This is a genomic window from Haloferax denitrificans ATCC 35960 (assembly GCF_000337795.1).
GTDB classification, from domain to species: domain Archaea; phylum Halobacteriota; class Halobacteria; order Halobacteriales; family Haloferacaceae; genus Haloferax; species Haloferax denitrificans.
Map to the genome: position 1 here is coordinate 57672 of NZ_AOLP01000006.1, position 46151 is coordinate 103822.

The following is a 46151-nucleotide window of genomic DNA, read 5'->3' on the forward strand; positions in this document are numbered from 1 at the left end:
ATCCCCACGTACATCGAGGATCAGCATGTGTGATTTGGGAGGATTGTCGGCTCACGTTTACTAGGGTGTCCCAGTCAGTCGCATACGGAATCGCCAGTGGTGGACATCGCATCACGCTGCCGTTCCCAGCGTTTTGCCCTTCCGGAATCGAATCCCAGACTGCCTGGCCAGCCTCGTCCCATACTGCACCGTGTTTGAGTCGACTGAGCGCCCGGAGAGTCATCCGTCCAATGTCGAATGGTTCGCTGTCGTACCACGTTACGAACCTATCAGCGATGTCTCCTGGAGAGAACTCGTCATTTTCTGCAAGACTTCGTGCGATACACAGGGCCTGCTCAGTGTCATCAGTAATTGTCCCGGCTGGTTGGTTCCAGGTCCCGTACCCAACCATGTCGGTAAGGCGCCCGTGCTCATTAGCAATTGCTTCTGCAGACGTGAACTCAACTGGTCGACCCAGTGCATCTCCACACGCGAGTCCCAACAACACGCCACCGGCCCGATTAGAATCCATGTGGAAGGCTCCGGTGACAAATCAGAAATATTTTCGCACAGATGACGTCACTGGCAAAGGCTTTGCCTTCGGGATTGATGTTCACACAACATCGTGGGGATGTACGACCCACTTCTCTTTGGAGACGTCTAACAGCGTAAGACCGTGCTTTTCGAAGCTTGGCTTCATCATCTCATCTGCGATTCTAATACTCTTGGCGGCTAGTACAGGGATTACTCTTTGTTCAGCTGCGATTGACGGATAGTCCTCAGTAAAGCAGTCCGAGTAAAATAGGGATTGGCCGAGATACTGGTAGACGTCAGAAACAGATTGAATGGGCTGACTCTCGGTTTTTAATTCGGTTACGTAGACTGCTTCTGGCCTAACGATAACAAGATCGCCCCGAGCAGCGCCAGAGGAAATACCAGAGCCGAAACTCTGTGCGATTTCTGCTTCTGTCCAGAAGCCCTTCGGAGTTTTTTTGGGACCGCTTGGCTTGAGGACTTCTGAGATAGTTCGATCAGTAGTAATTTCCCTATCTAAAGTCGCCGCGGATCGCTGTATTCCAACTGGAACCTCCTGTTGAGCGAATACAAAGTCATTCTCCTGCGTCTCTAACCATCTAAGCAACCTCCCAGCCAATGCGTCCTCCTCAGCAGTAGTCCCAGAGGCTGCACGGACTGTGATGTCACGTTCTTCAGACGTGAACTCGCTTTGTCTTTGTTCGTATCGCTCAATTAGTGCAGTGTCGAGAGAATCTACCTCTGCGTCTCGCTGAATCAGGTATTCTAGCAATTCACGAGCTTGTCCCAACCGTCCGTCTACAGCCTGAGTAAACGCAACATCACAATTGAGTGGTAGTTGTGCCGATGGAGTGTCTAGCGAAGGGGACTCGTTTTCACCGTAGCCACATAGTTGACCCAAGTAGAATTGTGGCTGTTCAGTGGGATTATCTCTGAGAACTTCAAGTGGATTATCAATATCAACATCACTCAATAATTGATCTTTAGATAACGGTGTCAGTATATGATGTGCAAGTGCCAAATCGTCCGACGTCAGAGTCTGGGAACCATTGGTTCTCTCGTACAGGAGGTGCAAAGGCACTTCAAATACTTTCATCAGTCTAGACGAGAGTCAGTCAAAGTAATAACATAATGGGGTGACTGCAGTATAGTGACCATCCTGATCGACACTCGTCTGTGTTTTTTACGATAACGAGCAATTAGACCGTTCTCTTAGATCCCGTTCGACAAGCCCTGTCCCTTAGAATTCAAAGAGCGCAATCAGTCCTGAAACATCCTCTCGTACGGACTAATGTCCAACTGTGAGTCCCGGCTGTTACAACAATCCCGTTGTACCATCACTTTTCCACCTAAGCGAGGCAATTTGGACACGCCCAATTTCTTTGTTGGACGCAATTCCAGTGTCACACTATTGTCCTTGAATACACTATTCTCTCTACCGCAGAGATCCATCGAATTTCTCAACAATCACCACCAAATGTCTCATATCCGATGTAGTGCTTTATTACAAGTACATCCAATTTGAGACACCATGCTAGAGGAGAATGAGTTGCGAATCATGGCGACACTTGATTCCCCTAAAAAGCGCCGAGCACTTGCTACTGAGCTCGGGTATGAGCCGGGGACCATCACGAACGCTGTGGTACATCTCGAAAAATTGGGATTGGTCACCCGTGAACGGGTGGGAAACGAGACGATAATACACCCAACGTCTGCGAAGTGCCTCGAGGTGTACCAAGACCTCACGGCAACCAACTCCCACGTTGACTTCCCGGAATTGCTGACGTCGTCGATGCTTCGCGTCCTCTATTATCTCCCCGCGGATGAACCAGTGTCGGCAGCCGAGCTTGCCCAACGAACCGAGGTGTCACGGGCAACTGTCTATCGGACGCTCAAGACGCTTACAAACCGGGCAATAGCTGTTAAGCAAGGAACGAGATACCACCTCACCGAACAGTTCTCAGGACTTCACAAGTTCGCCGTGGAGCTCCGGCACCAACACCACCGTACGCAAGTCCAGACCGACATCGGGAGTGGAACACTTCTGTGGGAATCTTATGACGAGTTCATTGTGCGAACAGACGAGGGTGTTGACGACAGTCAGTACCTGCTAACAGGACTCGATGCATTCAGCGAATACGGTCTGCAGTTTTTCACGCGCTCGGGGAACTATTACTTCTACTCAGAAAGCCGAGAGTCACTCTCACCGGCCGATTTGGTCTGTCACCCACTCCTCATCGAGAACGACGCTCGCCACCGAAAGTACGCTATACTTCTCATTACCGCAACCAACACATCCCACGAAGACGTTCACAAAGTCGCAACATCCTACGGAGTCGAAGACATCATCTCACCTCTCTTGACGTACCTACGAACAGAAGGCGAACAGTCCTCAGCCCAAACCCCACCCTGGTCTGAAATGGAATCGCTCGCTCGTGACTACGAGGTAGAGATATGACCCGCGAGTCGACGTTGGAATACACGGCGATCCGAGAACAGTTTCACGAACTCGCGAACCGTAGACCGTGAACGGGTCGCTCAGTGTATTCGACTACTTGCGGAAACCGAATACGATGACGACCTGTACGAAGGAGTTCCCGAACGGGCGGTTGAATCGAAGCTTGGTGAGGAGACAGCTACGTCCGATATTGAGTGGCTCCACTAGATCGGAGTCGTCAGATACGGTGAGGACGGCTCACTCGTCCTCCAAGAGAAAATTTGATACCCGAATGGTAAAATCCAAACATCGTTTCCTCGTACAATCAGTTAATGAGTGAGCCAAAAGACGCGGACACGAGACCAAAAATATCAGTTGCAGTTGTAGATAAGAGCCACACGAACGAAATCCCAGACAATATTGACTCTGAGTTATATACGACAACAAGGCCTGAGTCATCGTTGGTTGAGTTTGCGGCCGACCCTGACGGGGAACTGGCAGAGGCACTCAGGCGAAACGGATTCGACGTCTGAGCTAATCCACTTACACACCTACCTAACAGCTATTCCTGCAAAAAAGTCGTAGAATAATAGGATTTCAACAGAGCCGAAAAATGCTATCCCTACGCGAGAGCCCTTCATCACCAGCCTTCTCTTCCTCAATTTTTCATCTTTCACACGGGTGCTGAACCGTACTTGCGCGTGTCTCTCATTCACCTGCCCGAATTGACTGGCCCTTTATATTTCGACTTGATTTTGTCTCCCTCTCGCCACTGCCAGTAGTAGTATCGGTTGTCGTTGATCTCTTTGACAGTGATCGTCGCCTTCGTGGGGACATCGTCTGGAAGGTCGTCCGACCGTTCTTCGAGCTCGCCTTCCGGTGACTCGTCCTCAAGACGAGCCTCGCGCACCTTGTGTTCGGCCAGCTCTTCGGCATAGCGGCCAACGTCCCGAAGACGGTTCGGCGATGATCCATTGAGAGCGTTGACGACTTCCGTGGGGAGGTTCGGCGGCGGCGTTGGTGGTTCGTAGGACATCGGCTGCTGCCTCGTGTTAACCAACACAAGTCGCTAATCAAAAATTTTGTTGGTTAAGTCAGTGCCGCGAATCGTATCCAAGACTCAGAACAAACCCACACAGCCTCTTTTCAGCTCACCATCCACGGGTCAAAGCGCCAAACCAGGATTATCGTACAAAGTATCATACCCTAGAAGGTGTTATCGTAATTGCAAACATATCTTAGCACCCACAAACTAATATGAGCGTAATCCGTCTCTAGGACAATGACTGAGGATACGCCGTCTCCGCCGGACATGAATCTGACCGGTGAGTGGGACAAAGCAGTCGAGAGCCGGACGGTCAAAGATCGTGTGTATGAAGCAGTAACGACGCTCACGTCGCCGACCACTGTTGCAGATGTCGCAGAACGTGCTGACTGTACAAAAGAAGGCGCACGTCCTCATCTCGAGTGGTTCGTTGACGTCGGAGTGCTCGAAAAAGTCGCCGACAATCCTGCGCTCTTCGTTCGCAATGAGGCCTACTTTGAGTTCCGTCGTATCACGGAACTGACCCGGGAGCTCAATACACCAGAAGCGGCTGAGGAAGCAATCGACGAGTACCGAGCCCGAGAACAGGAGCTCTCGAGTTACTTTGAGGAATCCTCGCCTGAGGCAGTTGTCCTTTCCGAGACGACGTACGACGATCTCGATGAGGCGTACGATAGACTGAGTGAATGGCGAACTATCACTCGTCGCCTTCGCGAACTTCGTGAAGCCAAATTCCGCCTCGAGTCAAATCACGGTGGAAGTCCTGCCTCCTCGTTTCCCTAACCTCGATGGGACGCACAGATGACCTCAACGAAGAACGGATGCGAATTCTCGGTGGTCGACTCGCAGATCTCTCGGTAACCGAGACCGTCCAGTACTTCCCGTCTGGAAAGGAAGACCGTGTTGTTGCCACTCTTCAGTCGAGTTACTATCCCGACGTCGTGGATACTGCTACTCTCGAAATCCGTCTTCGACTGAATGGTGAGTTCAATATCCAGTATTTTGAGGAATGGGCTGGTGAGCGCTGGTCGTGTCGATGGGACCGCCACCCGAATACACACAACACACGCGACCACTACCACGTACCACCCCAGCCGCGAGAAGAGAGTGCGGTCGATGCAGTCTACCCAGAAGATCCGAATGACGTGCTTCGGATGGTTCTTGAGACTATAGAGAAACGAATCAACGATATCTGGGCGACAACAGATCCGATTTTCCCGTCAGAATACGAGTTCAAACAGGAGTACGGTGCAGACTACCTCGTGGACACGTAGGCAGTTTGTCACTCTGGGCGGACGACTTCATCGCATGAATAGCACTCTGCGAACACGCCAGTTGTCCCATCGCCATCCTCGAACTCAATAATCGACTGATAGGCTTCGATCTCTTCGCCGCAGTCAGGGCATCGACCAAGCGCCGTCGAATCACTCGTCATGGGGGATTGTGGAGACGCATGTGACACAGATTGTCTCCAGTAGTAGTTACATGGTGTCACAGCAAAGATGTTTGGCCAGTTCGCGCACCCCCCAAAGTCCCAATCTCCGGACCTGTGGTCGGCACTGGTTGTTGATATCGGACCAAGATAACCAATTTCAGAGTTGGCTATTTCGAGATAGGCTATTTTGCCTTCAAGCGCAACGGAGTCTGCTCGCATATTCCGAGCAGAAGGTTAGGAGCAAGTTAGGTACCTAAGGCAGCTAAGTCACCTAAGGTAGAGATGGTAGGATAGAGACATTTCTGGATACCATCCATAATCGAGAACAGCCTTAGTTAGCTTAGTTTCCACATTCACATTAGGTACCTCAGGTGCCTAAGGTGGCACAGGCCCATTAGGTGAGGTAGTTGAGCTAGGACCAATAGATAACATAGATGAATCAAGCTGTACAATGGTACCTACCTTACCTGCCTTAGGTACCTTAGGTGGCTTAGGTGAGGTAGTTAAGTCAGGAAATATTATATGATATGCGTGAGTCTATCCGCACAACCACAGGTACCTCAGCTACCTTAGGTGACTCAGGTGAACTCCAATGTCACAGGAACCCCAACCAAACGCTGTCGCACTGAACACGCTCAAGGGTGGCGTCGGGAAAACAACGATTTCGCTTAACACTGCCCGCGAGTTAGCTGAGCGAGGTCACGATGTTCTGCTTGTCGACCTCGACCCGAATGGTCACCTCACAGTTGGCCTTGACTTCCGCGAAGTCTATCTAGACGATGAGCACGCAGATCTCGGAGAGATCATCATAGATCGGGATGCAGAGCCAGATGACGCAATCGTTTCGACTGAGTTTGGGTTTGACCTCTTCCCATCAACAGCAGACCTCGAAGACGTCCAAGATCGTCTCGGGTCGGTGAACCACGGAACAGTCAGGATGCGACAGTTCCTTGTTGAGCCGCTCTTGGGCGAAACCTACGATTACATCATCATCGACACGCCCGGGAGTACGGGCCACCTCACGGACAACGCACTCGTCGCAACCGAGTCGATTCTTGTGCCACTCCGCCCAGGCCCTGAATCACTCGGAGGGTTCGAGCGAACGGTCGAGCGTCTAATCAAGCCACTTCGAGAGTTCATTTCGCTGGACTTGCTTGCAATTGTACCGACAGACCTCCAACGTCGTATCGATCAACAAACTCTTGACCGAGAGCTGATCGAGTCGTTGGTGACGCGTGAACATCTCGCTGCGAAGGTCCCGAACTTCGCGTATATCTCTCCAGCTGACCTGGAAAAGATTGATTCCGGAGAATGGGATGGCTCACTCCCAAAGCCAGGTATTCGCCACTCTGAGTCACTTTCCCGTGCAATTGGAGATCACAAACCGCTTCGAGACTACGCACCAGAAGATTCGATCCTCTCGTCGTTCGAAGAACTCGCAAGCATCATTGAACACGGAGAGGTGCGTCGCTAATGGGGGACTACACCGACCGCTTTGCAGGGTTGGATGAGGAACTTGCGGAAGTCGAAGACGATGACGAAGAGCAGGAGTCCGATACAGCCAAGTCTGAAACTACGGACACCTCTGGAGAGGTACGGGACGAGGTGACGGTCAAAGATGAAGACATAGAGTCAGACGTTGATTCCAAAAAGGAAGATGAAAGCCTCGAACGTGAATCAGAGGTGAGTAAGCAGTCAGGCACCGATGGATCAGAACAGGAATCCAATCAAGAAGTAAGGCCAAATACTTCTAGAGCGCTCGAAGACAGTAATCCCGGTTTCCCCTTCTCTGAGTCGGTACAAGCTCAGATATACCCACGGCGAACCACCCACGACGAGTTTGAGGACTTCATTCAATTCGACGTGAAACAAGCGCTCAGAGAGTACGGTATCCGGAATGACGAGAAGCGTGAGATACACGAAGCAATCCTTCAGTTCGTAATGGAACATCCTGACGCAATTGCCGACAAGGTGGTCGAACTTCGCGAGACATAGGACGAGAATTATTCCACAACCCGTTGACACTCCATGATGAAGCGAAGTTGGTCACTCACGGAGTCCGGACACATACACCGTCGTTCATCTGTTCTTTGAGTCGAGAGTAGAGTGGTGATGGAGTGACGACTATAGTTAGTATATAAAACAAGGATATTTCACTCAGTTTCATAACTCTGGATGAATTGATTAAACGTCATTAACACACGTTTGACGGCTTGATAAACTACCTAGGCGAACTTAGAATAGACGGTATAATTATCTTCTACCAGTAAATATATAATAATGCGAAGACAGTGATTTGTGGTAAAAATCATTCAATGGTTCTAGTTCTAGTCTAGTGTTGATTCGGTTTTGGTGGTACAAACACGATGAATCATGTTTTGCCACTTGCTGACCTCGGGTTCACGTGGAAGAACAGATGAAATGTGGTGTGTGTGTGTCGGAACCTCTGAAGAACAAACGAACAGATGAACAGGTGGTGTCTGACATAGATTCGAGACTTCCTTGCCGAGCTGACGTCACAGTAGTTCGCTAATCTACATCGATGAAAAAGGAAATTCGGGCGGTGACTCTGTAATGATCGCTTTGGCGAATATTTGGTGTAAGAGCGTGACCTCGACTATGTTTCAGAAGAAACAGATGAACAGCGGTGTCTGTTACAACATCAGTGTGTAGTTGAACAAGCGAATCAAATGAAATGTGGTGTCTACAAAAGAAACAGATGAACAAGCGGTTCTAGCACTCTCATCGTGAAATTCTGCAATAGATAAATTATTGATGCTTCAACCCGGTGAGATATGCCTGATTTCTCTAAAAGCTAATCGACTTTTGGACTTCGCTAGTATATCTTGGGAGTTGTCTCCGGGCAAAAGCTGGGGAACTAGTCTCGTCGACCGTGGACAATACGGACAACAACTCGAGAAACAAATGAAATACGGTGTGTACAAAAGAAACAGATGAACAAGCGGTCCGGGGGGTTTATATCATTTGGCAACACAACCCTCACCAATGGGTCAATTTGAGTTCAAGCGTGGGAACACCCCCTACGTCAACAGAGGGGCACTCACCGACGAGTATACCCCAAATTCTCTCGTCGGTCGCGATGACGAACTCGAAGAGTACCACTCGGCGCTTGAGCCGGTTATTTGGGGGGAGACTCCAAAGAACATCTTCCTCTACGGTAAGACCGGGGTCGGCAAGACTGCCTCAACTAAATACTTCCTCAAGCAGCTCGAAGCAGATTCCGAACAGTACGATGACCTTGTCCTGCGGACGGTATTTTTGAACTGCGACGGACTGGAGACGAGCTATCGTCTGTGTATTGCACTCGTCAACCAGATGCGCTCGGCCTCCCAACAAATCTCTGAATCCGGTTACTCGAAGTCTGAAGCATATGCGATGCTGTGGGAAGAACTGGAATCGAGAGCTGGAACTGTCCTCATCGTTCTGGACGAGGTTGATCACATCAAATCCGGTGAAGACAGTATTCTGTACCAGTTGTCTCGTGCCCATGCTAATGGGAACGTCTCCGATACGAAGATCGGAATCATCGGTATCTCAAACGACTTGACATTCACAGATGACCTCTCACCAAAGGTCAAAAGCTCACTGTGTGAACGCCAACTTCACTTTCCAACATACGACGCGACTGAACTCCAAGATGTCCTCCAACAGCGTGCCGATATCGCGTTCAAAGACGACGGACTCGATGAAGGAGTAATTCCACTCTGTGCTGCATACGGCGCCAAAGAAGCAGGTGACGCTCGTAAGGCTCTTGACTTACTACTAGAGGCAGGCGACGTTGCTCGCGAAAACAAACGCAGCTTAGTCACCGAAGACGACGTCAACCGAGCACAAAGCCGGCTGAAATCGAAGAAGGTCAGGCGTGGGATTCAGGGATTACACGAACACGACCACTACATACTCTATGCTCTCTGTGTGTTGGCTGCAAACGGCAAGATGCCTGCGCGTACACGTGTGATCTACCCACAGTATGAGCGAATCTGTGAAGCTGGTGATATCGACCCCCATACTTCTCGCTGGGTATCTGACCATCTTGACGAGCTCAAAATGCTTGGCTTGCTTTCGGTGACCGAAAAGAACCTTGGCCGGAAAGGTGGAAAATACCGGAAGTGGGACTTGAAGACTGACATCTCTAACATTCTCGAATCGATAGAAGAAACCCTGAAAGTAGTAGGAGTCCTTCGCAGTATCGAACCGTACATCCCTGATTCACTCGAGCTTCGGTCCAACTGACGGTGCGGCATTTTTTGCTGGGGCCAGATTCACTCCGATGTTCCTGCTGACACTGCCACTCGGTGGCTTCAGTAGGAAACTCATCAGTTGGCGCGGAGCCACCACACCTTGTACCGCCGTAAAATGCGGATACTGAGTCGTCTTTGTCTATCAACAATCTCCTTGCTGAATTAACTCGCCACTCTTTAAATACTCGGTCAGACACACCACTATTGCCAGTAAAAACTAGTATCCCCCAACGACCTCAGATTCATCACACTTCTATTGGGAGAACGCGTCAATCGAGACCTTCCAGCGTCCAAAGAGTACTCTGGAACAACTACTCCTCCAAGTCTATTACTCCCCGTTACATACTGTTACATATGCCCGTTGATTTCGAAAATTACCAGCCATCGGATCTTCCAGGACCGAATACGAATGGGCGGACCATTCTTCGCTTCCTCGCAGCGACTCCAGAAACAGGGTATCGAGCAGGTGAGATTGCTGAGGCGCTCGACATCCCACGAGGAAGTGTTGGGACGACGCTCAGCAGACTCCATAATCAGGGGTTTGTGCGTCACAAGGGCAAGTATTGGGCGATCACTCCCGACGCCTACGATGCACATACTGCGAGCTTGATTGGCTTGGCTGCCGTGAGCGAGCAGTTTGAGGGCGACTACTACGACGAGAATCCGGGCTGGGATGCAAATCTCCCTGATCTCGATGAGTATGAAGATGCAGACTCGGGTGCGGAGTAGATCTGATGTATGAGCGTGGGGTAATTGTCGTCGCCGCAGATCCGTTCTGGCATACTCCTTGACGTCCGTATCTCATCCTCAGCGACTCGAGTCATCCATTTGCCGGCAACCAGTATATTGCACTCGGGATCTCGACGAAGGAGTACTCGGACAGTCTTCCGCTTGCTGGCGCATACAAGACCGGAACGCTAGACTGTGTGTCGTTTGTTTCGCCGTGGGCCATCGTCTCGCTGATGGATAGTGATATCGAGCGTGCAGTTGCTCAGGTTACTTCAGAGTTCACAGATAGCGCTGCCTCTCGACAGACACGATATGTTGAGTGACATCCCTCTGCATCGTTAGGTAGGTGGGGTGTCGGTGTTCTAATTCGATCAGATAATTTAGCACCTAGTTTGGCATGCTAGCACACTTCGTGTCGGCCAGTAAATATATAATATTCCACCAATCTGATTGACATGTACGCACCGCAAGACAATCGGTGCGGAACGATACCGAACACATGATCTCCCGCTCAGTCACCGTCGAAGACATCGATGAGTTGTTCCTCAGGTGGAACGACCATCTCAACGCATCGGCCCTCTATCGGCAAGCCCTCCGCGACGAGATGCAACTTCGCGACGTTGAGCCGCACAAACTCCGCGCACAGCTCACCGAAGCGCGTGAGTTGGGCTACTCGCTTGATGAGATTGCAACCATGACGAGTCGCTACGCCGACCTCCAAGCGCTCGTGTACGACCACACCGAGTGACCTCATGTCTGACTCACACTCCCCGACTGACGCTCGCTCCGCCGACCAGCAACGGCTCTCCCGATCTATCCTCCGACACGTCGCAATCGGGAGCGTCCTGTTCGCGCTCGTTGCCGTCCAGCCAGTTGCCGCACAAGACAGCGTGGTCTGCAGCGCTGAGAAATTGCCGGGGATGGTTGAGGGCTTCTTCCAGATCACGACGACGCTCGGCTTCATTGGGTTAGCAGTCATCTGGCAGGCCGATTCCCTCGCTGAGATCTTCACCGCCAGCCCCGAACAGAAAAAGCGACTCAAAGTCCACAAGCGCGCGGCACTCAAATCCGCCCTCATCTTGGCGGTGCTCGGCCCGCTGTATACCGTTGTGGCGTCGATTATGGGCCTCCCACTTGGCGACTGCGTGAACCTCACTCCCTGGTAAGCCCCCCACCAATCCACCTTTGCCCTCCCATGAAGCATCGAGTGCCCTCCGTACTGGTAGCCGCGTTGCTCGTGTCGAGTTCCATTATCGGCCTCGCCACGGCACAGCCCCCGAGACCAGGGACTGAAACAAACGGCCTCACGGAAAACGAGTCGGCAACGCTCTGGTCTCGTGATAGCGACCGCTACGTCAGCCAACAAGACTACCAGCAGCAGTACGGCGACGACCGAACGGCACTCCACCAACTCGCCAACGGGACTGACATCACGTTCACGCGCCCGCCGGCAACGGCCGCGACGTGGACGCGCAACGACTTCGCTGATCTCGACGCCGGCGGACCCGACACGTCGACGTACCCGCCCCACGCATCACTCGAAGATGGGACGTTCATCGACGATGCGCACGCGACGATTTTCGCGGTCACGCCATCGACGCGCGGGCATCTCGACGCAGGTGAGACACCGCTCTATATCGCTCCCAACGGGACGGTTCGTGGACTCGTCGATTACCGCGTTCGCGTTCCAACCAGGAACGAAACGGGCAACCGGACTACCGACTGGGCACTCGTCTCCCATGAGATTGAGAACATCCGTCTGAAAATCGATGGCATTCCAGTCGCAACTGCTCGCGGCACTCACACGCCAGAATTACAGTATCACACCACTCACTCGTGGAGCGCGAACCTCACGCTCGAAGCGAACATCTCCGTTCGCCTCAAGAAGACCGTCGAGACAACGGTTGGTGGCGAATCTGAGACGACAGTCAGCTACCGGACCGAGACACGAACTGTCTCAGATACACTCGATGCCGAGATTTACGACCTCGCGGCGTACCCCTACTACGCGCAGTACCCGAACGGGGATACTGGCGTCGCGATTTTCCAGTCCCGCCCGTGGCAGGGCTATACGCTCACCGACGAGGAGACCTCCAGAGTCCGTGGTGTGTGGCGATTCTACACCGCTCGGAACACGAACTGGGACACACTCGTTACGTCGACCGCGTCAACGACGACCACGGCACAGTCGGATGCGATTCCCGTCCGAGTTCACGCGTATCCCTCACAGATTGGCCCGCGAGCAGAGCCGGTTCGCGATGGGCCGGATATCATCGACACGTGGGGGACTGACCGGGCGTCACCTCGCCGGACGATCGGCGAGAACGTGACTGTCGAGGTCGTCAACGAGTCGTACACCCCGACCTACGGGTTGGCCGTCCGTGCGGAGACCGTCGACCGGGAGGCGCTTCGGGTGGGTGGGATCGTTCGTGGCGTGAATGCCACGATTGTCGACCCCCAAGTCGGGTCGGCGCGACAGCTTCGCGAGAGTAACCTCTCTGTTGAGCTCGTTTCGCAGACGACGTCGAACGCGACGCTTCGAGTCGAGTTGCGCGATAACCAGACGGGTGCGCCAATCGCGTCGAATGGGAGTGACCGACAGTACCCGATTGGCGGGTCGTCACACAGCGGCTACATCACCGTTGGTGACCAGCGCGTTGAGACCAACGAGAGTGGCGTCGCAATCGTCACGCTGGACGAGCCGGGGATCTACACCGCCCGCTACCACCCCGGCACGTGGCTTGGCCACGACCCAGCATATGTGGGTGATACGGCGTCCGTTCGTTGGCATCCACTCGGGACTCTCGATGGGTGGGTTGCATTCGTGTTCGAAGTCGGCTGGCAGGCGATTCCGTTCGTCGTGACGTTCTACGCCGGTCGCCGACTCCTCCGTATGTTTGGACCGACAGATAGCTACTACCGAAACCAATGATTCCAACCGATTCACCGATTGATAGACGTACCGTTCTCCGAACCTTCGGCGGGGCCGCCCTCGCCAGCGTTGCCGGCTGCCTTGATGGTAGCCGTAACTCGGGCACAACGACATCTGACCAGACGTCGGCGGCGACTGAGCGTGCTGGTCCCCTCTCACGCATCGCTGTCGAGGGCCAAGCCGTCGTTGTTGAGGTTGATGCTGACGCACCCGTCGAACAGGTAAACCTCATTCAGCCGAATGGGGAACTCTTTGGGAAGCGCGGGCTTGCCGCCGGCGCACGACAGGTTTCGTTCGAAATCGGGACTGCCTACGAGCCCGGTGAGTACCATGTCGTCGCGCTGGATGGTGACGAAACTGTTGCTGAGGGTTCTCTCGAGATTAGCCCCCAGATTGAGATTCAGGACGTTGGGCTGTTTCGAAATGTACCGGATAAGCCGTGGGACGAGGTCTACGGTGAAAGTCCGACTGATGCAAAAAAGAACGGTGAGGCATTCGTCACGGTCAAAAACAGAGGGAGCGGACCGAATGCAATCGTTGAACTCCACTTTGTTGGTGACGTTCCTAATCCAATCGAAAACCCACGTGGGAACGGAATCTATGAAGAAAGTAGCGTCGTCGTCCCTGCAGGAGAAACAGTTGATATTTTCAGTAGCTCATTCCCATTCGGTTCAGCCATTGGTGAGGATGGGATGGGCTGTTCGACTGATGGTAATTGTGGCCAGTTTACTGTTGTCGTAGACACTCGAGTCGCAGCTCGGCAGGTCACAAAAGAGTACAACGTGGCATACACTGACGCCGAAGAGATGCAAAACTGCGAGATTACGATTAGCGAGGCATAGCGATGGTTGATCTCATTGACGTCGTATTAGAGGGTTTCAAAGACATTGTTGGTTGGATTATTGGTCTCTTCATGGACGCCCTGTCAACGGGGTACAACACTCTTTCCGAGGAGATGTTTGGGACCCCGACACCCGAGACAGATGGTGTATTCATTTTTGGAGAACCAGCCAGTGAGCCGTGGTTGACTATTCGAGATGCACTCGTTGGTGGTGAGATAATGCTCATTGCATTGTTATTGCTCGTCATCTGTGTTCAAGCACGGCACGCTATCCGAATATTCAATGTTGGTAGTGCCTACGAGGCCAGAAAAACGAAGAAAACTGCATGGGTTGGTGCATCTTTGATTGTTGTCTGGTATTGGGTTGGTGTCCTTTCGCTTTACCTTATTGACGGGTTTGCTCTCGCCTTACTCCCAACTATGGATTCGATTCGAAATGCTATGTTAGGTTTCCTTGGTGTAACGATATCTAACCCTGCTCTCTCTCTGGTGTTTGCGCTAATTGGTGGGCTCTCTATGTGGGCTCTAGAAGCACTATTCTACATCCGGAAGATCCTGGTCTATGTCTATCTCTACGGGATGCCGGTTGCAATTGCACTCGGGTACGGAAATGTGTCTGTCGTCTCTGACGTTGCAATGGGGTTCTGCAAGAGGTTCGTCCCTCTCGCTGTCCTCCCTTTGCCTGCTGCAGTCGTTTTCAAGGGTTATGACCTGATCTACGGTGGCGGAACAATGGTCCCACAGACCGACTTCCTGAAGTTCTTAGTTGCTACCTCGCTCCCGCTGGTTGCTCTCTACATTACGTGGAAGACGTTCACGTACGCGACACCCCTCACCGCGAAGGTGATCGGCGGTGCAACGCGAGGCGCAGCCCTGGTCGGCGGCGTTGCAGCCGGCGCGTACCTTGGCGGCGCTGGCGTCGCAACGACGGCCGCCCGGTGGGGACCGAAAGCCGCCGCCGGCCAAGCCCTCGCCCAGCGAGCAGCCGCACAGCGTGACTCGACTGATGACAGCGACGGACTGCCGTCGTACCGGCGGACCGAAAACGAACCCCGAACCCGCTAACAATGTCGACAGATCAAGACACAGCCGCTCGGCGTATCATGGACCAGTTCGGCGAAGCGAGTCGCATCCCCTACCTCAACATCGAAGAGGGCGACGTCGGCATCCTCATCGCTCTCCCCATCTGTGGGTTGCTCCTCGCCGGCCTCACGGGCATCGAATCACTCGCCGTCCCGCTTATCGCAAGCGGCCTCGGGATGGGTGCGGCCATCGTCTACGTCACCCCCGACCATCTGAACGCATGGACGTGGACGAAAGACGTCTATCGCTACGCCAAACGGCCCCGGATTACGGTGAGTGCGCCGGAACACTCGGAGAGCCAATCGAATGAGACCGTGCGCAACGAGGGCGGACTCGCGAACTACACGCCATTCACGCCAGACGAGCGAACCCAAGACCTCACGAATATCGAGCGAGCGTGGCCCGGAGCCGGCGCGATTCAGCGGACTGACGGCGCGATGGAGGCGTTCATCGAAATCGACCCGGGGAACATGGACTTCGCGATGGCCGACGACTGGGCCCAACTCCAGGACGCAGGCACCGAGTTCGCCAACAAAGAACTCGACTCGAAGCTCAAATTCCACGCAACAACCCGGTCATTCCCGGTCGAACAGATCACCGAGACGATCGAGGAGCGACTCACCGACGAAGACGTCACACAGAACCCAATCTTCCGGGAACTCCTCGAGGAGTATCGGGAGACGCGGCCCAAAGAGATGCGTGACCGCGGCATTCAGCAAGTTCGGTACTACATCGGCGTAGAAGTCTCGCCACTCGAAGTCTACGACCGATACCGTGACGAGGGAACGCCGGCTGAAAAGCTGACGCAGTTCCCCGTGGTCGGCATTCTGTTCAACCCCTTTGTCACGCGGCGCGCGGACCTCTCTGACGTGGAACGCCGCGCCCAGATGTTCGAGAAACTGGACGACCGTATCGCAGATGTCCGCTCTGAGTTTATCCAGCAGGCATCCGGCTGGTCTGCCCACCGACTCAGCACGGTCGAATTGTTCGTCCTGAACATGGACTTCTGGAACGGCGAAGAACACGACTTCGAGACCGAAGCCGACGTAATTCGCGAACAGCCGATTCTCGGTCGCTCACGCCGGGAGGAGGCGTTCGATGCGTAACCTCCCGTTGCAGGCGAGTCGTGATATTCTCACGCAGCTCAGCCGGTGGGCTCAACAGCCAACCTCCCCCGAAGGTGCAGCACTCTATCTGGGGACTATCGTGGTGCTCGGCGTTAGTGGAGCAGCTCTCTGGCAACGATATCGCACCGACGATGAGCCGGAAGTCGACTTTTCGGACGTCCTCGACGAAGAGACGCTTGAAGCGGGCGACGCAGAAGGCCAACTTCTCGACGATATCTCGGAGTCACACAAGACGGCGACGGCCCCAGCAGCGATTGAATGGGATACTCGTGCAGCTCGCGTCGGTGAGCAATGGACGACGACGCTGTACATCGCTGATTACGCCGACTACCCGAATGACGGCTACTTGAGTGACCTCTTCGAGTTGACCGACGTCGAGTTCGACCTGACGGCGCACATCACGCCGAAGAACCAGAAACGCGCACGAAACGAACTACAGGATATCGCGGACGACCTGCAGGTTGACGCCGATTTAGAACAGAGCGTCCGGAGTGAGTACCTCCAAGAGCGAGCCAACGAGGCAGTGGCGACGTACAAGGCCGTCGAGAGTGGTGCGAGTGTGTTCGACCAAGGGCTATTCGTCACCGTCCGCGCCGACGACACGGACAACCTCCGGGATGCTGTCAGAGCAGTCAAAAGTGCGCTCCGTGACGAACCGGCGAATCTCACGCCGAAGACGGCTATCTGCCGGCAGGACCTCGCACTCCAGTCCGCCGCGCCAATTGGCGACAACGTCTTCGGCCGGGAGTCGATTGCCCTCGGCGGTGCTGTTGGTTCCCTCTTAGCGTCGCCACACAACGCGACGATTCTCGAAGAAGGCGGCGTCGAGTTCGGAATTCACAAGGACAACCAGAGTCCGGTCGTCATCGACCCGTTTGCCCGCGATAACGGCTATGCGATGTTTACTGTCGGCGACACGGGCTCTGGCAAATCGTTCGGTGCGAAGGAGAACTTCATCCGGTCGATCGAACAGAGCAAGGACCGCATCGGGATCATTCTCGAACCGCTCAACAACTGGGCGGGCGTCTCCGAAGCGCTCGACGCCAAGCGCATTACCGTCGGTGGGACGCTCGGGTTGAATCCGCTCGAAATCCGCCAGACGCCCGAACACGTCCAGCGGGCGATGGGTGAGGACGCGAGTCCGTTCAACGAGAAACTCGACGACGCGATGAGCTTCCTGACGAATTTCTTCGCTCTCCGCGGCATCTCACTTGGCGACCGCCGAACGACGCTCGAACTCGGGCTCAGACACGCCTACGAGCGTCATGGCATTACTGATGATATCACGACCCACGGCAACCCGAGCCCGACGATTCGAGAGATGCTGGATGTCTTCGAAGAGATGGTCGGCGACCCCGAGTCGTTCGTGGTTCGGTCGGATGCGGAAGCCGAGAAAATCAGCGACGATGCAACGTGGTTGATCGATCAACTGCGGCCCTTTGAAGAAGCGGGCCGCTACGCGAACCTCGGGAAGGAATCGGAGTTCGACATCCGTGACGAGAAAGTCATCTATCTCGACCTCGCCCAGCAAGAGGGGAGCGTCGACAGCAGTACGGCGCTGACGATGCAGTTGCTCATCTCGCTCGTCTACGAGCGAGCGAAAGAGACGGACAAAGAGGTCGTGTTCGTCATCGATGAAGCGCGGTACATCATGCAGGACGCCGCGAGTCTAGCGTTCCTCGAAACGGTGTTCCGACACCATCGCCACCACGATCTCTCGATTCGACTCGTTACCCAGACCGTCGACGAATTCTTCGAACACGCTGAAAGTGAGGCTATCCTCGACCAGTGTGCCGTTAAGCAGTTCCATCGCTTGGATGGGATGGACAAGGAATGGGCCGACGAGTTCGGCTTGAATCACGCCCAGATGCGGTATGTGCAAGACGCGGTGCCCGGGAATGAAGACGCTGGTTTCTCCGAGGCACTCGTCGGCGTCGACGGCGAGTGGCGTGGTATCAGAGTCGAAGCGATGCCCAAGGAAACGGAGGTCATCGACTTCGATCCGACCGAGCAGCGCCGGGCGTCGCTGCCCGGTGCTGGTGAGACAGCGGTCTCACCCGAGATTGAGACCTTTCGGACGGAGTTAGCGCAGCAAGCAAACGGAGAGTCACAAGACATGCAGACTGATTCAACAGCAACTGACACCGACCAGCTTGGAGGTACCGACGATGCCTGAGCGTGAGTATCTTCGCGTGACGCCGACCTCGGAGGAACTCACGGCTCGTGGTATCCCGCAGACGCTCGAGAGTCTCCACAAACTGATCCCTGACAGTTCGGGGCTGTGGTCGAAACTCAACCCGTTTACATCCGCGACCCCACCGTGCTTCGAGTTCCTCGCACTCAGTACCGGACAAGACGCGCCGGTTGAGTTCTACTATGGTGCTGACGACTATCTTGGGACACTCGAAGAGCGACTTCGGTCGATCTATCCGAAGACGTTCGACATCGAGCGTGTCGAGGTGGACGTCGCGTCGAAGTTGATTCACCCAGTTGCCTTGTCTCACGAGGAGTTCGTTGAGCGCTACCAGCAGGGTGACCTGCAATATGAGTTTACCGACGATGAACAGTATTCGGCTGCAGATGTCGACGTGGACGTGACGCCTGACGCCGGCGAAAGCACCGTATACGAGTCTGAGGGTTCACCGACGGACGTTGCCGACGAGATTGGCGGCAGAACGGCGGACGGACTGGTGTCGATTGGAGAGACAGTTGTCGAACTCGAAACGACTGACTCCCTCGCTGACGAGGTTTCGCCCACGTCGGTCGAGAAGCCAACAGTAGCCGCAGACGGGACAATTCTCGCCCGCCTCGCGGCCGACACCGTCTCACCACAAGGCGTGCGGTGGTGTGGGTCGGCAGTTCGAAAGCAAGACTGGATGTCGTCGTTGACACCGCTGACTGCGACGCCCGACGAAAGTACGTTGCCGGCGGTCGACGAACCGGGAGCTGTGCTTGCGTCGCTGATCGACCATCTGAACGATGCACGCGAACCGCTCGCGTTCCAAGTCGTGTTTCAGCGCCGGGAGAGCTGGCAAGCGGATGCGGAACTCCGCAAAGAGGACTTGAATGATGGACGGGATACGCTGTCGCAGAAGATCCTTGGCGACCTACTTGACCCCGAACTAGAGTACGAACGTCGAACTCGTGACGAGTTGAGTGACATCGTCGTCAAGCGACTTGATGCGATTGATGCGGTCAATCCCAAGCGCTCGTACACGACGAATATCCGGGCGATTGGCGTGCCAACGAGCGAGGCTGGCCGCGACGCCCTTGATGACCGCCTGTCGTCACTCGCGCCGGTCTTTGACCCACTCGACGGCCCGTTCTACGAGATCGAAGCGACGCGACTTCGAGACCGTGGCTTCCGACAATCGAAGAAAGAACAAAACGCGCGAGCAGCGCTCCAGCGACTCCTCTCGCGAGAGGTAACGACTGGACGTGGTAAGACCCGGCCGGAGCTGGTTCTCTGTGGGGCCGAGCTTGCGAACTTCATCTTGGTGCCGTCCTCGGACCAACTGACGGTCGAAGGAACGCGAGGGACGCGTGCTGAACAGCAGAGTCGTGATCCGCTTCCGTGGCCCAATCCCGACTTAGTCCAGCAGTTCCGGGAGGGGATGGCCATCGGGTATGCACTCGATGAAAACGGCTCGCCGCAACAGCGTCCGATTCGGATTCCGCCGAAGCTCCTGACGACACACTACGGTCGGTTCGCCTCAACTGGAAGCGGGAAGTCGAAAGCAATCATCAACGATGCGCTGTCGCTCCGTGAGACGACCGGCGGCCCCGTCGTCATCGTTGACCCGAAGGGCGACGGGATGTGCGCCAACTATCTTCGGAGTCATTACGAGCGCTTCAACGGGCTGGGCGATGTCTACCAGTTCCGCGTCCCCGAGACGATTCCCGCGTTTTCCTTTTTCGATATTCGGCCGGCACTCGACGCTGGACGGAATCGGGCGGACGCGATTCAGGACAAGGTCGACCACTTCCACGATATCATGCGGATGATCATGGGCCGCGAGCAGTACGGGCAGGCGTTCGTCGCAAACGAGATTCTCAGCTACCTCATCAAAGCGCTGTTCGACGAGGAGTACGGCAGCGACGTCTTCGGGTTGGATGACCTCTTTGCGGCCGCCCTCGAGATGCAGCGGGAGCGAACTGTGCCACCGGTTTCGGCGGACAATCGGAGCGTCGAGGAGTCGCTCACGCGGCACTTCGCGAAGGATGACCACCAGTTCCAAGTGTCGATGGACGCTGTCGGGAACCGCCTCGATAAACTCAGAGAAGACGCCCACCTGCGACGGATCTTCAGCCACGTTCCGGAACGGGACGACAACGGCGAATACGTTGACAACCGATTCGACTTCCGTGAATTCCTCGACGAAGACGTCACGATCCTGGTCGACTTAGGCGACCTCCGCCCGGAGGCACAGCGAGCGATCACACTTCTCCTGTTGAGTAATCTCTGGGACGCGGTGCAGGTGCGTCGCCGTGACGGGAACACGGACTACGAGAACCTTACCAACCTCATCATCGAGGAGGCCGCTCCTGTTGCAGCAACGAAACTCGTCTCCGAGCAGTTGCTTCCACAGGGACGGTCGTTCGGTCTGAGCATGGGACTGGTAATGCAGTTCCCCGGGCAGGTTCGAAACCGCAACGAACGCGCCTACGACGAGGTTCTCAACAACATCAAGACGAAGCTCATCGGGAACATCTCGATTGAGCATGACCTCGCTGAATCGCTGGCCCACGAAGACCTGAGTCCGACTGACCTCCGAAATCGGATTAACACGCTCCCCAGCGGAGAGTGGATCGCCCAACTCCCGAGTCCATCATTCGGGGAGACCGGCCCAGCCCCGTTTTCGGTGAAGCCGCTCCCGATCGCGGCCGGTCATCCAGAGAGCGACGAGCCGTTGTCTGTCGAACAGGCGGACCATTTTGAGACTGTCGCTCTCCCACGACTGTCGGAGCGAACACAGGCTCAGTATGGGCTTGCTGAGACTCCCATCGAACCGGAGACAGCCGAAGATGAGGGCTGGGGGAGTAGACCAAACGATAAACAGCCGGCACCAGCTGATTCGGCTAACTCGGTGGACTCGCCGCAGTCGTCGTTCATCGGACAAGCAACCAGTGGTTCAGCAAGCGACGAAGAGAAGAAAGAGAACGGCGCTGACACCACCACCTCCCTGTTTGCGAATGCCGGAATGGCTGAGTCGGACAAACCAGCCGATGAAGAAGAGAAGGCTGCTGTCGACGAAAGTGGGTCGTCACCAGTCCAGTCTGGTGGTGTACCCGTCCCGGATGACGAGCTCCAGCGCCGTGGGCTTACTCATGATGATGTTCGGTTCTTGGCTCGCGTCTTGGACGTGATGAACAGAGATGCACCAAATCACACGCTCCTGAATCATATGAGTGCGTTCAAGAGCGATTTTGGGAATCTGGACGTACAACGACTTGCCGAGCAAAACCTGCTGGAAGAAGGGCGAGCCTGTAGTCGGAAATACTATACTGTCCTCCCGGCAGGGCGTGAACTCCTCGGTCAGAAGCTTAAGGTCGGTCCTGGTCAGGGGGACATCGGTGAGAAGACACCGCACAAGGTCGGTGTGAAGCTGCTCGAACGGTGGTTAGACTCCCGCGACGACGTCGCACAGGTCAAGCCGTACTACGAATACGATGAGGAGACGGTGTTCGACGTCGCCGGCTTCGACGCTGACGGGGAACTCGTGTGGGTCGGTGAAGCCGAACTCCAGAGTAACAACAAACACGCACCGGTTGACGACTATGACAAGCAGAGTGCGGTGGATGCGAACGCTGTCTGGGCGTTCAACAGGCGCGAGACAGCCGTTGAGGTGTTGGACTGTCTCGCAGAAGCCGACCGGATAGAGCATAGCGTAGGTGGGCGCGCCGCGCGTCGGTTCTCGGATATTCGGGAAGCCGTTGAATCGCTAACCGCAGAAGGGATGACGACGATTCGGAGCTTCAACAAGCTTGACGAGGAGTTCAATTCATGAGTTGGCGCCACGCAACCCGCGAGGAGATCTACAGGTACTACACGGAGGAGTTTCCCTCGTATGTCGACGAACTCCCGTCGTTCATCACCGCGAAGGGGCCGAAACAGTACGCACTCGCGTTTCGAGAACCACACCCGGTACGGAAAGACGGAATCCCAGACAAGGACTTCATCCGCCGGGACACATGGCAGACGAACGTCTCAGGTGACCGAACCACGGCAGCGTTCCACGATTTCGACGACGTCCTCGAGTTCATCCGCCATCCAGCACGGAACGATCCACTTGGGCGGAGCGACTTCGAACTCGTCGATCCTGATCTACTCGACAAACCAGACCCGCGTCCTGATGCGGTCTACTACGCCCTCGATCATTGGGAACGACCGTGGGTGCTCCTCATCGATATCGACGCGAAAACGATAGCCCGAGAGCGAGCAGCACAAGCTGTCTCGGATGAGGGTCCTACGGAAGACAGCGAAGAACTGCTCGATTCCGCGGGTATTCTCGACGCAGACCCGGCAGGCTACCCGTATGCCTTCGATGATATCGATCAGGCCATCGAGTACGGTTTCGAGGTGCGAGACATCTTCGAGGACGACTTCAACGCTGAGGAGACGATGGTAGTGTACAGCGGTCAGGGCGTTCATGTCTACCTTCTCGATACCGACCTTTCCCATCGATATGACGCCAAGAGCCGGGAAGTGCTGAACGACCTTCTGCAAGACACCTACGAGGTTCCCATCGACCCAGTGGTTACCGCCGACCGTCGCCGGGTTGCTCGGCTCCCCTACTCGTTGCATACTGACGTCTGTCGTATCGTCACGCCGATCGAGAGCCCGAACTTCGACGTTCGGTCTGCGAGACCGGAGGTGCTCAGGGAATGACTCAGTCAACACCTGTTGAGGACGAGCGGGCCGCCTATCGCGTTGCGACGCTTCCGCCCGAATATGGTACGACGCGAATCAACCAACTGTTCACCCGGGGCTACAATCGCTATATCGTCGACGGCGAAGAGCAACCAGGTGATCTACTGACCGACCTCGAACGGTTTGGGACGGCGGCATTCAAAGAAGATGTCAGAGCCAACGCCGCAGAGAAACCCTTCGTCGATAAACCTGGAATACTCGCTGTCCTCGCGACGTTGAGTGCTATCTGCGTTAAGGCGCACCCGAAGTTCGAGCACGCCCCGCCACGGAAGATACAGGTCCTCTACGATATTCGCGAACTCTACGTCAACAATCTCGCCTCCCTCCTTCGAGAATTCGGTGATGGGAGTCTCCAACAGGATATCGCAGAGGTGCTATACGCAAAAGACCCCGGAGAGGACGGACCACACCCCGGTCGCGTTTGTACGGGGATCAAAGAGATGCCCAAGTTCGGTGACAGGTTGTATCTCGAAATCCCGATGGCCGCAGCATCGAGGAAGTGCCTCGTTCATGCCGAAACTGAGACCGGAGAAGCCGGGGAGTTGCTCACTCGCGTCGAAAACAACTGCCTCTATGTGCCCGTCGGTGATTTCGACACAAAGTATCGCGAGTACGCCAGACGTGCGTTCAAGAAGCTCCTGCGAGTCCAGGAGGAGAATCTCTCTGAAGACCAGCTGACGTGGTTAACAACGAATGAGTCGGCCATCACAGAGCGTATCGACCGCTTCATCGAGACGGGACACCACGAACGAATCTGGCGAGATTGGAACCCCGGTGAACGGACCATCCGTGTGCTCAGAGACGCGATTCGAGACGCTCCAGACGAGGTCGTCTCACTGGGGGAGTCCCACTCGGCGAAGGAGTTGTTTGAAGCAGTGGAATCCTACGACCCGGAAGCGGACTGGAAGCGAGACGTGTGTAATCGCATCTCGAGTCCTCGGAGTCTCGGAAACCTTCTCGCATCCCAGCGCGACCACCGGTGCCTGACCATTCGAGAGCACGGAAATACGAACCACTATCGGGTTCAGGGGTCTTCGCGTGGCGTCCAGTCCATCGACGTCGAGACAATCGAGGACCTGTTCGAACTCCCCTGTATGGCCAATATGGCCGAGCGCCTCCACGAGAAGAAGCCAGTCCGAAAGGACCTGTACAACTTCGCCCGGATGGTGATGTGGCTGCCACAGTATCAGGACAGCGACCTTGAGACGATTGTTGCAGACCTCAAGGGCGTCTTCTCGCGTTGGCCTTGGTACGACGAACAGGTCACCGACTACCAGATACGCTACGAGTTCTCGAACACCATTGGAGGCGACACCCCGGTTCCGATGAACTGTGACAACGACGATATGCAGCGGTACTGCATCGGACAAGAGCAGTGTCCATACTCGATCTGGGGAAGTCTCCCCTTCCTAGACGAGATGTATGACCAACTAAGTGGAACGGAGGGTAACGGAAACGAGTTCTAACGCAGACGGATAATTATCAGCTATATTACTATTCTCGGCGGACAGCGATGTGACGGAGATTGAAAACCCGTCATGCACTTTTCAGGCTTTCAGTCGACCAATTTGGACAGGAATGGGTACCGTGCTGGAAGGATAGTCTCGCAACTCATCAGTTGGGGTCGGTCAGTTCTGCTAGGGCTTGATTCTAATTTGACTCCAATCCTCTCGAATACGGGGCTTTCAACACCTCGTCAAGCACAATCTCGCTGAATCACCATCTTTCGGAACCCGTCGAGGACATTAGTAACGCCTGAAAACTGCCCGACGGGCCTCTTGCTAAATCTAAGGCCGTTTCAACTCTCTCTGCACCTCCAAAATCATCCAAAGGAAGGCTAGGGTACACGGGTGCAAACGCCGCTGGCTCTCTCCGGCCGAAGGGCCATCAAACGACGACAGTCTCTAGCCGATATATCAGAAACCACTCATTAGATGAGGGTGCGATCCGCGGTGGAGTTTGTCACCCCGAGAGGGGCGAGGGGGGCTGTCGTAGGCCCCCACTCAACAACCATGTCTTCCGACTACGAGCAACAGCGATCACGACTTCATAGCGAGTACACTGAACAACCGAGCGACGAACCGTGGACAGATCTCGACCTGGCGCACCCTCACAACAGAAGTCCGACTGGCATCGTCTCATTTGTTGAGTGCGTACTCGTCGAACTTACCTACGAAGACGTCGGAGCCGAGTTCGTCTCGACGAGCGTAGCGGGCGTGAAGCGGACACAGTTCATCGCCGTCGACGACGTCGGCCAGCGGTTCCAGAAGCGGTATTTCGACGACCGTCTCGGCTGGGACGAAACAATAGTCAGCCGTGGAGCGGTTCGTGAGGAGTTGGTCAACCGACTCACACAGCGGTCGTCGTTGAATCGAACCAGTGAGACGCCGAACACTGACCCAGATACGTTCCGCGTGAGGCCCGTTCATCAGTTCTGATCCCCCCACGAGTTAACCAACACAGAATCGCAGTCTCCCGCAGTGTTGGTTAACGACGTGGCAGCGGAGTAGTTTGTCCGCGCCTGAGAGGCCGAGGCGCGTCAATACGCGCCGACGTGATTCCCATGCCCGGTACAGACGCACTCGACGATGCATCAGCCGACCACGAATGGTTTGAAGCGGAACTCGTCGCACAGGATCAAGATGCTGCCCGCGTCGCAGTAGCGGATATCAACGACAGGAGAGCCCATTCTCTGGTCAATGACCTCGTCGACGACGACGTCGTCACTCCCATCCCCGACGAACGCGTTCTCGTCCACGAGCCAAGCGACGAGGCATTCGACTCGATTCTCCAACTCGCGGTCTTCCATCGAGGCTGGACCACCGCTCGCGACACCGACGAGGGAGGAGAGTGACCCAAAACACTCTTTACTGATTCGCTGTAAACTGTAATCAAGAACGGCCCATGTCACGCACCTCAAATCGCGCCGACGGCGACATCGTCCGCGACTTCCTCTCGGTCGCGGACTTGCTGGAGGAGCCACAGCTAGCTCAGCTGTACGCGTATCTCGCCCAGGAGGGGGAGGCGACCGTCCAGGACGTGATGGAGGACCTCAACCTCGCCCAGGGGACGGCCTACAGCTACGTGAACCGGCTCGTCGACACCGGCGTCGTCGAAGTTACACAGGACGAGCAGCCCCGGCAGTACGCCGCCCGCGCAATCGACCTGACCGTGACGACGACTGCCGGCGACCGCGAGTACACGATCACGCCGGCGCTGATCGACGCCGTCGGCCGCCGCGAGACGGACGCCGACATCGACACCTACATCGACCGTCACGGGGTCGCTGGCCTCGCAACGGCGCTCACCTACGCGGTCGCCCGCGAACGCGGCGAGGTGACCCACCGGCTGATGGCGGAGGACCTCGACATCTCGCCGCTGGCCGCGGAGATGATTCTGCAAGCGCTCCGGCCCGTCGTCCACGAGCACTACGATATCGAGGGGGCTGGGGCAGGACTCGGTGAGTTGGACATCGGCGACGGCACTGACGACACGTGAGCCGGCTCCACATCGCCGACACCGGCCTGTTCGTCGCGATGGGCCAGCCCTCGAACAGCCGATACCAGGCTGTTCGGCGATTCGCCCGCCGAAACGACATCACCTTCGTCCTGCCCGAACGGGTGTACGAGGAGCTGACCCTCGACGACCCCAACATCGAAGCCCCGCCTGTCAACGACGCAATCGACGAGGGGTGGGCGACGGTTGCGGCGCCGCTTGAGTTCTCCGAGCCGATCGTCTCGCGGGCCATGGACGGCGTCCAGCGGTACATCGCGAACGCAGACGACTGTCCTGCTGACAGAGGTTGAACGGGCGGACCCCGCCCTCGCTGCGCTAACTGCCCAGCATCTCAGTGCGGGACCGCGACTGGCGTGTACATCTACACGACCGATATCGCGGCTGGGGAGGGCGCTGAAACCGTACTCGGGAGAGGGGTACAGTGACTCGGTGACGTTCGTGAACGGCTCCCGATTCATCGAGGACTTGGTCGCCGTCAACAGCTAATGCTATTCGGGAGCAAGGTCACGGGCGTCGAGCTCGCCGGCGAGATACTCTCCACCCTCTCGTGTGATGTCGTAGACGCCGTTTCTGAGGCGGACGAGGTGTCCATAGGTAACGAGGGTCTTGCACCGAGCGTTGATGGCGAGAAAAGCGCACACGGTTGCTGTCCACCATTTCCTTCGGGGTGTCGGGGCCGTCGTCAGCAAGATGCTTCAGAATGCGGTCATCGGCGCGAGACACCCAGTCGGCGTCAAAGCGCAGAATCGCTTCTGGTTGCGCCGACGCGATCCCGAACGCGCTATCCAATGTGGAAACGTATCGCTTCTGTGGGTGACTCCTAACGTTTTAAACGCTAGCCAGATTCATAGTAAGTGTACAGATGCAATCCCCACCAACAGGCAGTTCAGGTGGATCAAGCGACCTCCTCGTTGAAATCGTCGAGACACTGGAGGCATGTGGACTCGATGACGACGCCTATCAACTCCACGAGTACGTCGACCCCGGTGCGCTCGAACAGTTGATCGCTTCCGTCGATGAGATCATCGCTGTTCAGTTTACTGTCGAGGGGATTCCGCTCGGTGTCTCACCGGACGGTGTTGACGTCATCATCGAGGACGAATCGCAGTCCGTCGGCGAATAACGACTTGCGGTTCCGAGACAGGGATCGTTCCTAAAAGCCCTCGGCCGCTCGACGCCCCACGACCACGTGAGACTGCGTCTCGCTTGTTCCCGTTCGCTTCGTCGCCGGCGCAGAGCGCCGGCTTCCAGCGGGACCGAAGGTCACGCACGGCTCACGAGGACGCCGCTGCGCGCCTCACCCCTGCGGTGCCCTCCGGTTCCGCCTGAGGACTAGCGAGCGCTTCGCTCTCACGTCGCTTGCGGACCCCAGCGAGCATTTCGTTCGTGAAACCGTGTCGCAGTAACCGTTGCCCAGCCCGTTCAAACGGTGTTCCCCTACCGATGTGCAAGTTCTGCACATCCGACGAAACCGTTATGGGTCCATGTGCAGAATTTGCACATAGAATGAGCGCGAGTGACAAACCCCGACGGGTCCACTTCCAATCCCCGGAGTACCTCGTTGAGCGTCTCGACGCGATTGCGGCACTCTTCGACAAGGACCGGACAGACCTCCTCGTCGAAGCGATCCGCGAGTACATCGAAGACACTGCCGACAGCGAAACGTTCCAAGAACTTGTGGCAACGAAGTACTACGACGACCAGCTTGAGTTCGAGACGGTCAAGCAGTTGGTCGGCGCTGAAACCGCCCAACGGCTCCGCCTGCTCAAGGCAGACCTCGAGGGCGAGCCATTCGATCTCGTTGCGCCCACTGACGTCGACATCTACGGCGACGACGCGACGACGGTCGAGACTGGTGACGGCGACGAGCGATGAGCAGGCTGCGACTGCGGACAGTCGTCGCCGACACGAGTGCGCTGGTCAGTCTCGCCGTCCCACGAGCCGACGCAGCCTACAACACCGACACGGCTCCGGATCCCCTCCAGTATCTGCTCACCTCGTGTGATGTGTTCGTGCCGCCAGAAGTCGTTGCAGAGCTCCGTGACATCACGCAGTATCAGGACATCCACGCCGCGGCTGCCAACAACGTCCTCGCCGCTCGCACCCACTACACAGTCGAGGATCCGTACGAACGCGACGATACGCCGGATGCCCGGCCAACGTTCGGCCTCGACGACGGCGAAACCGACGGCATCGTTCTCGCGAACGCGCTCGACGTCGACGGGTTTCTCACTGACGAGTTCGGTGGGACGAACTTCCCACTGATTCACGCCGTGCTGCAGGGCCCGCGGATCGTCCCGACGCCGCGGCTCCTCGTAGATTACGCTCGAAACGGGCATATGAGCCACGAGGAAGCTGGAACGCTGATCACGACGATCAGCCCGCATCGGAGCTGGGAGAACAGCCCCTACGTCACGCAATTGCTCCAACGCCTTGACGTGTAGCCGGTCTCCAAGTGGGGACACCGAACACCCAGCGCCGGCGACGACTCCTGAAAGCCCTCGGCCGTTCACGGGCGGCGTCGCCGCCCGTTAGCTCGGGAGAGCTTTGCTCTCCCGCTGCTCGGCATCCTGCGACCACGCGAGACTGCGCCTCGCTTGCACCCGTTCGCTCCTGAAGACTCACTTCGCTCGTCTTCCGGCTCCCGCTCGCTACACTCGCGGGAACTCCGCTCACGGGAACCCCGCTGCACTCCTCGTGCCTGCGGTACTTGCGGGGCCGGGGGACGTTCACGGCGCGAAGCGCCGTGTGCTCGGGAGACGCAGTCTCCCGGTGACCGAAGCGACCTCGCCCTTTCTAAGTCCACCAGGAGTCCGGCCGTGTTACTGAGCGTCGAGAGTGGTTGAACGGTGGTTCTCTACGGTCCGCCCCGCTCGCCGCTGCCGCCCTCCGCGTCGCTCGCGACCGACCATTCCGGGCTGTCGCGGTCTCGTTCCTCCGTCACTCGACCACGTTCCGGGCTAAAGTGAATCTGGTCTCGACGCCAGCATTAAGCGCGTTTTCGGTTGCGCCCCTCGCGGGCTTTCGCGTTCCAGCGCTTTGGGCCGTTCCGCGCGGCGAGCCACCCCCGACTCGCCGTGCTCACGACCGTCGCCCTGGACACGGACCCGCAGTCCGGGCCGGACACGAGAAACGGCTTAAAGCTGGCCGCTCGCTCCGGGCGGCTTTCCGAGTCGCTCGCTTCGCTCGCGCCTCGTACCTCACCTCGCTGCGCTCGGTGAGACGGCGCGCGGTGCTGGTTGGGTGGCCTCCCTATGGCGCGCTCTCGCTCGCGCCCCAGGGGGCGCTCGCGAAGGCGCGAGCGAGAGCGCGCAGATGGTTCTGTCGGTCGGTGTCGTCGGAAATCCGCGATGTAAGGGCATCGCGGTGTCAGGCGCGTGAGCGCCTTCAGGAGCTGAACTCCAATGTCGAGTAAGAACGTCTTTGGTAATGAGGTTTCGGTCGATGAACAGGCATTCGAAAAAGCGGACGAAGCGGCGGTCGACGAAGACGGCTTCGAGGTCGTCGATGAGACGCCGGCGTTCCAGGCGACGGTGCAGATGGAGGTGCAGGCAAAGTTCGATGCGAACCACCCGGACGGGATGGTCGACACCAGCGACGAGCGGATTTACGGTGCGACCCTCGAACAGAAAGAGCGCATTCGGGCGCGGGAAGCTGAACTGGAGCGCATCAGTGCCCAGGCAGAGCTGGGGACGAAAGACGGTCGGGCAAAGCGGACGCGAGACATCGCAGCGAAGCGGAGCGCTGAGCGGCGTGCTGAGTTCCAGAAGCGGGCGGCGAGCGTGAATCCGATGGCTGACCCTGAGCGAGATGATCCTCGTGCAGAATTCATGCAGGAGCAGTTGGCGGCGGTGAACAGGCAGTCGATGCGGCTGGCAAAGAAACTGGATGGCTGGTCGCGAGCGGCGATTGGTCGGCGGCTGGGTGAAGCCGTGGTCGGTGGAAAAGACCTGATGAGCGCGGTCGTCGGGGTGTTCGAGGAGTTGCAGACTGTGCCGGGGCAGGTGGTTCCCATCGGAAAGCTCGAGGACGTCAATCGCAAAGAGGTGAGCATCGAGGGTCGTGTGACGCAATTGTGGGATCCCTCCCATCCGAGCATCGCTCAGGTCGGACTCATCACGGACGACAGTGGCCAAACGCGGGTGACAATCTGGGAAAAGTCGGATGCACCGTTGATCGAGGAAGGCGAGCAGGTTCGCATTCACGGGGCGGCACGGAACTGGTACGAGGGACGCGTCTCACTGGCCGTCACTGGGTGGTCGACCCTGCATTTCCCTGAGCGCGGTCGGTGGTGGGAAGAATAGCCAGCTGACGCTGCCCTCTTTTTTGCTGTGTGCCGGACCAACCCAGACCCCACCGCTCCGTGCTCGCTTCGCTGCGCGCGCAGCCACGACCTTCGTAACCAGCCAATCACGTCAGAACTCGTCCATGCTTCGACAGTCAAGGAGATGAGTTCGGAGGGATTGTTGTGGTTCAGTCCGTGTTTTGGTATAGCCGGAGGCCGCTGACAGCGCACCCGAGGAAGGCAATTCCTTCCCAGACTAGAACCTCGATTAGGCCAGTGGTGACAGCTCGCCGCACAGAGGTGATTCCCCAGAGAGCGGTAGTTCGGCGTAGACTTATCGCTCCCACTGTTTTGATGGCTTCTACCGGTGAGACACCGAGGAGTGCTGATCCGGCGAGGGCGAGTACTACGAGAAGAGCTAATTGCTGGCGGCCGAACTGGAAGAAGTTACCGACGGCACTACTGAGATAGGTGTTGATGACGTATCGAATTGTCCCGAGGACACCCACCATTCCTTACCTGTTCCCTTTCAGACGGAGTCGGATAAATTCTCTCACGGGTGTAGGGTTCTATTGGCCGCCGATCCCTCGCTTACGTGCGATCCAGAGAATCAGTGGTTCGGGCGGGTACTGGATTCGGAGGCGGATATTGTGAAGGAGTCCAGCATCGGATTCTTCCTTGACCTCGTCGAGTACGGATCGATACTGTGATCGTCCGATCTTGGAGATAGCAAAGAGTTCGGCCAGTGTCTCATCGATCCAGCAAACGGCTACGAACGGAAGTATGGCGGCGATAGTGATTCCGAGCCCTATGATCAGGTAGGCAGGCAGCATAACCGTGGAGGGTGCGAACTGGAAAGCTACAACGAGTGTGCGTGGTAAGGCCATTATCCCGGCGAGGAAGAGCAGGCCGAACGTTAGGTAGAACGTCCAGAATAGGGCCCTCCCAATGAATCCCATCTGGTCGTGGCCAACCTCATGGAGGAAAACGTAGTCGACGACATCTTCTGAGAAGTCTTCTTTGGCTTGCTCGTTCATCAGGAGGGTGCCGAGCGGAGAGTAGTCTCCCATCCGTTTACTCTCGTCGTGGAACCAGTACACGGTCCGTGAGATCCCGCTGGCAGAGTATTCTCCGGTGTCGGTAACTCCTCCTAGGTTCTTTGCGTAGAGTTGAGTCAGCCCGGACTGTATTTTCCCGAACACGGCCACGTAGCACCGTCTTGGCAAATATATATGTGAAGCTTGTATTTAAGCGAACTGACGGTGATAGTCACCGGATTCCTGAACCTTTGGTTACGGGAGCGGACCACCGTTGACGTAGAGATATTTACATGGATGGCCGAATTTCGCTACGAAGGGGGTAGGTCTGAGCTGGTAACCGATCCGGAGGATGTCTACTATTGGCATGACGGCGTTGATGTGGTGGTCCTGTCCTATTCGAAGGTGACCGTGCGCTGTCCGGTTTCTCATGTTGCCGTCGGCGGTTTCTCCGGTTTTCTCGTTGTACGCGTACTCGATGTATTCCTGAAATTCTTCTCCTGCGTGGGTGTCGATCTGGGAGATGAGTGGTGTGAGTGTTCTTGTGCCGGTGCCGCCGTCCATTTGCCGGACGACGTCGTCTCCGAGATCGTTCAGGAGTTCGTAGAGGGTTGATTCGAGTCGGGGGATGCTGATGTGGATGGAGGCGGCATATTCTTTGTCGAAAAGGTGGTTGACGGCATCCGTAAGGTACCAAATGGTGTGGTTTGAAAGCCCGGAGACCATGTTCAGTAGACGGAAGAAGTCCCGTTCTCGAAGCCATCCTTCTTCGATCAGTCTAATGACCGCTCCGGAGATCACTACATGGGATTGGAGTAGGTCTTGAGCGTAGTCCTGAGTGATGTCGTCGTTAGGACCGACCTGAGTGAGGTGGCCTGACAGCTGCGGGTGAAGGTTGTCTACGTGATCGATTAGCGAGAAGTGCTCCGGGTCCTGTTCTCCAAACGGTGGGAGCAGCTCGAACTCGTTTACAAGCCAGTAGAGTGCCTTCGTAGGGTTGTCGTGGACTGCGATATTTTTGAAGATATCCTGAAGAGTTTCTGACTGTGCTTTCAGCGTTCCTGGGGCTGCTTTCTGGATTTTCTTCCCGGAGTTCTTCAGCTCTCGTCCGCCTTCCCGGATCGAGTCCTGCATCTCGTTCTTCCACTCCACCTTTTCATCGTCGTCCAGCGTTTCAGATACGATCGGGTCACGAAGAGCCTCGTCGATTATATTGCCTTTCAGCAAGGCGTCTCGCTCGCCTTGTGTTTCGACGTATCGCCAGTATTCTTCCGTGTATCTCCGTTTGAGGCCGGCGTCGTCGATATCGAGTGCTCTTCCGATCTCGATGGCTTTTCCCAGGAAATCGCGGCAGGCGTTCTGGTCGGTGACATTCTCCCCCAGTTCGTGGTCTTCCTGTCTATACCGGTTCGCACGGACGATACAAATCACAAAGAGCCGTTGGAGTAGACCTCGGTCGAAGGATTTGTCAGGGTCCGTGTGTTCAAGTACGAGGTCTATCGTTTCCTCGAATCCGGTTCTCGTGCCTTTCTCCTCTTCGTAGTATCTGTCGTCTAAGAAGTCGACAGCGGTGGAGAGTTCAGACGAGTTGTCGTGAGATAGTTTGGCCTGGAGATCGACCAGTTCCTGAAGAGATCTGACGATGATCGAATCGTGCTCCTCTCTTAGTCCCTGCTGAAGCGATTTGCTGAGGAGGTGTTTCGCGGCTCGTGCGTGGTCGTAAGATCCATTGTTGATCTTCCACTGGCGCAGGGCTTCGATTGCTGCTATCAGAGGGTGGAAATGGGTTATCGGCCCTAATTTTTCTGGGATCTTCTCGTTCGCTGTCTCTGGGCTGTCGTCGATAAACCGGATAAAGATCTCTAAGTCGGAGGTGAAGCTAAAGGCTTCTCTGGGTTCTTTTTCAGCCTTCTCCCAATGTTCCTGTATCGTCTCTATAGAAGGCACGTAGACGTACATCAGCGCTTGATTCTCATTATATCTTCCGTAGGTGTTTAACACCTGACTCCGGATTCTTAATCCCTGAAACAATAAAGTGACATATGTCTTGAGTAGCAGACTGCTTGCTGTAAATGGTGTCTCGTGTTGAGGGAGGTCTTCTACGCCCGGTATAGGCACTTCACTCCCGCGTAGAGTCTATTGTCCCCTCAATGGGTGAGGGGCTCGCTGTACTGGCGAGTTCCCTGAACACGGTGAGAACGATGGCAACCAGAGACATCTACGAAACTGGCTTCGACGAATTCAAAAGACGGAACGGCAACCTCATCGCCAAATTCGACGACTCACTCCGCGTCTACAGCAGCGTCAGAAAATACGCCCGCACACTACCCAGCGAAGCACGCGCAACACAAGACGGCAACCACATCCAAATCAAAGCCGACGAAACACTCCAAAACGGGTTCCCCTTCAACATCAACCAAAACAAGGGTCTCCTGTCACGGATAGCTCAGCTCGGATGATATCAGACGGATACTCCGATTTGATCTTCCTCAGCTAGCCGCACGTATTCGTTCAGAGAAGCGTTGCAGAGTGCATAGAATGATATGAAGAAGTAGATCGAGAGCTCGCGGCTGTTCTCGATAATGTCGCCGTGGGCGATCTTGTTACGTCTCTGCCTTACAGTCTCATCTAAGAAAGTGCTGAATACGCCATCAAAGAAGTGCGATATCAGACTACCCAGATTCTTCGTCTGGGTCCGGCCTCTTCCCGGCATCTTGAATTTCGTCTCATGATCCTTCTCGATAATCTCCCCGCCTGTTTCTTCCACTAAATCTCCCAGCACCCCCTCAAATTGGAGAACAATACCAGCAAGAAAACCTCTGTAATGCCCCTGCTCAAACTCCATCAATAAGTCGTTCAACAACTCACTCCGATCCTCAAAAAACCCGATATTCTCGAATGTATTCCGAGCCTTGTCGAGAAGCTCTTCCTCAAACCGTTCAACAATGAACTCACGGGCTGCTTCCTCATCTGACTCCAGTAACTGTTGAAACTCTTCAAACTCAGATGGAGTCATAAACCAGGACCATGCGAAATCATCTCTGGACGCAAGGTACCGGCGGATTGATTCCTTCTCACTATCACTCTCACAGCTCTCTATCAAGAGCTGGTTCAAACTGACCAGGTCTCCGTCATCCTCGGGAGGGAAGAACGGCTCCATACGGTTGAACAGGTCCTGGCTCAGGGCACCCTTGATAACGGGGATATCTCGTAGAGATCCAAAATTGAGCCGGTACCAGTCCAAGTCTATCGGGTCGGCATACGTCTGGAAGAATTCCTTATACAACGGCGTATTCAATAGCCGAGCCAGAGAATCCCGTATCTCATCGGTCTCTGCCTGCAATCCGATCATAGCAGTATCAAACAACGCATCCTCAACCTCAACTCTGTAACAACGCTGGTTATCGAAAATCTTAGGGATAACCAGGTCTGGATTCTCGAACACACCCCGATAATCTACTTCGAATACCGGGCCCTCCTGGTTGTAGCGCCTTGGTTCATTTTCGATATACTCTGCCAATTCGTTGTGGCCATCCTCTCTCAATTCCTCTACTACATTAGCTTCAGTAATCTCTACTCCCTCTGATTCGAGTTCGTCCGTGTAGGACTGGAGATCTAGAAGGTACAGATCAATGTCATCAGAGGTGATAGCCCTGATTTCGCTGGATGGGTTCTTGATTACCGGTCGGAAGAACTTGTCATCGATACCGGAGTCCTCTCGTTCCTCTTCGCTGAAATAGAAGAAGTCGTTGTTTCCTGTACTGAGCCCGCTTCCTGCCTCGACACCTGAGAGATCGCCGAAACGAGTGAAGCCGTCAGAAGTGATGATATCATAGATAGGCGGGTTCGACAGGATCCGCACCACGTTCCTAGCTTCCAAATCCTCGTGGGACGCCTTTACCAACTCTACGTTGTAGGGGTTGTAGCGATTCTGGAGTATCATGTCGAGCGGTTGCTCGAACAATCCCCGAGCGTTCTCAGGTAACTCCGTCTGATTGAATTTCCCAATCCCTGTCTCACGTACATCTCGTGGTCTATCTTCCTTGATTACCGTGAGCAGTACCAACTCCGTGGAACGAGCACTGCCTATCGGACCAACAGGCAGTTCAATTACCCGGTGGATCCCGCAGCTTTCAGTCAACTCCTCTAATAAGCCCTGCTTCAATGCACTTTTCGGAAGCAAGAACGCCCCTCTACCACCCTCTTTCAGGTGTGAAACAGATTTAGTGACAAAGGCTGCTGAAGCGATCTTTCCTCTGCCAGGAGCCCATTTTTGGATCCTTTCACGTCTTTCTGGGCTGACGTGGAACAGCCTTCCCATGGGCGGGTCGCCAATGACCGCATCAAACTTCTCCGCCTCCTCGTCACCTGAAGATGTCCCAGGTAGTTGCCATTCAAAGAAGTCTTGAGTAACTATTTCGGCGTTCTCATTCTCTTTTAGCCTGTTACGGGCTAAATCAGCGTATAGTGGTTCGATTTCGATGCCTACCAATTTCGAGCCTTCTGTGTATTCAGCGGCTTTTTGCATTAGAGATCCTGTTCCCGCAGCTATATCGAGCACTGAATAGTCCTTCTCTGAAACGGCCCAACCCGCCATCAGTTCTCTCAGAGGCTCCGGAGTGTAAGGAGGCAAATAGCCTGCATCAGCAAGCAAATCCATCATCTCAAACGAATCTATCCCTCTGGAGCTTCCTTCTCCGGTAACGATCTGGGTTAGCAGTATGCTGTGGTCCGTGGAGTCCGAAAGTTCGTACTGAAAGAATCCCTCCTCACTGAGCTCGATAAAGCCGTTTTTAGTTGCATACAGCACATTGTCCGTGTCTTCCGGCTCTCCCTCCGCCGAATGGAAACGATCTGTAGGGATCACCCGGAGAGACTGGTCCTCCAGCTCGACGACTAAACCGCCTCTATCAAGCGTCGCAGATAGTACCTCAGAGACCGACTCCAATTCCTCAGAAACTGAATGAAGATCTATTTCCGGAGACCGCTCACGAATCATTATTGTCACAGTTTTCGACACCAACTCTCTTCAGCGTTAGGTCAATCAAGGGGATACGAACCAGCTTCGAACAACAACACCACGGGCTTAGAAAACAGGTCAGAAGCAGCTTTGACCGCGTCTCCTCCAGCATGTTCGTGCCCCGCCTTGCGTCGGACCTCGAGTGTCCAGACGAAATCCGACAGCGGGCCCGAACCCTCGCGGAGGAGGCCGAGGAGCGTGGCGTCACGACCGGCGTCCATCCAGCCGGATTTGCAGCGGCCTGCCTCTACAAGGCCGGTCGCGAGGAGGGGCAATGGCTGACGCAAAGTGACGTCGCGGAAACAGGGAACGTCACGCCAACGACTGTCCGGACGCATCACGAGACGTTAGAGGAGCAGGTAGCCTGACAACGCACCTGCACACCTACTACCGTTAGATAATTACCCCACAAAACTATTTGTTCCTAGACTGCGTAGCATCCAGTATGACCGAGACGTGGGACGACGTCAACGAGCAGGTCAAGGCGGACTGGAAAGACGACACTACTCCGTTCGAGCGGGTGTACGAAATCGTCGAACAAACCCACGATGGGCAATCGGCAGCCGAGATCGCCGAGCGGGCCCTCGTGAGCGAGCCGACGGCGCGTCGCCACTGCAAGTCGCTCGTGAACACCGGGTTCGCGGAGACGGAACAGGACGGCCAAACAACGCTGTACAAGCGCAACAGCGACCGGGTGTTGATGTCGCGGATCCGCGAGCTGCGTGAGGAAGTTACTCGACCCGAGTTGCTCGACAGCATCCAGGAGATGAAGGCCGAGATCCGGCGCTACGAGGACCGCTACGACGTGGTGTCACCGGAGGAACTCGTCCAGCAACTCGACGCCGGCGAGACGGACGGCTGGGACGACCTCACTGCGTGGCGAACGACACGACAGAACCTTGCCGTCGCCCAAGCCGCGCTCGCTTACGACGAGGCCAGCCACCAGCTCGCTGTATGAACGGTAACGACCGCGCCGGCGAGTTCGGGCCGATCTATCTTCCGGCACTCCAGCGGATTCGTGACCTCTGGCTCGAACTTGAGCCGCTCGTCGACGAAACGGCGTATGATGATGTCGTCGCCCCTACGGAACTGCAGATCAGTCTCAGCGATGGATTGGGCGACGCCGAGAACGCTCGGCTCGATATCCAGTGGAGCGAACTGGGGATGTATTCGTTCCACTACGTCGATAGCAACGACGTCAACTGGCGCTTCGATCGCCATCCGAACACACACTCCCCCGAGATCCATTTCCACCCGCCGCCCGAGGCCGCGACGATGGACGCGGAACCGTCCTGTATCGACGTGACCGAGGTGTCACTCGTGACGCGTGCCGTCCATGCAATGTGGCGAACAGCGTACGAGGATGATGCACTGGATCGGCTGAATAGTGCGTCAAACCCACCGTAAAGATGGATGTAACCGAGGACGCAGTCCGGGACATCTGCACGGACGCAGTCTTCGAACGCGGCGAACGATACCGTGAGGAGGGCCGTATCCACGGAATTCACCGCATCGACACCACTGTAACCGCAGTCGTGAGCGGCAGCCGTCAGTACGATGTCCGTGTTGACCTCGCCACCAACGGGTTTGCCCCGTGGTGCGACTGTCCGTACGACGGGCCGGGAGCATGCAAGCACGTCGTCGCCGTGTTGCTTTGGTGTGTCGACGACCCACCTGCAGACGAAGGCGATCGACTTGACGCCACACTTGACGGTGCCGACGCCGACCAACTCCGCGCGTTCCTGCGTGACGAACTCGCGACCAATACGGATCTCCGTGATCGGTTTCTCGCCCGCGTTGGCGAGCCGACGAGCCAGTCGGTCGACGAGCATCGCACCGCGATCGACCGGCGGTTCGAAGAAACGAACCCTGAGTACCCCGTCGTCTTCGAGCCCATCGACTTCACGCAGTGGTTCGATCTCGCGAGCGAGTACCGCGAGCAGGAGCGGGACGCGTCGGCGGCGACCGTCTACCGGGCACTCGTTGAGTCGCTCGACGACAACATGGAGCGCGTCGACGGCGCGTACGACCACTTCTCGCGTGCGTTCAGTCGGGCACTCGACGGGTATGTCGACTGTGTCACGACCGCAGAACGGGACGCTGATGCAATCACTGACGCCGTCGCATTCCTCGACGAGCGGGCGACATCGGGAACGCCGCTCCTCGCGGAACATTTCGAGAAGGCCGCGGTCGAGCTTCGAGAGAAGCTGGGCGAGCAGTCCGACGAATAGCTGTGTCGCCCTATGACACCCGCAGGTTCGACGACCGCGAAAATTAGTTTGTGCCACGGTCAGCCACATCGATCATCTGTTCGCGAGGGGCTTCGACATCCGAGTAGAGTGCCAACGCGTGCTTGATGAGTCGGCGGTCTTCCTGGTACTCCTCCCAACGTCCAATACCGTCGCGGCGTTCGCGAAGCTCGCCACTTGCGAGGTCGCCGTCGGCGAGCGACTGTTCGAGCTCTTCCCACGTCTCGACGTCGTAGGTCGCCTGCCACTCCTCGATCTCCTCGGCTATCGCGACCAATTCGTTCCGCAACTCCTCGCGCGTGTTCTCCTCGATGAGCGTGCGGATTTCCTCGAAGAGCAGTCGCGTGTAGTCCGGCTGGTAGCGCGTCGTCTCGCCGGCCTCGACGCGGCGCAGCTGGCCCTGGTCGACGAGCGCCTGGTGCTCCTCGTTGGTCGTGCTCCAGGCGGCGCGGCCTGCTCGCTGATCTAGTTAACCGACCGGGGTTCACGAAGTCTCGGTTCAAGGCCCACGAGTCGATCCCGGATGAGGCGTGGACGGGACAGCAGATCTGGAAGTGCCGGGTGTGTGGCTCTGATCGCTACGGCCCTAGTCTCGAGTAGCACTAGTACTGGGTATTGATTAACCAACAGCCTGCGGGTATCACCGAGTTTCGTTGGTTAAGATCTTACCTCCTCCAACCCCGACGCCAGTCCCGGTTGGGAGTCTTTCCGCGCCAGCGAGCGGCGACGCGCTTCCGATGGACCAACAGTTCAAGCAAGGGTACCGGATGCACCGTGTCCTCAGCAATCTCAACCGGCTCGACGTCGACCAGTTGGACGAGGCGGATCGAGAGCGAGTCGAGACCGCGAGAGATCTCTTGGAAGAGGTGAGCTTTCTCATGTGGCCGGGCGACGGAGCCGGGGCGGACGCCCACGCAGACTCCTGACTAGAGTCCCCGACCACGCCAAGCGAGGGGCTTCTCGCGTCTGTTTATCGCCCCCAAGAGGGGTACGGGGGCGACCCCGTGAAATCCAGATATGGCTACACTGCAAGCTGCGACGACGTCGACCGGCGCGATCGTATCGGATCCACAGGCAGTCCGCGAGCTCTGTGAGAGCTACTGCTTCGGGACGCTCGACTGGGAGGTTACCGAAGACGGAGAGCTCACCATCTGGGGATACGACGACTTCGAAGTGTACGACGCGCGCGAGAACGGCCTCCTGGACTACGAGAGCGGCATTGTGACCCACGAATTCTTGCGAGAACTTGCCGACCATCTCGAAGTCGACGAGGAACTCGATATCCAGACAGCGAGGTTCACGAAGTGCCGCTTCCCCGTGCTGGCGAAGCGATACGTCGTTCGGGACAGCGAAGTCCTCCACGCGGACCTCAGTTCCCCGGAGCCGATTGGGAGATAGAACAGCACGAACCGAATTTACCCAGCTCCCTGGAATTTACGTATCTGCTGCGTAATCCAGTCACTATGCCCTCTCATACACGTCGCCAAGTGCTCACAACGATTGGAGCATCATGTATCGCTCTTACTGGCTGTCTCTCGCAGTCTCCTCCCTCGGGAAACCTTGGCGACATCACAGGGGAGTGGACGATGGTCGGTCGAAACGTCGGTCACACCCGACGTATTGCTGCGGGTCCGACTGATCCGGAGACAGTCTGGATTAGTGAACTTGATCAGACCCGGGCAGCTGGAACGCCTACTGTCTCCAATGGGCAACTGTATGTCCCTGTCGACGGGATCTCCGACACGGCACGTCACCGATATCGAATCCATGCGCTGTCCGCAGCAACGGGTGACGAACGGTGGCAAGTGCCGCTTCGGTCGGAGCCGAACGCACCACCTGCCGTGGGTGGTGATCATATCGTAGTGACTGCACAGCGAGCGCTTGAACAGGGACGAATCGTCTGCTTCCAAACACGATACGGTGACGAGGACTGGCTCGTTGATATTGACGCCAGACTCACTGCCGCACCGACGATTGCAAGCGGTTTCGTCTACGTGCCCGACTGGCGCGGTCGCGTCCACGCACTATCGATATCGGACGGTTCTGTACGGTGGTCCCACCACGTAGATGCTGATACTGGTGGACGAACGTTCACGGAACCAGCTGCCGCCCTAGATGAGACGCTCTATCTCGGCTCCCAGTCGGGGAAAACTGGCGTGGTCGCACTCGACGCCACAACAGGGGAGACACAGTGGAAAGAATCTACACAGGCCGTGACTGGTGGCCCAGTCGCACATCCAAAGGGCGTTATCGTGCAGAGTCATCATCTCGTTACCGCATTCCATACTGATGGGACGCGTCAGTGGTCATTCAACGTCGTTGATGGACGGGTGCGACCGATCGCAGTCGATGACCAGCACGTGTACGTATCCGCCGGGAACACACTCTATGCGATTGACTGGAGCGGAGAGGAATCCTGGAGATACGAACCGACCAGAAAGCAGGTTGGAACACCGACTGTAACCGGCAGTACTGTGCTCATCCCGAGCGAGGAGCAACTTATCGCCCTATCACGAGAAACCGGAGAAGAACAATGGACAACGTCACTAGAAGGTGCTGGCCGCCCAATTGTGACTCCTGAGGCGATCTTCCTCCCTGGGTCAGACGGGACTGTGATCGCACTTGGTGAGACGTAACCGTCGCAACTCGAGTGGTGAACTTGGTGTCCCCCTATTCTCAGAGACACTATTCCGATCATAGCTGACGCAGTGCCGCTTTCCCGTGCTGGCGAAGCGGTACGTCGTTCGCGACGGCAAAGTCCTCCACGCGGACCTCAGTTCCCCCGACCTGATCGACGAGTAGCGTTGTTCGTCCCCCGGGAGGGGTGCGGGGCGATCCAGTCGCGGTCGCCTCGTGAGGTGATTGCTCGATGGGTTACCGCGCACTCGTTGCGTACGAACGCACAGACGGACAGTACACGCTCCACTACAGCCATTGGGGCGCAGTGAACCTGAAGATCAAGCACCGAATCTCGGCTGAGTCACCGTTCGGTGGCGAAGACACCGACTCCAAGTGGGCGAAACAGCTCCTCGCAGAGCTTGCCGATGGCCTCGAGACAGCCGTCGACGGGGAGACAGCATCTGAAACCGAAGCTCGCTGAGCGGGTCGGCGACCGACAGGAGCTGCTCATTTCGGCCGGAGAATCACCCTTCAGGAAGCGAGCCTGAACCACTCCGAGTTGGTTCTGTTGAAATCCTCAGGTGCTGATCATTTGCTGAGGCCGTGCTGAACAGAGGGCGCAAGTCAATCACTCGGACCCGCCTAACAAACAGCGAAATCAATGAACGCTCGTAACGCTAGTCGGGAGATCCGGGTGGTGGTTCTGGAGGCATCTCGAAGCCGGTCAGTTCGAAGCGTGCTCCGCCAGTACTTGACTCTTGAATACTGAGTTCACCGTCGTGGCCTCGGGCAATCGCTTGAACGACGGACAACCCTAACCCGATCGTTCCTGTGGTCGAATATTTTGCCCCGATTGCTTTCCTCTGCATGGCTTCCGGAATCCCCGTCCCGTCATCCTCTACGTAGAACCCATCCCGAAGTACGCCAACCCGCACCGTACATGTCGGGCCAGCGTGTTCAATCGCATTCCGAAACAGGTTCTCAAACAGTTGCAGGAGTAACCGCCTGTCGCCAATAATTCGATGTGAGTCTTCGAGCAGAAGCGTCGCCTCCTCTGTCACCATGGACTGCCACGCTGTCCGCGCTAAGTAGTCGACTGATACTGGTGACACTTCCGTGAGCGCGCTGGATTTGGAGAACGCAAACAAGTTCTCACTGATCTCGTTGATGCGTACAATCGCTTGGCGAATTATCGATATCTCTTCACGTTCGCCGATGTTGGCAGCAAGCATCTTGACGTAGCCGTCAATGATATTCAATGGATTACGGAGATCGTGTCGCAACACGTCGATGACGGTTTCGAGTTGCTCGGCACGGGCTTTGGCACGTAACTCCGCGAGTTTCTGCTCGGTGATGTTCGTATGAATGATTATGAGGAATGGCTGGCGGCCGTGGGAGAATCGGCGAGCGTCAAGCCGAAACCACCGCTGTTCGTCGGGAGAATGGCATGAGTACTCGTATTGGAGTTGGTCGGCGTCACCGGCAACGATCGCTTCTAACCGCTGTGCAAGGTCTGGAGCAGCTAAGACATCGTCTGCTTGCTGGGTGATCTGGAAGTAATTCTCCCCGACCCAGTATTCCGGATGCTCCCCGTCGTTTTGATCAGCAAATCGCTGCCATTCCTCATTGACTGCAACGATAATGCCATCAGCATCGACAATCGCCACTTCGTGTGGCATTTTATCGATACCAGCTTGCACCACTCCGTCACCCGGTGGATGTTCCATTCACTAGTTAGAGAGCAACACTCGATATATTAGCTTGGACACATTAGTGGCTAGTTTGCACGAACGCGGTACCAAACGTTCCAATGCAAGGTGGACAGAGTCGAACGACACCTCCTGCTGAATACACCCTCTCAATCTTGTTTAGACGCCGGGAAGGTTGTCTTCTACTTGTTTTCTCGGAACACCGATATCGGACTAAGAGACATTCACAGGTGGATTCTGTCCTCCCAACTCACCACTAATGGACGTCTTCTGAAGCGTCTAAACAAGGCTCACCCTTCATATTCAGCACGCAACATCTATCATGCCCTGAGGATTTCAATAGACCCTCCTATAGTAATCTCCAGAAGTATTTGCTCATCTCTCTTGACGCAAGGGTGAAAAGCGATGGATAGCAGCAGATTACGTCGTCATAGGGTGCAAAGACTTCCAAATTCTACTATAGTTCGATCTGTTTCGTGGCAGCCGCTATTTATCAGGGACAGAATGGGTGAGCCCCGCCGTAGGCTCGTGATTCGATGAACCAAGAAGCAACTGATAATCTATTCCATGATTGCGAGTTGGATTTCGAGGCGATCCTCGGGACACACACGTTCGAAGACGTCCTGTTCACCGACGACACAGAAACCTCGGTGAACGTCCTCACCGGCGAGACACCGGCACATTCGCAAGCAACCGTCGAGGAAGCGACGGAGTTCGCTGCGAGTATCGACACGGAGACGCCCCAGATCGCGCTACTGGCGTCTGCCGAGACACAGATTGAGGCGCAGAGCAAACCCTACACGTCGGCTGCATTCTTCCACTTCAAGCCGACTGGCTCGCTCAAACGCCATCGTGCCTATCACACCGCCTACGACTCAGACGCGTACACCGTCGACTTCGAGGCCGACTACGAATCGGGCGACTTGACCATTACAGTCGAACGAGCGGGCGAATCCCGAGAATTGACCGCCATGATGTGTGCTGGTAGAAGCATCGACGTACGTCGACGTGTTGGGGTGAACTCTCGACTGCGGAGAGTAACGAGCCTCGCGGCTCGCTTAACCAACAAAGTCGATGTTGATGGCCTTCGTTGTTGGTTAACTCGAGTTGGGTTATGATGTCTCCGTACCACCAATGCCCCACAGGGTTTCCTGCTAACGTCGTCGACACGCTTGACGACTACTCGTTAACTCCCTCAACACGTCGAAACGCACGTAACAGCGGTCACGAACCCCCGTGAGTGAGCGCTACGACCTGCAAAAATAAAGCACACACCGAGACTAACGAACGTCCAGCAGACCGTCCGGATGATGTCCCGTCGAAATCAATGCTTACCGTGAACGAGATCAACGACACCCGCTACTACTCGCAATGACGGCATGGTGGCCTCCCCCGATGAAAATATATGGCCCCAGTTGAGTCCGAGATCGTCTTTGCCCGGGCCAGAAGACCGAAACCGAGGTTCTTTACTGGAAATTGTGGTGTGTACTGGTAATACGAGTCTCAATCAAAATCTCCTATCGAGATCTCAGGGATAGCCCTGACAGATTAATTACATACTCCCGTGAACGACCAGACTCGTGCTGAGTGCCTCTCACCCACCAGCAGTGGCGTGTCTCAGGGTGCCTGGCCTGATACACGTCAGAAGGTTCTCTCTTCCCCTTTCACTCCGGAGTCGGATCGTAATCAACCCTCAACTGAGACATAGTCTGTCTCGCAGCAACATCCTGAAGAACCCATAACTACTGACTAGTAGTAGTAGTGATCTTATATGAAGGACGCTCAGCCACCACCAATTTCCGCTGATGATTTCTACCAGACACTTGTCGAAAATGCAGCCGAAGGGATGTTGACGATCGACTCGGACAGCAACATCGTGTATGCCAATCCAGCCGTTGAAGACATCCTCGGCTATGCACCCGCTGAGTTAATTGGGAGTTCAAAGATGAAAATCATCCCAGAGCGCTTAGAACCAGTCCACGTGGCTGCATTAGCCTCGTATGTGGCGACAGGAGAGCGCAATATCGACTGGGATGGTATCGAGCTCCCGGCGTTGCACAAGGACGGACACGAAGTTCCGACGCTTATCAGCCTTCGTGAACACGAACACAATGGTGAACAGTATTTTACTGGCATCATTCGGGATGTCACCGAGCAGCGACAGCGAGAGTCCCAACTTCAAGAGCAGAAGGACCGGCTGAATGAGTTCGCCGACATCTTAACACATGATATTCGGAACCCACTCTCGATCGCGTACGGATACACTGAGATTGCCCATGAACAGCACGAGAGTCCTGAATTGGAGCGGGTCTTAGCATCACTCACTCGAATCGATGATCTCGTCAGCGACATTCTTGCCCTCTCAAAAAGAGGCGAAGTCG

General features: G+C 56.0%; 40 protein-coding genes and 6 pseudogenes (1 of these 46 only partly in view). 36 read left to right on the plus strand and 10 right to left on the minus strand.

The window, feature by feature from the left end; all coding sequences use genetic code 11:
* Both C438_RS19010 and C438_RS19330 read right to left on the minus strand, forming a co-directional pair.
* Nucleotides 1-511 carry the 5' portion of an ADP-ribosylglycohydrolase family protein gene (locus C438_RS19010; protein ID WP_004968204.1) on the minus strand. It extends 398 nt beyond the left edge of the window, so 511 of the gene's 909 nt are visible here — the first part of the coding sequence; its start codon is at nt 509-511; the stop codon falls past the left edge of the window.
* An 81-nt stretch (nt 512-592) separates the two neighbouring features.
* Nucleotides 593-1609: a hypothetical protein gene (locus C438_RS19330; RefSeq protein ID WP_152421753.1), complete on the minus strand. Its 1017-nt coding sequence runs from the start codon at nt 1607-1609 to the stop codon at nt 593-595.
* 435 nt (nt 1610-2044) lie between these two features.
* Here C438_RS19330 and C438_RS05030 point away from each other — a divergent pair, with 435 nt between their 5' ends.
* Nucleotides 2045-2971 (plus strand): HTH domain-containing protein, encoded by a 927-nt coding sequence (locus C438_RS05030; protein WP_004968205.1) that lies wholly within the window; start codon nt 2045-2047, stop codon nt 2969-2971.
* A gap of 691 nt (nt 2972-3662) precedes the next feature.
* Here C438_RS05030 and C438_RS05035 read toward each other — a convergent pair.
* Nucleotides 3663-3986 carry a hypothetical protein gene (locus C438_RS05035; RefSeq protein ID WP_004968207.1) on the minus strand — a complete coding sequence of 108 codons (324 nt, stop codon included), beginning with the start codon at nt 3984-3986 and terminating at the stop codon, nt 3663-3665.
* A gap of 246 nt (nt 3987-4232) precedes the next feature.
* Here C438_RS05035 and C438_RS05040 point away from each other — a divergent pair, with 246 nt between their 5' ends.
* Together C438_RS05040 and C438_RS05045 are read left to right on the plus strand one after the other, a co-directional pair.
* Nucleotides 4233-4778, plus strand: coding sequence for a DUF7342 family protein (locus tag C438_RS05040; RefSeq protein ID WP_239640645.1), 546 nt, complete (start codon nt 4233-4235; stop codon nt 4776-4778).
* Nucleotides 4779-4783: 5 nt separating this feature from the next.
* A complete protein-coding gene (locus C438_RS05045) occupies nt 4784-5269 on the plus strand; it encodes a hypothetical protein (protein WP_049917758.1) in 486 nt (161 codons plus the stop codon).
* A gap of 8 nt (nt 5270-5277) precedes the next feature.
* Here C438_RS05045 and C438_RS20310 read toward each other — a convergent pair whose 3' ends face one another.
* Nucleotides 5278-5430, minus strand: coding sequence for a DUF7837 family putative zinc-binding protein (locus C438_RS20310; RefSeq protein WP_439331326.1), 153 nt, complete (start codon nt 5428-5430; stop codon nt 5278-5280).
* 592 nt (nt 5431-6022) lie between these two features.
* On the opposite strand from C438_RS20310, the gene C438_RS05050 reads away from it, so the two are divergent.
* The 18 genes and pseudogenes from C438_RS05050 to C438_RS05135 all read left to right on the plus strand — a co-directional run bounded on the left by C438_RS05050 (nt 6023) and on the right by C438_RS05135 (nt 27337).
* Nucleotides 6023-6904, plus strand: coding sequence for a ParA family protein (locus C438_RS05050; protein WP_004968211.1), 882 nt, complete (start codon nt 6023-6025; stop codon nt 6902-6904).
* Nucleotides 6904-7425 carry a hypothetical protein gene (locus tag C438_RS05055; RefSeq protein WP_004968213.1) on the plus strand — a complete coding sequence of 174 codons (522 nt, stop codon included), beginning with the start codon at nt 6904-6906 and terminating at the stop codon, nt 7423-7425. The genes C438_RS05050 and C438_RS05055 overlap by 1 nt, the downstream gene beginning before the upstream one ends.
* A gap of 1011 nt (nt 7426-8436) precedes the next feature.
* Entirely contained in the window at nt 8437-9684 is a 1248-nt protein-coding gene (locus C438_RS05060; RefSeq protein WP_004968215.1) for an orc1/cdc6 family replication initiation protein, read from the plus strand.
* A gap of 362 nt (nt 9685-10046) precedes the next feature.
* Nucleotides 10047-10421: a MarR family transcriptional regulator gene (locus C438_RS05065; RefSeq protein ID WP_049917760.1), complete on the plus strand. Its 375-nt coding sequence runs from the start codon at nt 10047-10049 to the stop codon at nt 10419-10421.
* Between the two features lie 499 nt (nt 10422-10920).
* Nucleotides 10921-11169 (plus strand): hypothetical protein, encoded by a 249-nt coding sequence (locus C438_RS05070; RefSeq protein ID WP_004968218.1) that lies wholly within the window; start codon nt 10921-10923, stop codon nt 11167-11169.
* Between the two features lie 4 nt (nt 11170-11173).
* Complete coding sequence (locus tag C438_RS05075; protein WP_004968219.1) at nt 11174-11587, plus strand: hypothetical protein; 414 nt, start codon at nt 11174-11176, stop codon at nt 11585-11587.
* A 29-nt stretch (nt 11588-11616) separates the two neighbouring features.
* Complete coding sequence (locus tag C438_RS05080) at nt 11617-13353, plus strand: hypothetical protein (RefSeq protein WP_004968220.1); 1737 nt, start codon at nt 11617-11619, stop codon at nt 13351-13353.
* Nucleotides 13350-14195, plus strand: coding sequence for a hypothetical protein (locus C438_RS19025; protein WP_083899957.1), 846 nt, complete (start codon nt 13350-13352; stop codon nt 14193-14195). Before C438_RS05080 ends, C438_RS19025 begins: the two co-directional genes overlap by 4 nt.
* Nucleotides 14196-14197: 2 nt before the next feature.
* Entirely contained in the window at nt 14198-15259 is a 1062-nt protein-coding gene (locus C438_RS05090) for a hypothetical protein (RefSeq protein ID WP_004968222.1), read from the plus strand.
* Between the two features lie 2 nt (nt 15260-15261).
* A complete protein-coding gene (locus C438_RS05095; RefSeq protein ID WP_004968223.1) occupies nt 15262-16383 on the plus strand; it encodes a hypothetical protein in 1122 nt (373 codons plus the stop codon).
* On the plus strand, nt 16376-18580 hold the full coding sequence (locus tag C438_RS05100) for a VirB4 family type IV secretion system protein (protein WP_004968224.1): 2205 nt from the start codon (nt 16376-16378) through the stop codon (nt 18578-18580). The genes C438_RS05095 and C438_RS05100 overlap by 8 nt, the downstream gene beginning before the upstream one ends.
* Nucleotides 18573-22412 (plus strand): ATP-binding protein, encoded by a 3840-nt coding sequence (locus C438_RS05105; protein ID WP_004968225.1) that lies wholly within the window; start codon nt 18573-18575, stop codon nt 22410-22412. The genes C438_RS05100 and C438_RS05105 overlap by 8 nt, the downstream gene beginning before the upstream one ends.
* Nucleotides 22409-23293 (plus strand): hypothetical protein, encoded by an 885-nt coding sequence (locus tag C438_RS05110; protein WP_004968226.1) that lies wholly within the window; start codon nt 22409-22411, stop codon nt 23291-23293. The genes C438_RS05105 and C438_RS05110 overlap by 4 nt, the downstream gene beginning before the upstream one ends.
* The gene (locus tag C438_RS05115; RefSeq protein WP_004968227.1) at nt 23290-24801 is read left to right on the plus strand and encodes a primase-associated protein; all 1512 of its coding nucleotides are present in this window, start codon (nt 23290-23292) and stop codon (nt 24799-24801) included. Before C438_RS05110 ends, C438_RS05115 begins: the two co-directional genes overlap by 4 nt.
* Nucleotides 24802-25347: 546 nt before the next feature.
* The gene (locus C438_RS19030) at nt 25348-25773 is read left to right on the plus strand and encodes a hypothetical protein (protein ID WP_083899963.1); all 426 of its coding nucleotides are present in this window, start codon (nt 25348-25350) and stop codon (nt 25771-25773) included.
* Between the two features lie 125 nt (nt 25774-25898).
* Nucleotides 25899-26189, plus strand: coding sequence for a hypothetical protein (locus tag C438_RS19850; RefSeq protein ID WP_193363625.1), 291 nt, complete (start codon nt 25899-25901; stop codon nt 26187-26189).
* Between the two features lie 50 nt (nt 26190-26239).
* Entirely contained in the window at nt 26240-26833 is a 594-nt protein-coding gene (locus tag C438_RS05130; RefSeq protein ID WP_004968230.1) for a DUF7437 domain-containing protein, read from the plus strand.
* Nucleotides 26830-27337, plus strand: a pseudogene (locus tag C438_RS05135) (hypothetical protein). Before C438_RS05130 ends, C438_RS05135 begins: the two are co-directional and overlap by 4 nt.
* Before the next feature lie 2 nt (nt 27338-27339).
* On the opposite strand, the pseudogene C438_RS20255 reads toward C438_RS05135, so the two are convergent.
* Nucleotides 27340-27595: pseudogene (locus tag C438_RS20255) on the minus strand (MarR family transcriptional regulator).
* Nucleotides 27596-27713: 118 nt separating this feature from the next.
* Between C438_RS20255 and C438_RS05140 the strand changes: the two are divergent.
* The 4 genes from C438_RS05140 (at nt 27714) to C438_RS05155 (ending at nt 31155) form a co-directional block, all read left to right on the plus strand.
* Nucleotides 27714-27974, plus strand: coding sequence for a hypothetical protein (locus tag C438_RS05140; RefSeq protein WP_004968234.1), 261 nt, complete (start codon nt 27714-27716; stop codon nt 27972-27974).
* A 383-nt stretch (nt 27975-28357) separates the two neighbouring features.
* Nucleotides 28358-28726: a hypothetical protein gene (locus C438_RS05145; protein WP_004968236.1), complete on the plus strand. Its 369-nt coding sequence runs from the start codon at nt 28358-28360 to the stop codon at nt 28724-28726.
* Nucleotides 28723-29295 (plus strand): hypothetical protein, encoded by a 573-nt coding sequence (locus C438_RS05150; RefSeq protein ID WP_004968237.1) that lies wholly within the window; start codon nt 28723-28725, stop codon nt 29293-29295. The genes C438_RS05145 and C438_RS05150 overlap by 4 nt, the downstream gene beginning before the upstream one ends.
* Before the next feature lie 960 nt (nt 29296-30255).
* Complete coding sequence (locus C438_RS05155; RefSeq protein ID WP_004968238.1) at nt 30256-31155, plus strand: OB-fold nucleic acid binding domain-containing protein; 900 nt, start codon at nt 30256-30258, stop codon at nt 31153-31155.
* A 550-nt stretch (nt 31156-31705) separates the two neighbouring features.
* On the opposite strand, the gene C438_RS05160 is transcribed toward C438_RS05155, so the two are convergent.
* Complete coding sequence (locus tag C438_RS05160; protein WP_004971379.1) at nt 31706-32344, minus strand: hypothetical protein; 639 nt, start codon at nt 32342-32344, stop codon at nt 31706-31708.
* 84 nt (nt 32345-32428) lie between these two features.
* Nucleotides 32429-34132, minus strand: a complete 1704-nt coding sequence (locus C438_RS05165) for a hypothetical protein (RefSeq protein ID WP_004968240.1) — start codon at nt 34130-34132, stop codon at nt 32429-32431.
* Nucleotides 34133-34323: 191 nt separating this feature from the next.
* On the opposite strand from C438_RS05165, the gene C438_RS05170 reads away from it, so the two are divergent.
* Nucleotides 34324-34632: a hypothetical protein gene (locus C438_RS05170; protein ID WP_004968241.1), complete on the plus strand. Its 309-nt coding sequence runs from the start codon at nt 34324-34326 to the stop codon at nt 34630-34632.
* A 2-nt stretch (nt 34633-34634) separates the two neighbouring features.
* Here C438_RS05170 and C438_RS05175 read toward each other — a convergent pair whose 3' ends face one another.
* Complete coding sequence (locus tag C438_RS05175) at nt 34635-37172, minus strand: HsdM family class I SAM-dependent methyltransferase (RefSeq protein ID WP_004968242.1); 2538 nt, start codon at nt 37170-37172, stop codon at nt 34635-34637.
* 119 nt (nt 37173-37291) lie between these two features.
* On the opposite strand from C438_RS05175, the pseudogene C438_RS05180 reads away from it, so the two are divergent.
* The 4 genes and pseudogenes from C438_RS05180 to C438_RS05195 form a co-directional block, all read left to right on the plus strand.
* Nucleotides 37292-37561 (plus strand): annotated as a pseudogene (locus C438_RS05180) (transcription initiation factor IIB family protein); the annotation flags it as partial.
* A 77-nt stretch (nt 37562-37638) separates the two neighbouring features.
* Nucleotides 37639-38151 (plus strand): winged helix-turn-helix domain-containing protein, encoded by a 513-nt coding sequence (locus C438_RS05185; RefSeq protein WP_004968244.1) that lies wholly within the window; start codon nt 37639-37641, stop codon nt 38149-38151.
* On the plus strand, nt 38148-38600 hold the full coding sequence (locus C438_RS05190) for a hypothetical protein (protein WP_004968245.1): 453 nt from the start codon (nt 38148-38150) through the stop codon (nt 38598-38600). Before C438_RS05185 ends, C438_RS05190 begins: the two co-directional genes overlap by 4 nt.
* A gap of 2 nt (nt 38601-38602) precedes the next feature.
* On the plus strand, nt 38603-39424 hold the full coding sequence (locus tag C438_RS05195; RefSeq protein WP_004968246.1) for an SWIM zinc finger family protein: 822 nt from the start codon (nt 38603-38605) through the stop codon (nt 39422-39424).
* Nucleotides 39425-39467: 43 nt separating this feature from the next.
* On the opposite strand, the pseudogene C438_RS20155 reads toward C438_RS05195, so the two are convergent.
* Nucleotides 39468-39967: pseudogene (locus tag C438_RS20155) on the minus strand (DUF7342 family protein).
* Nucleotides 39968-40179: 212 nt separating this feature from the next.
* Here C438_RS20155 and C438_RS05205 point away from each other — a divergent pair.
* The 4 genes and pseudogenes from C438_RS05205 to C438_RS05215 form a co-directional block, all read left to right on the plus strand.
* Nucleotides 40180-40368, plus strand: coding sequence for a hypothetical protein (locus C438_RS05205; protein WP_004968248.1), 189 nt, complete (start codon nt 40180-40182; stop codon nt 40366-40368).
* Between the two features lie 91 nt (nt 40369-40459).
* On the plus strand, nt 40460-40840 hold the full coding sequence (locus C438_RS05210; RefSeq protein WP_004968249.1) for a hypothetical protein: 381 nt from the start codon (nt 40460-40462) through the stop codon (nt 40838-40840).
* A gap of 188 nt (nt 40841-41028) precedes the next feature.
* The gene (locus C438_RS19050; RefSeq protein ID WP_004968250.1) at nt 41029-42078 is read left to right on the plus strand and encodes an outer membrane protein assembly factor BamB family protein; all 1050 of its coding nucleotides are present in this window, start codon (nt 41029-41031) and stop codon (nt 42076-42078) included.
* A gap of 233 nt (nt 42079-42311) precedes the next feature.
* A pseudogene (locus C438_RS05215) lies at nt 42312-42527 on the plus strand (DUF6735 family protein); the annotation flags it as partial.
* Between the two features lie 211 nt (nt 42528-42738).
* Here C438_RS05215 and C438_RS05220 read toward each other — a convergent pair.
* On the minus strand, nt 42739-43788 hold the full coding sequence (locus C438_RS05220; protein ID WP_152421754.1) for an ATP-binding protein: 1050 nt from the start codon (nt 43786-43788) through the stop codon (nt 42739-42741).
* A 518-nt stretch (nt 43789-44306) separates the two neighbouring features.
* Between C438_RS05220 and C438_RS05225 the strand changes: the two are divergent.
* Nucleotides 44307-44726 (plus strand): annotated as a pseudogene (locus C438_RS05225) (hypothetical protein); the annotation flags it as partial.
* A gap of 815 nt (nt 44727-45541) precedes the next feature.
* Nucleotides 45542-46151: PAS domain S-box protein (locus C438_RS05230; RefSeq protein ID WP_239640647.1), on the plus strand; the 610-nt coding region annotated here is incomplete at its 3' end.

Excerpts from the sequence above, each read along its gene's own strand:
- C438_RS05055 (WP_004968213.1), top strand. The coding sequence starts at position 6,904 with ATGGGGGACTACACCGACCGCTTTGCAGGGTTGGATGAGGAACTTGCG.
- C438_RS05075 (WP_004968219.1), top strand. The coding sequence starts at position 11,174 with ATGTCTGACTCACACTCCCCGACTGACGCTCGCTCCGCCGACCAGCAA.
- C438_RS05195 (WP_004968246.1), top strand. The coding sequence starts at position 38,603 with ATGGATGTAACCGAGGACGCAGTCCGGGACATCTGCACGGACGCAGTC.
- C438_RS05080 (WP_004968220.1), top strand. The coding sequence starts at position 11,617 with ATGAAGCATCGAGTGCCCTCCGTACTGGTAGCCGCGTTGCTCGTGTCG.
- C438_RS05130 (WP_004968230.1), top strand. The coding sequence starts at position 26,240 with ATGTCACGCACCTCAAATCGCGCCGACGGCGACATCGTCCGCGACTTC.
- C438_RS05050 (WP_004968211.1), top strand. The coding sequence starts at position 6,023 with ATGTCACAGGAACCCCAACCAAACGCTGTCGCACTGAACACGCTCAAG.
- C438_RS05185 (WP_004968244.1), top strand. The coding sequence starts at position 37,639 with ATGACCGAGACGTGGGACGACGTCAACGAGCAGGTCAAGGCGGACTGG.
- C438_RS19030 (WP_083899963.1), top strand. The coding sequence starts at position 25,348 with ATGTCTTCCGACTACGAGCAACAGCGATCACGACTTCATAGCGAGTAC.
- C438_RS05030 (WP_004968205.1), top strand. The coding sequence starts at position 2,045 with ATGCTAGAGGAGAATGAGTTGCGAATCATGGCGACACTTGATTCCCCT.
- C438_RS05070 (WP_004968218.1), top strand. The coding sequence starts at position 10,921 with ATGATCTCCCGCTCAGTCACCGTCGAAGACATCGATGAGTTGTTCCTC.
- C438_RS05045 (WP_049917758.1), top strand. The coding sequence starts at position 4,784 with ATGGGACGCACAGATGACCTCAACGAAGAACGGATGCGAATTCTCGGT.
- C438_RS05190 (WP_004968245.1), top strand. The coding sequence starts at position 38,148 with ATGAACGGTAACGACCGCGCCGGCGAGTTCGGGCCGATCTATCTTCCG.
- C438_RS05090 (WP_004968222.1), top strand. The coding sequence starts at position 14,198 with ATGGTTGATCTCATTGACGTCGTATTAGAGGGTTTCAAAGACATTGTT.
- C438_RS05205 (WP_004968248.1), top strand. The coding sequence starts at position 40,180 with ATGGACCAACAGTTCAAGCAAGGGTACCGGATGCACCGTGTCCTCAGC.
- C438_RS05105 (WP_004968225.1), top strand. The coding sequence starts at position 18,573 with ATGCCTGAGCGTGAGTATCTTCGCGTGACGCCGACCTCGGAGGAACTC.
- C438_RS05060 (WP_004968215.1), top strand. The coding sequence starts at position 8,437 with ATGGGTCAATTTGAGTTCAAGCGTGGGAACACCCCCTACGTCAACAGA.
- C438_RS19850 (WP_193363625.1), top strand. The coding sequence starts at position 25,899 with ATGCCCGGTACAGACGCACTCGACGATGCATCAGCCGACCACGAATGG.
- C438_RS19330 (WP_152421753.1), bottom strand. The coding sequence starts at position 1,609 with ATGAAAGTATTTGAAGTGCCTTTGCACCTCCTGTACGAGAGAACCAAT.
- C438_RS05140 (WP_004968234.1), top strand. The coding sequence starts at position 27,714 with ATGCAATCCCCACCAACAGGCAGTTCAGGTGGATCAAGCGACCTCCTC.
- C438_RS05145 (WP_004968236.1), top strand. The coding sequence starts at position 28,358 with ATGAGCGCGAGTGACAAACCCCGACGGGTCCACTTCCAATCCCCGGAG.
- C438_RS05155 (WP_004968238.1), top strand. The coding sequence starts at position 30,256 with ATGTCGAGTAAGAACGTCTTTGGTAATGAGGTTTCGGTCGATGAACAG.
- C438_RS05175 (WP_004968242.1), bottom strand. The coding sequence starts at position 37,172 with ATGATTCGTGAGCGGTCTCCGGAAATAGATCTTCATTCAGTTTCTGAG.
- C438_RS05100 (WP_004968224.1), top strand. The coding sequence starts at position 16,376 with ATGCGTAACCTCCCGTTGCAGGCGAGTCGTGATATTCTCACGCAGCTC.
- C438_RS05115 (WP_004968227.1), top strand. The coding sequence starts at position 23,290 with ATGACTCAGTCAACACCTGTTGAGGACGAGCGGGCCGCCTATCGCGTT.
- C438_RS05165 (WP_004968240.1), bottom strand. The coding sequence starts at position 34,132 with ATGTACGTCTACGTGCCTTCTATAGAGACGATACAGGAACATTGGGAG.
- C438_RS19050 (WP_004968250.1), top strand. The coding sequence starts at position 41,029 with ATGGTCGGTCGAAACGTCGGTCACACCCGACGTATTGCTGCGGGTCCG.
- C438_RS20310 (WP_439331326.1), bottom strand. The coding sequence starts at position 5,430 with ATGACGAGTGATTCGACGGCGCTTGGTCGATGCCCTGACTGCGGCGAA.
- C438_RS19025 (WP_083899957.1), top strand. The coding sequence starts at position 13,350 with ATGATTCCAACCGATTCACCGATTGATAGACGTACCGTTCTCCGAACC.
- C438_RS05210 (WP_004968249.1), top strand. The coding sequence starts at position 40,460 with ATGGCTACACTGCAAGCTGCGACGACGTCGACCGGCGCGATCGTATCG.
- C438_RS05040 (WP_239640645.1), top strand. The coding sequence starts at position 4,233 with ATGACTGAGGATACGCCGTCTCCGCCGGACATGAATCTGACCGGTGAG.
- C438_RS05035 (WP_004968207.1), bottom strand. The coding sequence starts at position 3,986 with ATGTCCTACGAACCACCAACGCCGCCGCCGAACCTCCCCACGGAAGTC.
- C438_RS05065 (WP_049917760.1), top strand. The coding sequence starts at position 10,047 with ATGCCCGTTGATTTCGAAAATTACCAGCCATCGGATCTTCCAGGACCG.
- C438_RS05110 (WP_004968226.1), top strand. The coding sequence starts at position 22,409 with ATGAGTTGGCGCCACGCAACCCGCGAGGAGATCTACAGGTACTACACG.
- C438_RS05095 (WP_004968223.1), top strand. The coding sequence starts at position 15,262 with ATGTCGACAGATCAAGACACAGCCGCTCGGCGTATCATGGACCAGTTC.
- C438_RS05220 (WP_152421754.1), bottom strand. The coding sequence starts at position 43,788 with ATGGAACATCCACCGGGTGACGGAGTGGTGCAAGCTGGTATCGATAAA.
- C438_RS05150 (WP_004968237.1), top strand. The coding sequence starts at position 28,723 with ATGAGCAGGCTGCGACTGCGGACAGTCGTCGCCGACACGAGTGCGCTG.
- C438_RS05170 (WP_004968241.1), top strand. The coding sequence starts at position 34,324 with ATGGGTGAGGGGCTCGCTGTACTGGCGAGTTCCCTGAACACGGTGAGA.